The organism is Enterococcus alishanensis (assembly GCF_019218635.1).
Lineage (GTDB): Bacteria > Bacillota > Bacilli > Lactobacillales > Enterococcaceae > Enterococcus_A > Enterococcus_A alishanensis.
Map to the genome: position 1 here is coordinate 461374 of NZ_JAHUZB010000001.1, position 57671 is coordinate 519044.

The 57671-nt window shown below is 34.5% G+C and carries 56 protein-coding genes, 1 tRNA gene, 2 pseudogenes and 1 other annotated feature (2 of these 60 only partly in view); of the genes and pseudogenes, 50 read left to right on the forward strand and 9 right to left on the reverse strand.

Annotated elements, in window-relative coordinates; translation table 11 throughout:
- The 15 genes from KUA55_RS02240 to KUA55_RS02310 all read left to right on the forward strand — a co-directional run.
- Nucleotides 1-825, forward strand: the 3' portion of a protein-coding gene (locus KUA55_RS02240) for an ABC transporter ATP-binding protein (protein ID WP_218324542.1). It extends 264 nt beyond the left edge of the window; 825 of the gene's 1089 nt are visible here — the last part of the coding sequence; its start codon lies beyond the left edge, outside the window; it ends in the stop codon at nucleotides 823-825.
- Between the two features lie 9 nt (nucleotides 826-834).
- Nucleotides 835-1638, forward strand: a complete 804-nt coding sequence (locus KUA55_RS02245; RefSeq protein ID WP_218324543.1) for an ABC transporter permease — start codon at nucleotides 835-837, stop codon at nucleotides 1636-1638.
- The gene (locus KUA55_RS02250) at nucleotides 1638-2483 is read left to right on the forward strand and encodes an ABC transporter permease (protein ID WP_218324544.1); all 846 of its coding nucleotides are present in this window, start codon (nucleotides 1638-1640) and stop codon (nucleotides 2481-2483) included. Before KUA55_RS02245 ends, KUA55_RS02250 begins: the two co-directional genes overlap by 1 nt.
- A complete protein-coding gene (locus tag KUA55_RS02255) occupies nucleotides 2480-3550 on the forward strand; it encodes an ABC transporter substrate-binding protein (protein ID WP_218324545.1) in 1071 nt (356 codons plus the stop codon). The genes KUA55_RS02250 and KUA55_RS02255 overlap by 4 nt, the downstream gene beginning before the upstream one ends.
- Nucleotides 3551-3910: 360 nt before the next feature.
- On the forward strand, nucleotides 3911-5839 hold the full coding sequence (locus KUA55_RS02260; protein WP_246601348.1) for a BglG family transcription antiterminator: 1929 nt from the start codon (nucleotides 3911-3913) through the stop codon (nucleotides 5837-5839).
- A gap of 4 nt (nucleotides 5840-5843) precedes the next feature.
- Nucleotides 5844-6149, forward strand: coding sequence for a PTS lactose/cellobiose transporter subunit IIA (locus KUA55_RS02265; protein ID WP_218324546.1), 306 nt, complete (start codon nucleotides 5844-5846; stop codon nucleotides 6147-6149).
- A 22-nt stretch (nucleotides 6150-6171) separates the two neighbouring features.
- Nucleotides 6172-6504 (forward strand): PTS sugar transporter subunit IIB, encoded by a 333-nt coding sequence (locus tag KUA55_RS02270; RefSeq protein ID WP_218324547.1) that lies wholly within the window; start codon nucleotides 6172-6174, stop codon nucleotides 6502-6504.
- Between the two features lie 11 nt (nucleotides 6505-6515).
- Nucleotides 6516-7862: a PTS sugar transporter subunit IIC gene (locus KUA55_RS02275; RefSeq protein ID WP_218324548.1), complete on the forward strand. Its 1347-nt coding sequence runs from the start codon at nucleotides 6516-6518 to the stop codon at nucleotides 7860-7862.
- A 51-nt stretch (nucleotides 7863-7913) separates the two neighbouring features.
- The gene (locus KUA55_RS02280) at nucleotides 7914-8993 is read left to right on the forward strand and encodes a M24 family metallopeptidase (protein WP_218324549.1); all 1080 of its coding nucleotides are present in this window, start codon (nucleotides 7914-7916) and stop codon (nucleotides 8991-8993) included.
- Nucleotides 8980-10023, forward strand: a complete 1044-nt coding sequence (locus tag KUA55_RS02285; protein ID WP_218324550.1) for a M42 family metallopeptidase — start codon at nucleotides 8980-8982, stop codon at nucleotides 10021-10023. Before KUA55_RS02280 ends, KUA55_RS02285 begins: the two co-directional genes overlap by 14 nt.
- Nucleotides 10010-11200, forward strand: coding sequence for a MalY/PatB family protein (locus KUA55_RS02290; RefSeq protein ID WP_218324551.1), 1191 nt, complete (start codon nucleotides 10010-10012; stop codon nucleotides 11198-11200). The genes KUA55_RS02285 and KUA55_RS02290 overlap by 14 nt, the downstream gene beginning before the upstream one ends.
- Nucleotides 11201-11325: 125 nt before the next feature.
- A complete protein-coding gene (locus KUA55_RS02295) occupies nucleotides 11326-12000 on the forward strand; it encodes a response regulator transcription factor (RefSeq protein ID WP_218324552.1) in 675 nt (224 codons plus the stop codon).
- A complete protein-coding gene (locus KUA55_RS02300) occupies nucleotides 11973-13109 on the forward strand; it encodes a sensor histidine kinase (RefSeq protein WP_218324553.1) in 1137 nt (378 codons plus the stop codon). The genes KUA55_RS02295 and KUA55_RS02300 overlap by 28 nt, the downstream gene beginning before the upstream one ends.
- A 90-nt stretch (nucleotides 13110-13199) precedes the next feature.
- Nucleotides 13200-13859 (forward strand): ABC transporter ATP-binding protein, encoded by a 660-nt coding sequence (locus KUA55_RS02305; protein ID WP_218324554.1) that lies wholly within the window; start codon nucleotides 13200-13202, stop codon nucleotides 13857-13859.
- Nucleotides 13860-16334, forward strand: coding sequence for an ABC transporter permease (locus tag KUA55_RS02310; RefSeq protein ID WP_218324555.1), 2475 nt, complete (start codon nucleotides 13860-13862; stop codon nucleotides 16332-16334).
- Nucleotides 16335-16384: 50 nt separating this feature from the next.
- Here KUA55_RS02310 and KUA55_RS02315 read toward each other — a convergent pair whose 3' ends face one another.
- Both KUA55_RS02315 and KUA55_RS02320 read right to left on the reverse strand, forming a co-directional pair.
- On the reverse strand, nucleotides 16385-17659 hold the full coding sequence (locus tag KUA55_RS02315; RefSeq protein WP_218324556.1) for a sensor histidine kinase: 1275 nt from the start codon (nucleotides 17657-17659) through the stop codon (nucleotides 16385-16387).
- On the reverse strand, nucleotides 17649-18401 hold the full coding sequence (locus tag KUA55_RS02320; protein WP_218324557.1) for a response regulator transcription factor: 753 nt from the start codon (nucleotides 18399-18401) through the stop codon (nucleotides 17649-17651). Before KUA55_RS02320 ends, KUA55_RS02315 begins: the two co-directional genes overlap by 11 nt.
- A gap of 228 nt (nucleotides 18402-18629) precedes the next feature.
- Between KUA55_RS02320 and KUA55_RS02325 the strand changes: the two genes are divergently transcribed.
- On the forward strand, nucleotides 18630-19361 hold the full coding sequence (locus KUA55_RS02325; protein WP_218324558.1) for a winged helix-turn-helix domain-containing protein: 732 nt from the start codon (nucleotides 18630-18632) through the stop codon (nucleotides 19359-19361).
- A 60-nt stretch (nucleotides 19362-19421) separates the two neighbouring features.
- Here the strand turns inward: KUA55_RS02325 and KUA55_RS02330 are convergent, their stop codons facing one another.
- On the reverse strand, nucleotides 19422-20072 hold the full coding sequence (locus tag KUA55_RS02330; protein WP_218324559.1) for a C39 family peptidase: 651 nt from the start codon (nucleotides 20070-20072) through the stop codon (nucleotides 19422-19424).
- A 62-nt stretch (nucleotides 20073-20134) separates the two neighbouring features.
- A complete protein-coding gene (locus tag KUA55_RS02335) occupies nucleotides 20135-22054 on the reverse strand; it encodes an ABC-F family ATP-binding cassette domain-containing protein (RefSeq protein WP_218324560.1) in 1920 nt (639 codons plus the stop codon).
- A gap of 212 nt (nucleotides 22055-22266) precedes the next feature.
- Here KUA55_RS02335 and KUA55_RS02340 point away from each other — a divergent pair, with 212 nt between their 5' ends.
- A complete protein-coding gene (locus tag KUA55_RS02340) occupies nucleotides 22267-22905 on the forward strand; it encodes a redox-sensing transcriptional repressor Rex (RefSeq protein ID WP_218324561.1) in 639 nt (212 codons plus the stop codon).
- A 45-nt stretch (nucleotides 22906-22950) separates the two neighbouring features.
- Here the strand turns inward: KUA55_RS02340 and KUA55_RS18250 are convergent, their stop codons facing one another.
- Entirely contained in the window at nucleotides 22951-23157 is a 207-nt protein-coding gene (locus tag KUA55_RS18250) for a thioredoxin family protein (RefSeq protein WP_246601349.1), read from the reverse strand.
- Nucleotides 23158-23402: 245 nt separating this feature from the next.
- Between KUA55_RS18250 and KUA55_RS02350 the strand changes: the two genes are divergently transcribed.
- Nucleotides 23403-23473 (forward strand) — tRNA-Gly (locus tag KUA55_RS02350).
- 513 nt (nucleotides 23474-23986) lie between these two features.
- On the opposite strand, the pseudogene KUA55_RS18690 reads toward KUA55_RS02350, so the two are convergent.
- Nucleotides 23987-24373 (reverse strand): annotated as a pseudogene (locus KUA55_RS18690) (C39 family peptidase); the annotation flags it as partial.
- A gap of 294 nt (nucleotides 24374-24667) precedes the next feature.
- Here KUA55_RS18690 and KUA55_RS02360 point away from each other — a divergent pair.
- Together KUA55_RS02360 and KUA55_RS02365 are read left to right on the forward strand one after the other, a co-directional pair.
- The gene (locus KUA55_RS02360) at nucleotides 24668-25345 is read left to right on the forward strand and encodes a CPBP family intramembrane glutamic endopeptidase (RefSeq protein ID WP_218324563.1); all 678 of its coding nucleotides are present in this window, start codon (nucleotides 24668-24670) and stop codon (nucleotides 25343-25345) included.
- 74 nt (nucleotides 25346-25419) lie between these two features.
- Nucleotides 25420-26833, forward strand: a pseudogene (locus tag KUA55_RS02365) (IS3 family transposase).
- A 99-nt stretch (nucleotides 26834-26932) separates the two neighbouring features.
- On the opposite strand, the gene KUA55_RS02370 reads toward KUA55_RS02365, so the two are convergent.
- The gene (locus KUA55_RS02370) at nucleotides 26933-28102 is read right to left on the reverse strand and encodes a DNA/RNA non-specific endonuclease (protein ID WP_218324564.1); all 1170 of its coding nucleotides are present in this window, start codon (nucleotides 28100-28102) and stop codon (nucleotides 26933-26935) included.
- 186 nt (nucleotides 28103-28288) lie between these two features.
- Between KUA55_RS02370 and KUA55_RS02375 the strand changes: the two genes are divergently transcribed.
- Together KUA55_RS02375 and KUA55_RS02380 are read left to right on the forward strand one after the other, a co-directional pair.
- The gene (locus tag KUA55_RS02375; RefSeq protein ID WP_218324565.1) at nucleotides 28289-29011 is read left to right on the forward strand and encodes a DNA/RNA non-specific endonuclease; all 723 of its coding nucleotides are present in this window, start codon (nucleotides 28289-28291) and stop codon (nucleotides 29009-29011) included.
- Nucleotides 29012-29102: 91 nt separating this feature from the next.
- Nucleotides 29103-29873, forward strand: coding sequence for a TraX family protein (locus KUA55_RS02380; RefSeq protein WP_218324566.1), 771 nt, complete (start codon nucleotides 29103-29105; stop codon nucleotides 29871-29873).
- Between the two features lie 37 nt (nucleotides 29874-29910).
- On the opposite strand, the gene clpP is transcribed toward KUA55_RS02380, so the two are convergent.
- Nucleotides 29911-30504, reverse strand: coding sequence for an ATP-dependent Clp endopeptidase proteolytic subunit ClpP (gene clpP, locus KUA55_RS02385; protein ID WP_218324567.1), 594 nt, complete (start codon nucleotides 30502-30504; stop codon nucleotides 29911-29913).
- A 193-nt stretch (nucleotides 30505-30697) separates the two neighbouring features.
- Between clpP and KUA55_RS02390 the strand changes: the two genes are divergently transcribed.
- From KUA55_RS02390 to KUA55_RS02515, 26 genes are all read left to right on the forward strand, one after another.
- On the forward strand, nucleotides 30698-31213 hold the full coding sequence (locus KUA55_RS02390; RefSeq protein WP_218324568.1) for a hypothetical protein: 516 nt from the start codon (nucleotides 30698-30700) through the stop codon (nucleotides 31211-31213).
- 7 nt (nucleotides 31214-31220) lie between these two features.
- Nucleotides 31221-32141 carry a tRNA (adenosine(37)-N6)-dimethylallyltransferase MiaA gene (miaA, locus tag KUA55_RS02395; RefSeq protein WP_218324569.1) on the forward strand — a complete coding sequence of 307 codons (921 nt, stop codon included), beginning with the start codon at nucleotides 31221-31223 and terminating at the stop codon, nucleotides 32139-32141.
- Nucleotides 32142-32143: 2 nt separating this feature from the next.
- Nucleotides 32144-33388 (forward strand): GTPase HflX, encoded by a 1245-nt coding sequence (hflX, locus tag KUA55_RS02400; protein WP_218324570.1) that lies wholly within the window; start codon nucleotides 32144-32146, stop codon nucleotides 33386-33388.
- Nucleotides 33375-34625, forward strand: coding sequence for a methionine gamma-lyase family protein (locus KUA55_RS02405; RefSeq protein WP_218324571.1), 1251 nt, complete (start codon nucleotides 33375-33377; stop codon nucleotides 34623-34625). Before hflX ends, KUA55_RS02405 begins: the two co-directional genes overlap by 14 nt.
- 131 nt (nucleotides 34626-34756) lie before the next feature.
- Nucleotides 34757-35140, forward strand: a complete 384-nt coding sequence (locus KUA55_RS02410) for a MerR family transcriptional regulator (RefSeq protein WP_218324572.1) — start codon at nucleotides 34757-34759, stop codon at nucleotides 35138-35140.
- A gap of 42 nt (nucleotides 35141-35182) precedes the next feature.
- A complete protein-coding gene (glnA, locus tag KUA55_RS02415; protein WP_218324573.1) occupies nucleotides 35183-36523 on the forward strand; it encodes a type I glutamate--ammonia ligase in 1341 nt (446 codons plus the stop codon).
- 191 nt (nucleotides 36524-36714) lie between these two features.
- Nucleotides 36715-36984 (forward strand): IreB family regulatory phosphoprotein, encoded by a 270-nt coding sequence (locus KUA55_RS02420; protein ID WP_218324574.1) that lies wholly within the window; start codon nucleotides 36715-36717, stop codon nucleotides 36982-36984.
- Nucleotides 36981-37409 (forward strand): Holliday junction resolvase RuvX, encoded by a 429-nt coding sequence (gene ruvX / locus KUA55_RS02425; RefSeq protein WP_218324575.1) that lies wholly within the window; start codon nucleotides 36981-36983, stop codon nucleotides 37407-37409. Before KUA55_RS02420 ends, ruvX begins: the two co-directional genes overlap by 4 nt.
- Nucleotides 37410-37425: 16 nt before the next feature.
- Nucleotides 37426-37740 (forward strand): DUF1292 domain-containing protein, encoded by a 315-nt coding sequence (locus KUA55_RS02430; protein WP_218324576.1) that lies wholly within the window; start codon nucleotides 37426-37428, stop codon nucleotides 37738-37740.
- Between the two features lie 148 nt (nucleotides 37741-37888).
- Nucleotides 37889-38779, forward strand: coding sequence for an acetamidase/formamidase family protein (locus KUA55_RS02435; protein WP_218324577.1), 891 nt, complete (start codon nucleotides 37889-37891; stop codon nucleotides 38777-38779).
- Nucleotides 38780-38967: 188 nt separating this feature from the next.
- Nucleotides 38968-39915: an ABC transporter permease gene (locus KUA55_RS02440; protein WP_218324578.1), complete on the forward strand. Its 948-nt coding sequence runs from the start codon at nucleotides 38968-38970 to the stop codon at nucleotides 39913-39915.
- Nucleotides 39912-40871, forward strand: coding sequence for an iron chelate uptake ABC transporter family permease subunit (locus KUA55_RS02445; RefSeq protein WP_218324579.1), 960 nt, complete (start codon nucleotides 39912-39914; stop codon nucleotides 40869-40871). Before KUA55_RS02440 ends, KUA55_RS02445 begins: the two co-directional genes overlap by 4 nt.
- Nucleotides 40868-41623 carry an iron chelate ABC transporter ATP-binding protein FitD gene (gene fitC / locus KUA55_RS02450; RefSeq protein WP_218324580.1) on the forward strand — a complete coding sequence of 252 codons (756 nt, stop codon included), beginning with the start codon at nucleotides 40868-40870 and terminating at the stop codon, nucleotides 41621-41623. The genes KUA55_RS02445 and fitC overlap by 4 nt, the downstream gene beginning before the upstream one ends.
- A gap of 23 nt (nucleotides 41624-41646) precedes the next feature.
- Nucleotides 41647-42603 carry a siderophore ABC transporter substrate-binding protein gene (locus tag KUA55_RS02455; protein ID WP_218324581.1) on the forward strand — a complete coding sequence of 319 codons (957 nt, stop codon included), beginning with the start codon at nucleotides 41647-41649 and terminating at the stop codon, nucleotides 42601-42603.
- A gap of 142 nt (nucleotides 42604-42745) precedes the next feature.
- Nucleotides 42746-43387 (forward strand): DUF4767 domain-containing protein, encoded by a 642-nt coding sequence (locus KUA55_RS02460; protein WP_218324582.1) that lies wholly within the window; start codon nucleotides 42746-42748, stop codon nucleotides 43385-43387.
- Nucleotides 43388-43665: 278 nt separating this feature from the next.
- Nucleotides 43666-45018 (forward strand): alanine/glycine:cation symporter family protein, encoded by a 1353-nt coding sequence (locus KUA55_RS02465; protein ID WP_218324583.1) that lies wholly within the window; start codon nucleotides 43666-43668, stop codon nucleotides 45016-45018.
- 225 nt (nucleotides 45019-45243) lie between these two features.
- Nucleotides 45244-45669 carry a cell division protein ZapA gene (gene zapA / locus KUA55_RS02470; protein ID WP_218324584.1) on the forward strand — a complete coding sequence of 142 codons (426 nt, stop codon included), beginning with the start codon at nucleotides 45244-45246 and terminating at the stop codon, nucleotides 45667-45669.
- A gap of 12 nt (nucleotides 45670-45681) precedes the next feature.
- Nucleotides 45682-46230 carry a CvpA family protein gene (locus KUA55_RS02475; RefSeq protein WP_218324585.1) on the forward strand — a complete coding sequence of 183 codons (549 nt, stop codon included), beginning with the start codon at nucleotides 45682-45684 and terminating at the stop codon, nucleotides 46228-46230.
- Nucleotides 46231-46283: 53 nt separating this feature from the next.
- Nucleotides 46284-48647: an endonuclease MutS2 gene (locus KUA55_RS02480; RefSeq protein ID WP_218324586.1), complete on the forward strand. Its 2364-nt coding sequence runs from the start codon at nucleotides 46284-46286 to the stop codon at nucleotides 48645-48647.
- An 80-nt stretch (nucleotides 48648-48727) separates the two neighbouring features.
- Nucleotides 48728-49042 (forward strand): thioredoxin, encoded by a 315-nt coding sequence (gene trxA, locus KUA55_RS02485; protein WP_218324587.1) that lies wholly within the window; start codon nucleotides 48728-48730, stop codon nucleotides 49040-49042.
- 91 nt (nucleotides 49043-49133) lie between these two features.
- Nucleotides 49134-50909: an excinuclease ABC subunit UvrC gene (gene uvrC, locus KUA55_RS02490; protein ID WP_218324588.1), complete on the forward strand. Its 1776-nt coding sequence runs from the start codon at nucleotides 49134-49136 to the stop codon at nucleotides 50907-50909.
- 259 nt (nucleotides 50910-51168) lie between these two features.
- Entirely contained in the window at nucleotides 51169-51483 is a 315-nt protein-coding gene (locus KUA55_RS02495; protein WP_218324589.1) for a PadR family transcriptional regulator, read from the forward strand.
- On the forward strand, nucleotides 51483-52172 hold the full coding sequence (locus tag KUA55_RS02500) for a DUF2812 domain-containing protein (RefSeq protein ID WP_218324590.1): 690 nt from the start codon (nucleotides 51483-51485) through the stop codon (nucleotides 52170-52172). Before KUA55_RS02495 ends, KUA55_RS02500 begins: the two co-directional genes overlap by 1 nt.
- A 17-nt stretch (nucleotides 52173-52189) precedes the next feature.
- On the forward strand, nucleotides 52190-53089 hold the full coding sequence (locus KUA55_RS02505) for an ABC transporter ATP-binding protein (protein WP_218324591.1): 900 nt from the start codon (nucleotides 52190-52192) through the stop codon (nucleotides 53087-53089).
- Entirely contained in the window at nucleotides 53082-54341 is a 1260-nt protein-coding gene (locus tag KUA55_RS02510; protein ID WP_218324592.1) for an ABC transporter permease, read from the forward strand. The genes KUA55_RS02505 and KUA55_RS02510 overlap by 8 nt, the downstream gene beginning before the upstream one ends.
- A gap of 74 nt (nucleotides 54342-54415) precedes the next feature.
- Entirely contained in the window at nucleotides 54416-55231 is an 816-nt protein-coding gene (locus KUA55_RS02515) for an aldo/keto reductase (RefSeq protein ID WP_218324593.1), read from the forward strand.
- Between the two features lie 40 nt (nucleotides 55232-55271).
- Here KUA55_RS02515 and KUA55_RS02520 read toward each other — a convergent pair whose 3' ends face one another.
- On the reverse strand, nucleotides 55272-55994 hold the full coding sequence (locus KUA55_RS02520; protein WP_218324594.1) for a gamma-glutamyl-gamma-aminobutyrate hydrolase family protein: 723 nt from the start codon (nucleotides 55992-55994) through the stop codon (nucleotides 55272-55274).
- Nucleotides 55995-56135: 141 nt separating this feature from the next.
- Nucleotides 56136-56184, forward strand: a sequence feature (sodium ion sensor (DUF1646 type); this cis-regulatory element may regulate processes involved in with the transportation of sodium ions).
- A 97-nt stretch (nucleotides 56185-56281) separates the two neighbouring features.
- On the opposite strand from KUA55_RS02520, the gene KUA55_RS02525 reads away from it, so the two are divergent.
- Both KUA55_RS02525 and KUA55_RS02530 read left to right on the forward strand, forming a co-directional pair.
- The gene (locus KUA55_RS02525) at nucleotides 56282-56605 is read left to right on the forward strand and encodes a hypothetical protein (RefSeq protein ID WP_218324595.1); all 324 of its coding nucleotides are present in this window, start codon (nucleotides 56282-56284) and stop codon (nucleotides 56603-56605) included.
- On the forward strand, nucleotides 56592-57671 hold the 5' portion of the coding sequence (locus tag KUA55_RS02530) for a V-type ATP synthase subunit I (RefSeq protein WP_218324596.1). It continues 894 nt past the right edge of the window; 1080 of the gene's 1974 nt are visible here — the first part of the coding sequence; its start codon is at nucleotides 56592-56594; its stop codon lies off the right edge, out of view. Before KUA55_RS02525 ends, KUA55_RS02530 begins: the two co-directional genes overlap by 14 nt.

A 57671-nucleotide genomic window follows, 5' to 3' on the forward strand; every position in this document is an offset into this window, starting at 1 on the left:
TTGTTTCCTCATATGAATGTTTTTGACAATGTTGCCTTTGGTCTAAAAATCAAACGTTTAAATAAAAAAGAGATTGAGAAAAAAGTTTTAGAAGCTTTGAAATTGGTACAGTTGGAAGGCTATGAACATCGTGAAATCAGCGAAATGTCTGGTGGACAACGCCAACGAGTGGCTATCGCACGAGCGATTATTAATGAACCCAAAATTTTATTATTAGACGAACCTTTATCAGCATTGGATTTAAAATTACGGACAGACATGCAATATGAATTACGAGAATTGCAAAAACGCTTAGGAATTACTTTTATTTTTGTGACCCATGATCAAGAAGAAGCTTTAGCCATGAGCGATGAAATTTTTGTGATGAATAAGGGTAGAATTGTTCAAAGTGGTACACCAGTTGATATTTATGATGAACCGATTAATCATTTTGTCGCTGATTTTGTAGGAGAAAGTAATATTGTCAAAGGTACGATGATTGAAGATAATTTAGTAGAATTTGTTGGGAAAAAATTTGAATGTGTTGATGGTGGGATGCGGCCAAATGAGTCTGTAGAAGTAGTACTACGACCAGAAGATTTAACTTTGACGACACCAGAAAAAGGGAAGTTAGTTGTAACTGTCGATAGTCAATTATTCCGTGGTGTTCATTATGAAATGAATGGCATTGACTCTGATGGAAATGAGTGGATGGTTCATTCGACCAAAAAAGCTAAAAAGGGCAGTCAAGTTGGTTTGTATTTTGAACCAGAAGATATCCATGTAATGCGTTTCAATGAATCAGAAGAAGAATTTGATGCTCGTTTAGAAAGCTATGAAGATTAGGAGGAACTTATGAAAAATATGCGTCGTTTTTATTCCGTTCCTTACTTTTTTTGGCTGTTATTCTTTGTAATTGCCCCCGTGATTTTAATTGTTTATCAATCTTTCTTTGATATGTCGGGACATTTTACTTTAGATAATTATCGGACCTATCTGACTTCTAGTACTTATTTAAGAATGACTCTGAATTCGGTGGTTTTTGCCTTTTTGATTACCTTATTTACTTTATTCTTGAGTTATCCAACTGCTTATTTTTTGTCTCGTCTAAAACATCGGCAACTTTTTTTACTGCTGGTAATTTTACCGACATGGGTAAATTTATTATTGAAAGCTTATGCTTTTATCGGGATTTTTAGTGCCAATGGTTCAGTCAATGATTTCCTTAGTTTCATTGGGATTGGACCGAAGCAGCTATTATTTACTGATTTTAGCTTTATGTTTGTAGCTGCCTATATTGAACTTCCTTTTATGATTATGCCAATTTTTAATGCATTGGAAGAAATCAACCCTTCATTAATTAGTGCCAGTCGTGATTTAGGAGCAAATAATTTTGAAACCTTTCGGCGAGTGATTTTCCCGCTATCATTAAATGGAGTAAAAAGTGGTGTGCAAGCTGTATTTATTCCATCCTTGTCACTATTTATGCTGACTCGTTTAATCGGTGGCAATCGGGTAATCACTTTAGGAACTGCGATTGAAGAACATTTCTTGGTGACTCAAAATTGGGGCATGGGTTCAACAATTGGAGTGATTTTAATTTTAGCAATGTTTATTGTCATGATGTTAACGGGTGAGAGAAAGCGAGGGCGTAATTAATGAAGAAGAATAAATTTTCATGGGCAAACATTTATTTAATAGTTATTTTTGTTTTGCTGTATTTGCCGATTTTTTATTTAATTTTCTATTCATTTAACGCAGGCGGCAATATGAGCAACTTTACTCATTTTACTTGGGAACATTATCAGAATTTATTTGCTGATAGTCGTTTGATTAGTATTGTGTTGCAAACTTTTGTTTTAGCTTTTTTGTCAGCCTTAATTGCTACAGCGATAGGCACTTTTGGCGCAATGTCAATTTACTATACAAGAAAACGCGGCTCTCGCAATGCGTTATTAGGTTTGAATAATATTTTAATGGTTTCACCGGATGTAATTATCGGTGCCAGTTTCTTAATCTCATTTACGATGTTAGGTGGTTGGATTCGCTCGTTTCAACTAGGATTTTTCAGTGTGCTGATTTCCCATGTGGCGTTTAGTATTCCGATAGTGGTCTTGATGGTTTTACCGAAATTACGAGAAATGAATGATTCTATGATTGACGGAGCAAGAGATTTAGGGGCAAATAATTGGCAAGTTTTAAAAAACATTATTTTACCATTTTTGACTCCAGGAGTGATTGCGGGTTATTTCATGGCTTTCACTTATTCCTTAGATGACTTTGCCGTAACTTTCTTTGTAACCGGAAATGGTTTTACTACAATGTCTGTGGAAATTTATTCGCGAGCCCGTCAAGGAATCAGTTTGGAAATTAATGCCTTATCGACACTTGTCTTTATCTTCTCACTCATTTTAGTTGTAGGTTATTATTTTATTAGTCGCGACAATTCGAAAAAAAGCCGCAAACGCAAACGGGATTTTGAGGAGGTGGCAGTACTGAAATGAGAAAACTATACGCTTTATTCATTGGTGTGATTGGGATCATTTGTATTTTATCGTTAGCTGTTTGGCAAATTAATCGTAGCAGCAATGCTAGTTCAAAGGTCTTAAATATATACAATTGGGGCGATTACATTGATCCAAAATTACTAGCTAAATTTGAAAAAGAATATGGCTACAAAGTCAATTATGAAACCTTTGATTCTAACGAAGCAATGGAAGCCAAAATTAAACAAGGCGGTACCGCCTATGATATAGCAATTCCTAGCGAATACATGATTCAAAAAATGAAAAAAGAAAAGTTACTGTTGAAACTAGATCATAGTAAAATTAAAGGACTGGAAAATATCGATGCTCGTTTTCTAGATCAATCTTTTGATGAGAACAATACTTTTTCAGTTCCGTATTTTTGGGGAACTTTAGGCATTGTTTACAATGATAAATTTATTTCTGGTGAAAAAATCCAACATTGGGATGATTTATGGCGGTCAGAATTAAAAAATAATATTATGCTGATTGATGGGGCGCGTGAAGTCATGGGCTTATCATTAGATAGTTTAGGAGACTCCATCAATAGTAAAAATATGAAACAGCTAAATCAGGCAGTAGATAAATTAAATACTTTAACACCAAATGTTAAGGCAATTGTTGCTGATGAAATTAAAATGTATATGGCTAATGAAGAAAGTGCGGTAGCAGTAACATTTTCTGGTGAAGCCGCTGATATGATGGCAGAAAATAGTCATCTTCATTACGTTATTCCGTCAGAAGGCTCCAATCTTTGGTTTGATAATATTGTCATCCCTAAAACATCAAAAAACCAAGCAGGCGCCTACGATTTTATTAATTTCATGCTACAACCAAAAAATGCTGCTCAAAACGCAGAATATATTGGTTACTCAACACCTAATGAAAAAGCACTAGCACTATTACCAAAGGAAATCTCAAATGATCCGCAGTTTTATCCTGATGATGAAACGATTAGCCACTTGGAGGTTTATAAAGATTTAGGCTCAGAGTATTTACAGATTTATAATGATTTGTATTTAGAGTTTAAGATGTATCGGAAATAACATAATCGAAGTATTTAAAACGGCCATAGTTGCCGTTTTTTTTTTGACTAATTATTACGGGAAAATAATCATGTGTTTTTAAAAGAATATGTGATGTTCGCCAAGTACTAATACAGCTTTCAGAAAAATACATTTATAATCTTAAAAAGAAGTGTTTTATAGGTTTAAAAAAAATATTTCAAAGAATAAATAAGGAATTCATCTCATGTATAAACTTTTAGTTTAGTTATTTTAAGATGACGATATGCTATAATCAACCTTCAAAATAATATGAGACTTTTTTTGCAAATTTTGGCTGCAAGATTTGCCATTTTAAATAAAGGGCTTACATTATATAGTTTGATTTGTAAGGAGGAGCATATGATGAGGCAAGAGCGAATAGTTGAATATTTATATCTCCAAGATCAGATTGTTACGCCTCAAAAAATTGCTGATGCATTCGGCATTTCTGAAAGAACCTTAGCGAATGATATTAAACTAATCAACGCTATCGGAAAATCTGCAGGTTTCGCTTTAAAAAGAATTCGAGGGAGTGGCTATCAATTAGTGATTGTCTCTGAAGTAAAATTTCAGAGCTTTTTAACAGATAGTTTTCATGACGAACTAATTGACAGTACTAGTCCAGAGCAAAGGATCAAAAGTAGCTTGATTGTTTTATTGTTCAGCGAAGATTTTATTACTTTACAAGAATTAGCTGATTATCTAGTAGTCAGTTTATCAACTATTAAGACCGATATGAAAAAAGTAGAAGCATTTTGTAAAAAATATCAGTTGAAATTATATAGTAAAGCTCATTATGGATTAAAAATTACCGGCTCAGAAATGCAAAAGCGAAAAGCAATTTTAGACCTACTTAGAAAAAATATAAAACTACCTATGCTGACCGAGAAGTATCAAGAGTTCAATAGAATATTTGATGAAGCTGATTTACGAAATTTTCTGCAGCAGCAAATACAGCTGAATCATTTAAAAGTTAGTGATATCGTTTTTGAGAACGTGATGCAGCATATTAAATTATTGAGTTTTCGGATGCTTCAACACAATACACTTTCTGACGAAGAAAATTTTAATTCTCAGATTCAGGATACTTATGATCAATTGACCAAAAATTTGCTTCAGTACTTAACAGATCACTATCAATTAAGTTTTAGTCAATCGGAAAAAATTTATTTGAAAGAACAATTACGAGGAAAGTTTACAGTTTTAAAAAATCAAACTGATAATCATCACCTTGTTGATAAAATACATCAGGCACTGAAAATAATTGATCGTCGTTATCAAACAAGCTTTAGCAACGACGAAGAATTAGCTAATGCTTTATTGATGCATGTGGCGCCGCTACTGCAACGATTGTATACGGGCCATCAGTTGGAAAATCCTTTAATTGAAGATATCTACACTCAATATGCCAATGTCTTTAGTTTGGCACTAACATTTATCGATTTATTAAACGAAGGTTCAGACGTCAAAATCAGTAAAGATGAGATTGGCTACGTGGCAATTTATTTTGCTGCAAGTTTGGAAAAGTATGCCAATCAAGTAGTTGATGATTATCAAAAAATTGCAGTTATTTGTGCAACCGGAGGCGGGGCTTCTTATTTGCTAAAAGTGAATTTGGAACGCTTATTTGCCAAAGCAGAGGTCACTACTTTTGCTTTAAATGAAATTAGTCGAATAGGAAATCAATATGATTTATTGATTTCAACTGTGCCGTTAGAAACAGATCAAATTGATTTGCCAGTTATTTTTACTAAGCCGATTTTAAATGCCAAGGATCTTTCTAAAATAGAAAAGGATTTAACGATTTTACGGGAATCACAAAAACATGGCCGAGATGCGAATCAAATTGTGCTGGATCTTTTTAAAGAGGAATGGTTTAGACTTTCTTACGAGAATTCTGATTATTTAACTCTTTTACAAAATGAAGCAGTTAAGTTAGAAAAATTTGAAGTAGCTAAACCGGGTTTTGCTAAGAGTGTATTGGAACGGGAAAATTTAATTGACACAATTTACCAAAAAGGTATCGCCGGTCCCCATCCAATGGAGCAAGGAGCCACAAAAGAAGTAATCAATCTCATTTTATTAAAAAATCCACTGAATTATCACGGTAAAGAAGTCAAAATTATTTTTTTAATCAATATAAAAAAAGATCATTTAACACTTCATAAAGAAATTAGTCATTTGATGATTCAAATGATGGATGATCCAGAATTAAATAATCAATTAGCAAAAATAAATTCGTATAACGAGTTTATCACTTATATAAAAAGCTTGATGAAAGAAGGATAACAACATGACCAACCAAGAAATGGACATTTTTAAAATTATTTCGGCGGCAGGAGATTCAAGAGGTGCTGCTTTTGAAGCTTTGCGTTTTGCACGACAAGGTGACTTTACTGCAGCTGATAACAAAATGAAGGAAGCAAAAGAAAAAAGTATCGCAGCTCATGATGTCCAGACAAAATTGATTACTGCAGAAATAAATGGGGATAAAACTGAAACTTCTTTATTGATGGTTCATGCGCAAGACCATTTAATGAATAGCATTTTAGCACGAGATCTGATTGAAGAAATGATTGAGATGTTACGAGAAAAGTAATAAATAAAAGGAGGAAATATAAATGAAAACGTTATTAGTTTGTGCCGGAGGTTTTTCAACAACCATGATGATGGAGTCCATGAAAAAAGTTGTTAAAGAATCTCAAAAGTTAGAGGAAGCGGATTATCCGATGGAAGCAATCGGAATCGACAAATTGGATCGTTATATCAATGATTACGATGTCATTTTAGTCGGACCACAATTGAGCCATAAATATGAATTTATAAAAACAGAAGCGGATAAAGTGAATAAACCAACTGTGCTTTTGACTTCAGATATCTATGGTTCAATGGATGGAGCGACTGTCATGAAACAAGCATTGGTTGCTTATCGAAAAAATCAAGCGCAAGCATAGGAGGCTAAAAAATGGGAAATCCACAAAAACAAAGTGCATTTGACAAGGTTGAAGGATTTATTCGAAAAACGTTGGTGCCAGTTGCTAATAAAGTAGATAACAATCCCTACTTAACAGCAATTAAAAAAGGGATGGTGGTAATGACACCAGTCTTATTATTGGGATCTATTGCAGCAATTTTCCCATCGATTCCTGAATTCATAAAAACGCAAGCGGTTGCAAATTGGTTTGAAACTTATGGCTATATTTTTAGTATTATTTCAAAAGTTTCGCTAGGTCTGGTTGGTTTGTATGCAGTGTTGGCAATATCTTATTTTTTAAGTGAAAACTATAAGCTTTATACAGTCGGCTCCATGATGCTTTCTGCGATTGCCTTTTTAATAGTAGCAATGGATGTTGATGAAAACGGGAATATTATTGCTAGCTATTTAGACTCAAAAGGATTATTTACCGCTATTTTTGTAGCTATTATTTCAGTTAAAATTTATCAATTCTTCACGAAACATAAACTGGTAATTAAGATGCCAGAAGGGGTACCGGATTTTGTCTCCAGCTCTTTTGAATTAATTACGCCAACTGCAACAATCGGGATTTTATTTATTGTCATTCGTGCAGTAACTGATAGCTTGTCTGGTGGTGTTTTATTACCTCAAGTAATTATGGATGTTTTAGCACCAGCTATTGGTAGTTTAGATTCTCTTTGGATTATTTATATCGTCTTGGTTTTACGTTTAGTTTTTTGGTTTTTCGGAATTCATTCTGCCGTATTGTCACCAATTTTATCACCAATTGCTGTTCAATATTTATCTGAAAATATTGCTGCTCACGAAGCTGGACAACCGTTGACTCATGTTATTACAAATGGAACGTTATCTGCTTTTGCTAATTTTACCGGTTCAGGCGTAACAATGGGACTGGTTATTGCGATGTTAATTAGCCGATCGGCTCGATATAAAAAAGTTGGTGCGGTTGCTTTACTACCGTCTCTATTCGGAATTAATGAGCCCGTTTTATTCGGGGTACCGATTATTCTAAATCCAGTATTAATGATTCCATTTATTTTTGGAGGCGCCTTTGTGGGAATGTTACCAATGATTGCGATGAAATTAGGATTTTTAAACTTTCCAATTTTTGATCCACCATATGTGCCGATTTTTATGGAAGGATTTTTAACTGGTTTTGACTGGCGAGCAATTATTATTCAAGTGGTTCAAATTGCGTTGTCGTTTGGTTTGTATCTACCATTTTTCAAAGTTTTAGAAAAACAAGAATTGGACCGTGAAGCAGAGAATATTGCTAAATCAAATCAAATAATTAGTGATGAAGATGAACAATATTTAACGGATATTGATTTTTAAACAACCGGGACAGTTTAAAAGCTGTCCTTTTTCTTTTAAAGGAGTGAGTGCATGAATAGCAAGAAAATACAGTCCCTTTTAGCAGTTAATAACTTGGATGGTCTATTGGTAACAGATAAAGTTAACCGACGTTATTTATCAGGCTTTACTGGATCTAATGGTTTGTTGTTAATTACAGAAAAAGAAAGTCATTTGTTTGTAGATGGTCGGTATACTGAACAAGCGCAGCAGCAAACAAAAGATACAAAAATTTGTGAGATTCCCGTTGGTAGTTCATTAGAGGAATTATTAGCAAAGAAATTTAAACAGCAAACATTTGGTTTTGAGGCACAAACAATTAATTATCAAACTTTCAAACTTTTCCAAACAATTGCTGAGAAAAATATCGGTAAATTAGTACCTACTAATTTTTTAATTGAAAAGTTGAGGATGATCAAAACAGATGAAGAAATCTCTAAAATAAAAAAAGCAGCACAATTGGCAGATGAGACTTTAGCAGAAATCATTCCATTCATTCAAGCTGGTATGACTGAAATAGAATTAGCTAATGAAATTGATTACCGCAGTAAGAAAAAAGGGAGTGATGGTCCAGCTTTTGAAACAATTGTAGCCTCCGGTCAACGAACAGCACTGCCTCACGCACATGCCAGTCACAAAAAAATTTCTGTAAATGAGTTAATCATGATTGATTTTGGCACGATTAATCAAGGTTATTATTCAGATATCACTAGAACATTTGCTTTTGGTCAAGTGTCAGCTGAAATTGAAACGATCTATCAAAAAGTATTAGCTGTTCAAAAAACAGCTATCAAAGAAGTAGTGACAGGAAAGGCGTTTGGTGAACTGGATCAAGAAGCTCGAAACGGATTTGCGGAAGACAGAATAGCTGATTTTTTTAGTCATAATTTAGGTCATGGTTTAGGATTGTCGTGTCATGAATATCCGTCCTTGGCACCTCATGAAACGACTAAAATTGAGAAAAATATGACATTTACGATTGAACCGGGAATTTATTTACCACAGCAATTTGGAATCAGAATCGAAGATGATATTTTGGTGAATAAAGAAGGTACTGCAGAAATACTGACAAAATTTCCAAAAGAATGGATGATGATTGATGAAACTTGCTAATTTATTGATGAAATTGTCAAATTTAGATGCGTTACCAGGACAAGAAGAACAAGTTAGGCTTGCATTGAAAGAAGAAATTCAACTTTCAAGTCAGCAAGATGCCTTTGGGAATTTATATTTTGGCAACCTAACGGCTACTAGAAAAAAGATAGCCATATACGCTCATATGGATGAAGTTGGTTTTTTTGTGCATCGAATTACCGAAGAGGGATTTGTTTATTTTTATCCGATTGGTGGTTGGTGGGGTCATGTGATTTTAGGTCAAACTGTGCGAGCAACTTGTCGAAAAAATGGCTACACGCTGAAAGGTGTGGTGGGAACATTACCAAAAGAAAATCATGATATGAAATCTGTGGTACCAATAAATGAAATGTATATTGATTTTGGTGCTAGTTCGGCAGAAGAATTGATAGCAGCAGGTCTACAAATTGGAGATATGATACTACCAGATACAATAGCTAATTATACTTTTAATCAGCAAAAAATAATCGGTAAGGCATTGGATAATCGTGTAGCCTGTACGGTTATGTCAGAAGTTTTAAATCAATATCAAGGGCAAAATTGTGAGGTGATTGGGGTCGCAACTGTACAGGAAGAAGCCGGCACTCGTGGCTCAAAAGTTGCTGTAAAAAATGTCGATGCTGATCTTAATTTAGTGATTGATGTAGCTAATGGAAAAGACACACCAAAAGCCGCTCAATTTGCCAATCGAATCTTAGGGAACGGTCCGGGCTTAGTTTTAGCTGATCGTACAGCTTTAGGTAATTTAAAATTATTAGATTTTATAAAAGAGATTGCTGAAGAAAAAAATCTTAATTGGCAATATGATTTGTTGGCAGGTGGTGGAACTGATGCTGGTTCAGTCCAACTATTTAATGGCAAACCTACTTTAGTTCTTTGTATTCCTGTGAGATATTGTCATTCATGGCATTCGATAGTTGACTTAAAAGATATCCAAAGGACAATTGATTTGATTTTGGCGGTTTTAGAAGTTTTAGATAAAAGGAGTGATATATTTGAGCAATTTTAAACAGCAGCAGTCTCGCTATGGTACCTATTCGACTCAATGGGATTATGTGCAAGATCGTTTTGGTGAAAAAAATTTGCTGCCATTTTCTATTTCTGATACTGATTTTATGATTCCAGAAGGGACGACGGCAGTTTTAAATCAAGCAGTCAATCGAGGTTTTTTTGGCTATACACGCTGGAATCATTTTGATTTTAAAGAAAGTATAAGTGGTTGGTTTCTTCGACAATTCGATTGTAAAATTGATCCAGAATGGTGCGTGTATGCGCCTAGCATTATCTATAGTCTATCAGTTGCACTCCAAATGTTTAGTCAAGAAAATGATAAAGTCATGACATTGACTCCTTGTTATGATGCTTTTTTTAATTGTATCAAAGAAAATAAACGGGAATTGTTGGCATTTTCTTTAACCAATCAAAATGAGTTTTTTACAATTGATTTTAGGATGTTGGCAGAAGCAATCGAAAGAGAACGACCAGCAGTATTTCTTTTGTGTAATCCGCATAATCCAACAGGACGTGTTTTTAATCAAGAGGAATTGGCAAAAATAATTGAACTGTGTAATCGATTTAATGTTGCAATTATTAGTGATGAAATTCATATGGATGTTCGTCGACCTGGAAAAACTCATTTACCTATATTAGCTTTAAAAAATAATATAAAAACACCAGTTGTACTGTTATCTTCACCTTCTAAAACATTTAATACACCAGGTTTAGGAGGATCATATGCTATTTTTCCCGATGAACAATTAAGAGAACAATTTCTAGCAATTCTAAAAGGACGCGATGGTCTGTCTTCAATACCTTATTTGGCCCTATTAGCCTTGATGGATTGCTATAATAATCAAAAGGAATGGTTAACAAGGTTAAATCAAACAATTGATGCAAATTTTAACGCACTAAAAAAAGTTTTAGACTTAGACAAACGAATAAAGTTTTTAATCCCTGAAGCGACTTATTTAGGCTGGATTAATCTTGAAACTTTACCTTATTCAATGGATGATCTTCAAGAAGTATTGGTAAAAAAAGAAAAGGTCGCCATCATGCGTGGGGAAACCTATGGTCCAGAAGGAATGAATTATCTTCGTTTTAATCTAGGAGCACCACAGGACAAAATTATTGAGGGAGCTCAGCGTTTGATGAGAAGCATTGCTTATTTAGATATGATCAAAAAATAAACGAGTGAAGTGTAAGTATAAAGCTTACACTTTATTTTTTTGGTTAGAGATTTATAAGTAAGGAAGAAATTCCCTTTAAACTTTTGCTACAATAGTTTTAAAGAATGAAAAATTTGGAGGTTGTCATGAGTAAAATACTATTGTTAGAAGATGATCAAAGCTTAAGTAAAGGAATTCAGCTAAGCTTGAAAAAAGAAGGCTATGAAGTAATAATTTGCTCTACCATTGCAGCCGCTAAAAAGGTATTCTTTGAACAAAGTTTTAATCTATTGATTAGTGATATTACTTTACCTGACGGCAATGGCTTGGACTTTTGTCAAGAAGTTCGTCGACATTCAAATATTCTGATATTAATATTGACCTCACATAAAGAAGAATATGAAATTGTTTCTGGTTATGAACAAGGTGCAGATGATTACGTTACTAAACCTTTTAGTTTAATGGTTTTGATTTCAAAGATTAACGCTTTATTCAAGCGAGTTCAAAATAATCGTGGCAATATTTTACATTCAAACGATTTAACACTCAACCCAGCTGAAATGAAAGTGACTCTTGGTGATGAAGTGGTGGTTTTAAGTAAAACAGAATTGCAATTATTATTAATATTTTTGGAAAATCCTCAACAGATTTTGTCACAAGAACAATTGTTGGAAACTATTTGGGATACAAAAGAAGGTTACATAGATAGAAATACGATTCCTGTTAATATTAGCCGTTTGCGACAAAAAGTTGGAAAAGAAAATATAAAAACAATTCGAGGGGTGGGCTATTTATGGGTAAACGCAGTTCAAAGATCTTAATAATCAGTCTGCTAATATTGCTTTTTAGTGGTGGATTATTGTTTTGGAACTATCAGTCTTTTCAAACGGGATTTCGTGAAAACCAGGCTTATTTATTAGGAAAACTGATTGAAGAAAGTAGTTTGTCAGAAGAACAAGTAATTCGTATTGTTAATCAAGAAACTGATGAAGCACAAATAGAGACAGGTCAGTTATTATCAGAAAAATATGGTTTGCTAAACAAAGAAACAACTCAACAAAATTTGATTCAGAAATATACAATCAAAAATCTGCTAATTACTATTACAACAGTGTTTTTATTGATTGTTTTTTTTATTTTTCATCTTAAAAGGCTAAGAAAAGAACAGATTTTAGTGGATAATCAATTGACTGAACAAACAGAGGCTATTACGTTAACTCAATTGCAGCTTCAAAAAAAGTCTAAAGAAGATGACGATATTAAATCCAGCATAACTGAAATTGCTCATCAGTTAAAAACGCCAATTTCTTCTTTGAAATTAAGTATGGAGATTGCCCTTTCTGAAAATTATTCTGTAGATGAGCGGCAAGATTTTAAGAAGCAAGCTGAAATACAAATAAATAAGCTAGATTTGATGTTAGATGGTTTGGTTAAAATCTCTCAATTAGAGGCAGACTTAATTTCGTTAAGCCCTCAACAATATAGTTTGGAAAAGTTATTAGAAAAAGTTGTCAACGGTTTGATTATGTCGGCAATTGAAAAGAAGATTGAGATTGAAGTCATTCAAACTGAAGCTATCGATATTTTTGTTGATATCAAATGGACACGGGAGGCTCTAGGAAACATTTTAGAGAACGCTATAAAATACTCACCAACTGACTCAAAAATACGTATTCGCTGTTCTAGTTTAGTCAATTACGCCTTAATAGAAATAATTGATCAAGGTCCAGGGATTGCCAAAGAAGAGTTAAGTCTAATTTATCAACGTTTTTATCGCGGTCAGCAAACAGTTGAAACAGAAATTGAAGGTTCAGGGGTTGGCTTATTTTTAGCGCGGAAAATTATTGAAGAACAGCATGGTGCTCTCCTGGTGAAAAATCAAAATCCTCAAGGTTCAAATTTTCAAATAACCTTACCTTTAATTAAATAGTTTCTTACAGTTCTGTTATCTAGATTGAAAGCTGATTGAAAGCTTTCTTTTTTATACTTGTAGTAAGAGATAGGAAAGAGGGCGATTGAAATGATTTTGGAGATTAATGATTTGGTAAAACATTATGATGATGGTAGTACAATTGTTAAGGCTGTAGACCATATAGATTTGTTAGTGGAGAAAGGGGAATTTGTTACGATTGTCGGCAAATCAGGCTCTGGTAAAAGCACCTTGTTAAATTTAATTGGTGGTTTAGATCGACCAGATTCTGGAGCAGTTATAATAGACGATAAAAATATCTTCACTTTGAAAGACGAAAAGCTTGCTGAATTTCGCCGGAAAAAAATCGGCTTTATTTTTCAAAGCTATAATTTAATTCCATCTTTGAATGTTTGGGAAAATATTGTTTTACCGATTGGTTTAGATAGTCGAAAAGTGAAAGAACCTTTCATTGAAGACTTATTAAAGACGATTGGTTTAGCAGATCGAAAACGTGCATTACCCAGCGAATTATCTGGTGGTCAACAGCAACGGGTAGCAATTGCACGAGCTATCGCAGCTGAACCTTCAATAATTTTAGCAGATGAGCCAACCGGGAATCTTGATACCAAAACAGAACTAGAAGTCATGACATTATTGAAAAATTCAGTAGAAAATTTTGGTCAGACGTTAATTATGATTACCCATGATGAAATGATTGCACAAATGGCGGATCGGATTGTCCATATTGAAGATGGGCAGGTGATTTAAATGAAAACCGTACTAAATTTAGCCTGGGCGAATACGAAATATCATCGGGTTAAAAATATTTTATCAGGTTTAGCGATTGTATTTACGACAATTTTGGTTTATTTAATTATTAGTATTGGCATGGGAATGGTCAATACACAAAATTATGCAGTAAATAGTATTTATCCAACTTTTCATACGATGTATCGAAATGTTTCGGAGCCAGTGAAGGATCAATTAATTTTGAATCAATCTTTTGAAGCATATGGCTTAAGACAAGACATCGGCGAGATACCTATTGAGGATGGACGCATAGTAATAACGCATTTTGACAAGCAAGCCTTAAAACTGTCAAAAGGTACTATCAAAGAAGGAAAAGCGCCGCAAAAAGATAATGAGATCGCATTATCTAAAGGAGGGCTTTTGTCTCTAGGATTTGCCGATGCTAAATTGGGAGACACAATTCCTATAGCTTACCAACGTTATGAAAAAGAAGGTTTAAGTATCGCACAAACTAATGATTTTAAATTAGTAGGTATTTTACCAGAAGGAACGCAAACGAAGAAAAATAAAGTATTATCGATGCTGGTTTCAGAGAATTTTACTAAATCAGTTATTCCTGAAACAGAAAGGACATATAGAGTTTTAGTAAGATTTCGTACGAACGAAGCAAGTACAACTGATGAGATAGAAAATATTTCAAAAAAAATCGCAGAAGATTTTGATATTTCAGAAGCAGATACTGTCATGAATAGTGATTATCTTTTTGCCAATTATGTTGATCCTAGTTTTTTTAAAGGAATGATTTTTATTGTTGCAATCATTCTGATAGTGGGAGCTTTAACGATTTATAGTATCTATTACGTTTCAATGATTAATAAAGTCCAAGAATACGGGAAACTCAGAGCATTAGGCGCAAACAAAAAGCAAATTAGAATAGTTGTATTGGTTGAAAATTTATTGGTGGCCCTTATTGCGATTCCAATTGGTTTAATCATTAGTATCTTTTCTGCGAAATTTTTCTTCCAACAAATTATGTCTACTTATACTGAAAATGAAATGATGATCGTTATACAGAAAATTATTGCGGAAGGTAAGGTTAGTTTATTTATTCCGTGGATTGCAATATTGGCAATAGTGGTTACATTGTTAACAGTGGTTATCTCATCTTTGAAACCTATGCGATTCGCTAGTAAAATCATGCCTGTTGAAGCGATGAATTATGCAGGAAAGAAATCGAAAAAACGTAAACATCAAAAAAGTTTTACAAATTTAAACTTGCGAAAGCTGGCTGAAACCAATCTTTTCCGTAATAAAAAAAGAACATTCACAACGATTATTTCATTGAGTTTGATTGGGATTTTATTTATTATCGTGGCAACTATTTTTACCTGTATGAACCCAGCTCAGATTGCCAGAGATGCTATTGCTGAAGACTTTAGGATAGAAACAGATGCTGTTTCAGGAGATAAAATGAATCCTCAGCAAGAATGGACGGTAATTCAACAAAATAATCCATTGTCTGAAGATACTCTACAAGAAATTGAACAACTTTCTGGTGTTCAAAAAATCTATCCTCAGCGAATGATGAGTTTTGAGGCACCCGCAATAATGAGTATATACGGTGATGGTGCATTAACAGGATTTCTTAAAGGCTTTGACGAAGAACAATTTAAGACAATAAAGAGTTACGTGAAGAAAGAGGATGTTAGTTTTGCGGACTTATTAACTGGCAATAAAGTGATTGCGACAGAAGTTTTAGTGAAACATTATCCGGAGATCAAAGTAGGAAGTAAAATAAAAGTAGAATTATTTGCTGGAGATCAGTCCCACATTCAAGAACTAACGGTTGCAGCTATCGCTGATGTTCCCGAAGGAATTGTAGGTAGAGGAACTCTATTGACAAGTAATCAATTCATAAAAGAACAGTCACCCCACAATACGACATATTCGATTGATGTCCAAGTCCAACCTCAAAAAATGACTGCTATCAAAGAAAAACTAACTAATATTATCAATAGATATGATTATTTGACAATGGATTCATTTACAGAAATTGAAAAAGAATGGGAATCAATCACTGTTTTAATGAGTGGTGCAGTTTATGGAATCATGATAATTCTTGGCATTGTCGGTGTGATGAATTTAATCAATACAACTATAGATAGTATTTTGTCACGCAAAAAACAGTTAGGTGTCATGCAAGCGATTGGTATGTCGAATCGTCAAATGCGTCGTATGTTACAGGGAGAAGGACTATTTTATGCAGTAGGTATTATTGCATTGTCGGTATTTTTTGGTAGCATACTTGGCTATGGCGCTTATATTTATGCTGTAACAAATCGGGTATTACAAATAAAAACCTATGCCTATCCAACGATACAAGTCGTTTTATTAATTTTAATTGTAATTATCGTTCAATTGATTTTAACGTTTGCAACTACTAAAATGGTAACAAAAGAAACAATAATATCTCGAATTCATTATTCTGAATAATGAAAAAAACCTTTAAGTCGACAACCATTGAGTGGTTTCGCTTAAAGGTTTTAATATTTTAGGATCAATTTTGCATTAAAAAAGCCATTTTCATTCTTTAGTAAAAATTGGCAATCATGGTAAGAATGGATAATTTTCTTTAAATTCCATAAGCCTAGGCCAGAATGATTGTTCTTTGTGCTATTTCCCTTTTTTAGAATAGCTGCTATATCGACAGGATTACTAGAAGGGTTAGCCACATTAATGATTAATTTGTCACGATCATTAGTAAAACTGACTGAGATTTTTTTATTCTTTTCATTTTGAACTGCTTCGATTGCATTGTTCATTAAGATAGAGAATACCCTTAAAAAATCAACTAATGATACTGTTGGAATTGTTGAAATTGGATCAATTTTCAAAGTCAATTCAATATCTTCTTGTTCACAAACACGAATGAATTCAGTGACTAATCCTCTCAAAGCAGTATTTTGAATAACTGAAATTTGATCATAATGATAATTTTTCAGATATCCTTTTGTACTACCCACGATCTGTTCCAGAAATTCCTGAGCACCAATGATATCCTCATTAGACAAGTATTCTTCCATGGCTAACATGATATTTCGAAAATCATGGCGGTATTCTCTAATTAGCTGAAAATTCTCTCTTTCATCTTCCAAAGATAGTGTCAGATTTTCTACATATTTTCTCTGTTGATAGTTTTTATTGATTAAAGTCAGTAAAGAAATCAGTAAAGTTGAGATTACGAACATTAAACATAGTACTAAAAGGAGTGTGACCACGACTCCACGCATAGAAATGTAGACATGTAAAAACATTAGAATTAGGAATAGTAGGAAAATACCTAAGCCTAGACGTGTATATTTTTGGGATGTATCATTTAAAGATTGCCAAATGGCATATTTTTTATCTAATTTACTAAACCCGAATGAGCAGAGCAATAACAATAAAAATTGAAGAACACTAACAATTAAGTGGTTGTAATGGAACGGTTGACCTAACAAATTCATAATTTCTCTAGGGAAATGATAGGTAACTACCCAAACTAACATAATTAAGCTGTCAGCAAAAATTAGAAATACAGCAGGCAAAAGCCAATTTTTAGTATGGTTATACATCATAAAGTATTGGATAAAGAAGTAAGCTAGAATATTAATGTATAGGAAACTATCACTAGTATAGACTGAAAGGAGAGCGGTTGACGCAGTAATAACAGATAAAATTAAAGCCTGTCTTTTTGAAAGTAACTTCTTGTAAAAAAAACTCCAGATCAATGCCAAGTAATTAATTGCATAGGCAGTGACCATAAAGCTAAAGCTCATTTAACTCAAGGCCCTTCAAAAATAATTTCATTTTACGTGCCCCAACTTTACCAATCTCCAAACTCGTACCATCAGTAAACTGAACGGTTCCTTCTAAAGTACTAATATTTTTCACCAATGCTAAATTAATGATAAAAGATTTTAATTCCTTACATATATAAGGACTCTTCATCGACTTCTTCAGATCAGATAGTTTCCCACGTACCATACACTCACCATCTTTATGCTTAATCAGTACCGTTTTTTTAAACCCAGGGACGGTGGCCGCATAAAAAATATTACTTTCTAAAATCAAAATATCAGTTTCAAAATTATCTAATACTAAGATCTGTTCTTCTTTTTGTTTCTCTATAACTTTCAAATTGGCTTTTTTTAAAAGCGTCTCTATCGCAACAGTCAGTTCATCAGCAGACTGATCTTTTAGTAGATAACCAAGGGGGAAGATTTGTCGATTTAAAATTTCAATTCCCTTTGAGTCAAAGGCACTCAAAAAAACAATAAACGCTGATTTATTTTGCTGTCTAATTTTTTCAGCAAGATCAATTCCTGAAAAATAAGTTTTTAGGTCAATATCTAAGATAAAGAAATCATCGTCAAAAATTTCGAGCTCAGATATTTTTTGATAAAATTCCTGTTCATTCGTAATTTCATTTAAAGAAAGATTTGTGAACGCTAATGCAGAAATTACGTCCTTTATTTTTTTTCTAATAATAAATTGATCGTCGATCATAAAAATACGCATCAGCTAATCCCTCCTCTTTTCTAAAACGATAGTATCACATTACTCAAAAAATAATAGATAAAAGACTCAAGATGTTGAGAAAACGGTTTCAAAGGGATTTACAAGAAAAGCTAATGTAGTAATATTTGTACAATGAAATAAATAAAAATCTTTTATTCTGTCAAAAATTTCTTAAATTTTAAAATAACTAAAGTACTAAAATAATTTTTTGTGAAAGAAGTGTGGATTATGAATACAGTTTTAATATTAACGCAAAATCTTTTGGCCGAAAATGATTTGCGACAAAAATTAGAATTATTAGGTTACGAAGTTTTATGCTCGAACTCTTTAGTAAATTTAATACTTAATGATCGAACACGGGCATTCAACAATTTGTCTGTTTTTGAAATTATTATTTTTAGTGAGACCTTATCTGATGATACGACGGAGCAATTATTAAGAAAAATAGCTAAAAATGGTATCAGAACTTATCGAGTAGATGAGGGGTCTTTAATAGAAGATTTTGAAGAAATGGGTCTTTCTGGTTGGTTAACACCAAATATGTCGTTAAAAGAAATTAGAGAAGTATTGATAAAAACTGGACCAACAACTGAAAATGACCGATTAAAAATGTCCGCTGGGTTACAAGGTGAAGAGACTGAACAGCAATCATTACAAAATTTCCTGAATGACTTATCGAAAAATGAGCGGCGTGCCTTTAATGAATTGTATCAAGCGAATGGGGAAATTGTTGGCCGAAATGAATTGGCTAGTTGTCTTTGGTCAGGAGAAACTACCCAATCAAACTTAGCCCAGTTGTCACAAATCATTCGAAAATTACGACAAAAAATGGAAAATGAGAATATTGATGGTAATTATATTATTACTAATTGGAGAAAAGGTTACTATCTTTCAAAGCATTTTTGTGAACAAATTGCAGCTTATGAAAACCAACAATTATTAAATCATATATCAGTCTAAGTAATTACTAAATACAAAAAAGGACATTGAAGAAAAATAATTCTCCAATGTCCTTTTTTGTCAACTAAATGCCCAAGCATTTGAAGTTTGGTTTAAGATGTCAATTAGGTTATAAGTTTGATTGTAATGCTTTTTTCGTGGTGAGTCATTTGGATCGAATACCCGGATTTGATCAGTATTTAGATCTTTCATGATAACCATAATATGACCAACATCGGTAAATTCTCCTGGATTAACTGAAAGAACAACTGGTATATTTCGATTTAAAGCATTTTGAATAGCGCTGCCATCCACTCCTAAATTTTGATAATTCAAACCATTATTCGCCGCAAAAGCGGAAAAGATTGACCATGCTGTCCCAGAACCTTCAGTATAATATGTATTGCCGCTCCAGTTTAAAATTTCTTGAGGACTCACGTTACGACTTTGGTAAAAGGAAGCAACCATCGCAAGACTAGCTATGGCACATCCATTGGTAGCTAAATCGTTAGTCGTCGAACCACTGCCGTAAGGAGTGTTGGCCCAAGTAGGATCAGTCTGTAAAATTAATGGCATTTTTTGTCCGTCTGTTTGTAATTTTTGATTGGCTTCACTGACAAAAGCAGCATCGACGGGTTGGCTACTTTCAATAAAATAGCGGTAACCGAAATAGCCGCCACCTAATAGTAGTAATAAAAATAAAAATTTCGGAAATCGACTTTTTCGTCGCATAAAAACACCTCCGTTGTCTTCATTAAACAATAAAGATCCGGAGGTGTCATCTGTCTAAAGACCTATTCCAACTCTTCTAAAGATAAACTTAATTCTTCCCATTCAGCTTCTTGATTTTCTTGTTCAGCTTTAACAGCTTCCAATTGATTTGTCAGCTCTAAAAGTCGCACATGATCATTTAGCGCATCAGGTTTGGTCATGGCTGTTTCTAATTGTCCAATCGTTTCATCAAGTTTTGCTAAATTTTCTTCAATTGCGGTAATCTTTCTAGATAGCGAGCGCTGCAGCTTTTGTTGTTCTTTATCTTGATAGAATTTATTCTTAGGTGCTTCGGTAACGGTAGTTTTTTCCGCTAACATTTCTGCGATTTCTTCTTCTTCTTTTTTCTTTTCTAAGTAATAATCGTAATCACCTAAGTATAATTTACTACCTTCAGGACGCAATTCAATGACTTTATTAGCAATTCGATTAATAAAGTAACGGTCATGGGAAACAAATAGCAATGTTCCTTCGTAATCAATTAAAGCATTTTCTAGAACTTCTTTATTGTCAATGTCTAGATGGTTAGTAGGTTCATCTAAAATTAAGAAATTTTCTTTGTTCATAGATAATTTTGCTAAAGCGACACGAGCTTTTTCACCACCACTTAATAAAGGAATGGTTTTTTCGACATCTTCACCACTAAACAAAAAGCCACCTAAAACTGTGCGGATATCTTTTTCTGGAGTGGTAGGATGTTCATCCCATAATTCAGCTAAAATGGTTTTGTTGCCGTGTAGTTCGGCCTGTGCTTGATCATAATAACCAATTGAAACATTTGTCCCAATATGAGCTTCTCCTTTTATAAAAGGAATTTGACCAATAATTGATTTAAGTAATGTAGATTTTCCAATTCCGTTAGGTCCAACTAATGCAACAGCGTCTTGACGGCGAATATCTAAATTAATAGGATCAGCTAAAATTTCATCATATCCAACAGCCGCATCTTCAACTTGACATACCACATTACCAGAAGTCTTGTTAATATCAAACATAAATGTTGCTGATTTTTCTTTGCCATCTGGTCGATCTAAACGATCCATTTTCTCTAGTGTTTTCCGGCGACTTTGGGCACGTTTCGTAGTGGAAGCACGGACTAAGTTTCGAGCAACAAAATCTTCCAGCTTACCAATTTCTGTTTGTTGCTTTTCATAGGCTTTCCAGTCACTTTGCAATTGAGCGGCCTTCAGATCTAAATAGCGGGAGTAATTTCCCGTGTAATGAGTCATTTTGTGGCGGGCAATTTCATATATTTGATTCACCACATGATCTAAAAAGTAGCGGTCATGGGAAACAATCAGTAATGCGCCAGGATAGCCTTGTAAATAATCTTCTAACCAAGCCAAAGTTTCAATATCGAGGTGGTTAGTAGGTTCATCTAAGATTAAAATATCTGGTTTGACCAATAACATACGAGCCAAAGCCAGTCTGGTTTTCTGACCACCAGACAAGGTATCAATCGGCTGCTGATAAAAAGATTCATCAAAATTAAAACCATGTAGGACACTTCTGATTTCATTTTCATAGCCATAACCATTTTGGTCATTGAAATCGTGTTGTAGTTGGTCGTATTCTTTCATCAGACTAGGATAATTTGAATCATTTTCAGCAGTAGTGCTGATTAGTACTTCTAATTCTCGCATGCGCCTTTCCATTTGACGTACTTTTTCAAAAGCTTTTAGCATTTCATTCCAAACATTTTCATTGGAGGTTAAGCCAGTGTCTTGTGCTAAATAGCCTAAAGTTGCTTGTTTATTTTTAATAATTTGTCCAGCGTCGGGTGCTTCGATACCAGCAATAATTTTTAGTAAAGTTGATTTTCCTGCGCCATTCCGCCCAACAAGACCGATGCGCGCTTTGCTGGCAACTTCGAGATGGAGATTTTCAAATAATGTTTCGGCGCCAAAATAGCGGGCGACCTGATTTGCCTGTAATAAAATCATATTTTTTCCTCTTTTATCTGTTTTAGCTAGATTTAGTCTATCATATTTCTTTTTTATTTTTTAGAAAAAGGTGGAATAATTGTACTAGCTTTCTTAAAGCAACGTGAATATTTCACAATTAGTGAGCATAGCCATTGCTTTTTTAGTATAAAAATTGCTATTATAGGTTTGTAGTAAAGCAAATTGCAATTTTTATTATAAGGAGAGTTATTGTGAAAGAAAATTCAATTCCAAAAGCAACAGTTAAACGTTTGCCGTTATATTATCGGTATTTACGGATTTTAAATAGCGCTGGCAAGACAAAAGTATCCTCAACAGAATTAAGTGAAGCGATTCAAGTAGACAGCGCGACAATTCGCCGTGATTTTTCTTACTTTGGTGAACTGGGTAAAAGAGGTTACGGTTATGATGTAGAAGATTTGATGAATTTCTTCGGTAAAATTTTAAACGATGACCAATTAACCAACGTTGCATTGGTTGGGGTGGGGAATCTAGGTAGTGCCCTATTAAAATTTAAATTTCATCAAAGCAATAGTATTCGTGTAAGTTGCGCCTTTGATGTAAAAGAAGATATTGTTGGTCGGATTGTAGATGGTATTCCCGTTTATCCATTAGATAGCATGAAAGAGCAAATTAAATTACAACAAATTGAAATTGCAATTCTAACAATTCCAGCTGAACAAGGACAAGCAGTAGTCGATCAATTAGTTGAAGCAGGGATCAAAGGAATCTTGAACTTTACTTCAGCTCGCTTATCCGCGCCAGATAATATTATTATTCAAAGCGTTGATTTAACAAATGAATTACAAACCTTGATTTATTTCTTACACCATGGAAATGATGAAAAGTAAATTTTAAAAGCCCGAGGCAATTTTCAACAATTGCTTCGAGCTTTTTTAATTAAATAAATCATTGTAGTCAACATCTGCGGATTCTTTTGGTAGTTGCTGTAAAATATGTTCAATGTCTTTCATTTGTAAAAAACGCGCTTGACGTAAAACTTCACGACCATTATGAAAAATTAAAATTGCCGGAACTGTCAACACTTCAAAGTAACCGGCTAAGTCTGGTTCTGTCATGATATCTAAATGAAAATAAGGCATCTGGTATTTCTCTGTTAGCGCTCGTACCCGAGGCTCGTCAACATGACAGATACTTCAATTTGGTGAAGAGATAAAAACAACGGTATTATTCTTATCAGCAATATTTTGTTGAGTATTTTTTAAAGTGTCCATAAAAAATTAGCTCCCATCTTATACTGTTGAAGGTAGAAGATTATGATCTTTTTGTCAAACATCTTTTCTTGCTTGTAGAAAAAAATAAAAAGCGTTATACTTTTTATGGTAATGCGGGTGTAGTTTAGTGGTAAAACAGAAGCTTCCCAAGCTTCCGTCGCGAGTTCGATTCTCGTCACCCGCTTAAAAAAAGCACGAAACCTATCAAGTAAGGTTTCGTGCTTTTTAGTAATTTTTTTAACAAAAGTAATTATTATTGAATCAGATACTCAAGCATCACATCAGTGTCTTCTGGCATAACATTTCCTGCATAATTTGGTGTGATTAATGAAATACTGCCGGAGTCATTGTATTGAAGATAGAGATCACCGACAAGGTCTTGTTGTTCTTCTCCAGAAACGATAGTCCCAAGTTTAATAGTGGTATTTACTGAATTTGTTTTTATGCTATGATCTTTGGCAGAAAAAATTCGGACATCTTTGGTTGCTACTTGTTGTAAAGTAGCATTGTAGACAATCGAATTTTGTTGACCATTGTAATCAGTGTATTTGAATGTCACTTGACCATTTGCTGAACTGGAAGGATTTGTAAAGGTTGTTGAGATATTATTCGGGACGTTTACGCCACTAATATAAAAATTCTTTGTACCACTGATTTCATTGTTAGCCACTGCAAATGGATAAGTTGGACGACTTTCAGCATACCATGCAACATTTTCATCTTTCCAGCCGGCACGTTTTAAATTATCTCTTTCGCCAGTATCCAAAGTATAATGATGAGCTCCCGCCACGGCGTTAGGATTATAGAGACGGTAAAGTGGCAAATCATTTTGTTCAGCTGAGAGCCACGAGATATTTTCGTATTGCCAACCAACACTTATTAAATGATCTCTTTCACCTGTGTCCATCGTGTAGTGGTGATCGCCAGCATTAGCATTGTATAAACGATAAACTGGTGAACCACTATTTGGAGCTATCCACCCTATACCTTCATAATGCCAGCCAACCTTCCGTAAATTGTCACTTTCTCCTTTGTTTTCAGTGTAAAAATGTTCTGAACTATTGGCGTTGTAAAGACGATACATCTCCGCCGCTGACGCATCTTCACTATTGACTACGAACCCCCAAAATCCTACAGCAGTTCCCAAAGATAAAGCTATTAAACCTTTTCTCATGATAGTTCCTCCTTTTTTATAAAACGCTTTCAATTATATTTTATCGAATCTTGAAACAAAGTACAAATATTTTGAAAATAATTATAATAAAACTCCTTTTTTAATTCTATTGAAACTCAGTACGCCCAAACCAATCTTACAGAAATGAAACATTGATTACACAAATACTGGTGTAGAATAAACTCATGAAATGAGGTGAATCTAATGGCTGATAAAGATCAATCTGTTTTTTTAAAGTTAATCTTAAAAATATTTTTCTTTTTTTTATTTATTCAAATTTTAGGAGTGCCACAATTTGAAGCTTTTGCTCCTTATTTTCCCAATTTTATGCAGCAATATGAACTGCCTTTATTAGTTGGGGAGGTGACGTTAAGTGTCTTTTTGTTACATTTCCTGTATAGTCGTTATCGGAATCAGCTGAGAATTGCTAACCCAAATCATTTTGGAAAAGAAAAACTAGCTGGAAATAAGATTTTGTTTACGGTAGGTATGTTTGTTGTCATGAACATAGTTGCTATTGTTTTTAGTAGTTTCTTGTCTTTAGATACACCAGATAATCAAGAAGCAATTAATCAAGCAACCGCTTTAGTGCCTATGCTGGCAGTTTTCAATACGGTCGTTTTTGGCCCTTTAGCAGAAGAAATAATTTTTCGAGGTATTTTTTTCAATTATTTTTTTAATCAAAATCGACGTAATTCACACATATTAGCAATTATTGTTTCTGGAACTGTTTTTGGTTTGATGCATGAAGCTTCTTTTTCACTGGCTTTTTTATATTATGCAAGTTTAGGTTGGATTCTAGCAGGAACTTATTTATATACGAAAGATTTACGCTACAGTATGGCAATTCATCTCTTATTTAATTTATTAGGTTCGTTATAAGAAAAGAGACTAGCAAATCTGTACCGACCCCAAAAAGTTAGACCAAAAATCTAACTTCTGGAGGTCGGTATTTTATGGTTAAATATAGTTTTGAATTCAAACTGAAAATCCTTCAAGAGTATCTTGACGGAAAAGGAGGTTTCTCCTATTTATCTAAGAAACACGGGTTGAAGTCAGAAAATCAAATGAAAAATTGGCTCAATGCTTATCAAGAATTTGGTGAAGAAGGGCTTCTTCGTAAAAGACAAAATCAAAGTTATTCTGTTCAATTCAAGATGGATGCGATAGAGTTATATCAAACAACTGAGTTGTCCTATCGTGAAGTGGCGAATCATTTAGGGATAAACAATCCTGCATTAATCGCCAATTGGATGAGAACCTTTCGTGCAGAAGGAGTAGATGGACTCTCAAAAAAGAAAGGACGTCCGCCGATTTTGTCTAAGAAAAAAGAAAATCCAAAGGCAAACAAAGCAACCCTTGAAGAACGTGATCGCATCAAGGAATTAGAAAAACAAGTCCGTTCTCTTCAGATTGAAAATGCTTTTTTAAAAGAATTGAGGAAGCTGCGAAACAGGAAGCCCAACAAAGACGAAAGAATCAATCGCACGAATCATCGACAGCCTCCGAGGATCCTTCAAATTAGTTGAGCTTCTTGAAACTTTGAAATTCCCTAAATCGACCTTTATGTATTGGCAAAAACGGTTTGATCGACAAAATCCAGATCAAGAAATTGAAGAGGAAATACTTAAGATAAGAAGCCAACATAAGGATTATGGCTGTTTGCGCCTAACAAAGGAATTATGTAATCGTGGGTTCCATGTAAACAAGAAGAAAGTGCAACGCTTGATTAGGAAACTGGGTATTGAGGTCCGCTCATTCACGAGGAAATCTCGTCGTTATCATTCTTATCGTGGGAAGATCGGTGCGGTTACGAAAAATCGAATTCATCGACGCTTTTGCACAAGCATTTGTCATCAAAAGATTACGACACATACGACAGAGCTAAAATATTTTGAACTAGACAAATCCGGGACCATTCGTGAAAAGAAACTGTATCTTGATCCCTTTTTAGATATGTACAGCAGTGAGATTATTTCTTATCGTATTTCTGAAAAGCCAAATGCACTAGCGATCATGGAGGCATTGGAAGAAGCGATTCAAGTAACAAAAGACTGTCTCTACCGTCGAACCTTTCATTCTGATCAAGGCTGGGCTTATCAAATGAAGGCATACAATCATAAATTAAAAGAACATAAAATATTTCAAAGTATGTCCCGTAAGGGCACCTGCTTGGATAATTCAATCATGGAGAATTTCTTTAGTTTATTAAAACAAGAAATTTATTATGGACGAGAATTTCATAGCTTTGAGGAATTGAAACAAGCAATTGATAATTACATTTATTACTACAATCATGAACGTATGAAGAAAAAATTAAATTGGCAGAGTCCGGTGCAATTTAGAAAATCGGCATTGAAAGCAGCTTAAAATATAATAGCAGTAAAAACAAAGAAAAAAGGAGTGGATTTCTCCACTCCAAAAAAGTCTAACTATTTGGGGTCACTACAATCTGCTAGTCTCTTTTATTTATTCAAAACCACAACGGCCATATCCTTGAGCAGCAGCTTCAGATTCAGTCATTGAAACAACTGAATTTGCATTAGAAAGTCCGCGACAATTGGCGTTAAAGTGATATTTTTTTCCAGATTGTGGTGCTACGTAAACAGTTCTTCCTTGGGCGGCTTGCTGTTGCGCAGCTTGTTCGGCTATAATTCTGGCTTGCTCAGCCGCCGCCGCTTGTTGTTCTTGAGCAATTCTGGCTTGTTCAGCTTCAGCTGCTGCGTGTTCTTCCGCAGCTTTCCGGTCATTTTCTGCTTGAATTTCAGCAGTGGTTCGACTACTTCCGTCGGCGTAATTAATTTCAACACCATCTTGGATATTAAAGATATAAACATTGAAACTAATTTCATCGTTATTAATTGATTGAGCTTGAAGTTGGACGCCTCGTGCAACTAATTCATTTTCACGAAAGATTGGTGTGACTGAATAACGAACAAATTTCTTCGGATTTTGTTTTAGGAAATAAGCAATATCAGACTCAAAACGTAACATTTCAGGACTGTTTAGTTGCCGTGTACCGGTAATTAAGTTTTTTAAATTATTATTTTGACCAGTTAATTGAAAACCAATCAAATGACTACGATTGTAGAGATAATTGTTATCAATTTTTTTATTTCGCCAACCTGTCGGATCAACCGTTAGGGCTTCTCTTTTTTCACTTGGCATCAAAGATTTGTTTAGTAAGGCTTCACCGTATGTCGCCCGATTTAATGAATCTAAGTCACCATAACTTTCCCAATACCCGATGTCTGTACCCGAGTCTTCTTCAGTAAAAGTCGGTTTACCGCCATTTACATCGATTGTCTGCTGATCTGTATATTCCATGGCTGCCAGCTCTTGATGGATCTGCTGTTGCTCTTTTTGGAAATCCAACGCAATTGTTTTACCGGCATTTCCTGTATCTGGTAAATCTTTTTTCTTACTTGTTTCTGTTGAAGCAATCGTCGTTGATACAGTTGTTGGTGATGTTTGTTGAGGTTCAGGTGCCAAGATGCTGCCGGCAGCCATGATAAATAATGAACCAACAATAATATAGCCACTTTTTTTCTTGTCAGTTTTTTTACGAAATGCCGAAATAAAATTGACAATACCAAAAACAAAAGCGATGAAGCCTAACACAATTAATAATGTTTCCATTCTAACGCCCCCTTTATATTTATTTTATCAAACTTCTTCCAAAAATCTCGAAAAAATTTTTATATTAAAAGAAATCCTGAAGATAATTTTTAATTAGTATCAAACATTCTAAAAAAAATTATCTTCATCGTTATTTAAAAAATCTGCTATAATAATTAAGCAAAAAAATTAAAAAAAGAGGTATGTATGGTTAAAAAAAAGAGACCGACTGTCGTTAGCGGCATTATTATATTATTAGCAATTGCTTATGGTGTTTACAGTCAAAGCAATCCAGAAAATCAGACGATATCAACAGAACCTAGTATTTCATCTACGATGCCAAGTGTTACGATTGATCATTTATCAGAAATTCCAGATTATAATGGTGAAAAAGTCATTACGTTGAACCAAAATAATCCCAATTTTAACGAAACTGACTTGTCATTAGCCAATGGTTCATGGACAATTTTTTCTGATTTAGATGATCTCAATCGCGTAGGACCAGCAAATGGAATGTTAAGTCAAGAGTTGATGCCAACAGAAGAAAGAGAAAGTTTAAACGTTAAGCCAACTGGCTGGCATCAAAAATTTTATGATGATCAACCTTTATATAATCGTTGTCATCTGGTTGCTTTTCAATTAAGTGGCGAAAATAATAACTGGAAAAACTTGATGACTGGAACGGCTCGTTTCAATCACCCGGGTATGACTAAGTATGAGGAAGAGGTTGGCGATTATATTCGTGAAACAAAACATCATGTACGTTATCGTGTATCACCTTATTTTAAAGACGATGAATTGGTTGCTCGTGGGGTCCAGATGGAAGCTCAAAGTATTGAGGATTCAAATGTTTCGTATAATGTTTTTATTTACAATGTGCAAGATGGTGTAACGATTGATTATACCACTGGTTATTCTAAAGCGAGCTAAGTGACAATTTTGTTCGCAGCATTTCAGACTAACGTCCCATTTTTATAAAGTTTTTCTTTGCTAAGATAAGAATTGAAAGCGGGGAGATGAAATGTTAAAAAAAGGTTTATCTAGTTATCAATTAAAAATTATAGCAATTGTTTTTATGGTAATCGATCATATCAATACTTATTTTGGTGCAAGTTTAGGGTGGCCTTTGTGGGTATCTTGGTTGGGTCGATTTGTAGCACCATTATTTGTTTTTTTATTGATTGAAGGATTTTTTTATACTCATAGTCGAAAAAAATATTTGAGGCGATTAAGCTTAGGCGCGGGGATAATGCTTTTAGGGAATAGTTTAATTAATTTTTTGGCTGACAATTATACCGATCATTTCACTGGTGGTTTTAGTGTGTTGCAATTAATTGGACCAAATAATATTTTTCTAACATTGGCATTATTGTTCGCTTTGATATGGGCAGTTGATTTAAGTCGAGAGAATGGTAAATATTTAGTAGTAGCGGGATTTTTATTACTACCAATTTTGTTCAGTGAAGGTGGTCTTTATTTATTGCCAATTAGCTTAATTTTTTACTTTAGCCACTTGAAGCAAAATTCGAAAATTCTTTATTTAGGAGTTTTTGCTATTTGTTTTGTTTTGTTTGCGTGGAGTATTGTTATTTTTTGGCAGATGAATACTGGGGAGAGTTTGTATCAATATTTGACGTTTGATAATGAGTTTATGATGGTGACGGTATTACCATTGATTTATTTATACAATGGAAAAAGAGGCGGTTATCAAACCAAAACATCTAAATATTTCTTTTACGTTTTTTATCCATTGCATCTATGGGTGATTTATTTAGTAAATATGTTTATATAAAAAAACTCCTGCAAAAAATTTGCAGGAGTCATTTTGTTTAGCTTAAAGCTGAACTATTTTCCATTACTTCGTCAATTAGACCATATGCTTTTGCTTCTTCAGCTGTCATATAGTTGTCACGGTCAGTATCTTTTTCAATCACTTCAAGTGGTTGACCAGTCCGTTCAGCTAAAATTTTATTCAAGCGTTCGCGAGTTTTTAAGATATGTTTTGCTGCAATTTCGATTTCAGTTGCTTGACCTTGGGCGCCACCTAATGGTTGGTGAATCATGATTTCAGCATTCGGTAAGGCAAAACGTTTCCCTTTTTGGCCAGCTGTTAATAAGAAACTACCCATTGATGCAGCCATCCCTAAAACGATTGTTTGGACATCGGCTTTTACAAAGTTCATTGTGTCAAAAATTGCTAAACCGGCAGATACACTACCACCAGGAGAGTTAATGTAGATATAAATATCTTTTTCAGAGTCCTGTGCATCTAAAAATAGTAATTGGGCAATCACTGAGTTTGCCACGTTATCATCAATCGCGCCACTCAACATAATAATCCGGTCTTTTAATAGACGAGAGTAAATATCGTAAGCTCTTTCGCCACGAGATGATTGTTCAATAACTGTAGGGACTAAATTCATAGGAAATTCCTCCTCAAATCTTTTTTCAAAATTATTTTAGCACACTTCAAGTGTAATTGCTAAATTCTAAAACATAGTATAATCTATTGGTCAACATTGGTCAAATGTTTTGGACGATTATTTTGACTTTCTTCAACCATCCTTTTTAATTCGGAAATATGGTAATATAAAAGACAGGAAAAGAGGGTGAAAAATGAGTACTGGACTTATTGGATTAATCGGTGTTTTGATTGGTGCTGCGATTGTTGGCGTGACAGTTTTTTTCTTTTTTAAATATCAAGAAAGACAAACTTATCGGAAACGAGAACTTGAACACCGAGTAAAAGAAATTGAAGTAATGAATTTATTAAATAAAAAAATCAATGAAATTTTGAGTAAACGTAGCTTAATGATGGAAAATTACGTTAGTTTCAATGCATTTGATGATACTTATATAGCAATTGATGATTATATTTATTTGCAATCTTTTGCCGCACAAAATAATTTTTATTTACCGACATATCTAGTGGAAGAGTTTTTTAAAAATATTTCCCATCGTAAAATGGTTATTTCACCTGAAGAAACCGTTCGTTTGGGAGGTTACGCATACAAGGGTGGACGAGTATTGATGGAATCTTTTGCTGATGAATTACTTTCAATTACGCAGGAAAAGAAAAATCAATTAGCACGTTTAACAAAAGAACCGTTACGCTATTTTGATGTAAAGTAGGAATATAATGGAGAAAGTATTAGTTATAGTTGGACCAACAGCGGTTGGTAAGACCAGTTTGAGTATTGATTTAGCAAAAAAATTTAACGGTGAAATTATTAGTGGTGACTCTTTGCAAGTTTATCGAACACTAGATATTGGTACTGCCAAAGTGACTGAAAAAGAAAAAGAGAGAATTCCCCATTATTTAATTGATGTTAAGGATCCAAATGAAAATTACTCAGTTGCAGAGTTTCAAAAAGAAGCGCGAAAAAAAATTGTGGATATTACTGCTACGGGAAAATTACCAATCGTAGTAGGTGGTACAGGCTTATATATTCAATCCTTGTTATGGGATTATCAGTTAGGTAAAGCTGAAACTGACCATGATCTTCAGTTAAGAAAAAAATATGAAATCTTTGCTGAAAAAAACGGCAAATCAGCACTTTGGGGGCAGTTAAAAGCGCTCGATCCATTAGCAGCAGAGAAAATCCACTTTAATAATCAAAAAAAAGTTATTCGAGCATTGGAAGTTTTTGAATTAACTGGACGTTCAATTTTTTCACCAGAAAAAACACCTAAATTGCTTTATAATCCAATGATTATTGGCCTAAATACAGAAAGAAAATTGTTATATCAGCGGATCAATCAACGGGTGGATCAAATGATTAATGATGGGTTATTGGATGAAGCCGAAAAACTTTTTGTTACGCCTACTGTTCAAGCAGCTCAAGGAATAGGCTATAAAGAATTATTCCCATATTTTCGAGGAGAACAATCTTTAACTGAAGCAACCGAAGAAATTAAGTTGCAATCCAGAAGATATGCCAAGCGGCAGTTGACTTGGTTTAGAAATCGAATGCCTGTTGTTTGGTATGATTTGGTGCAACAACCAGAAACTATTACAAATATAGAAAATGCTGTGGCAACATGGCTTAAGGAGGGATAGAATTGTCAGAACGCGTAATTCTAGTTGGTGTAGAAACAGATGATACAACATCCAATTTTTTAGAATCCATGCACGAATTGGCCGGATTAACTAAAACGGCCCATGGTGAAATTGTGTATTCATTGACCCAAAAACGTCAAAAAGTAGACCGCCAAACAATTATCGGTAAAGGGAAAATGGCTGAACTGCAACAATTAGTAGAAGCTCATGAAGCTGATTTAGTTATTTTTAACCATGCTTTATCTCCTCGCCAAGCAGAGACAATTGAAGGTATTGTAGGTGTGCCGGTAATTGATCGTATTCAATTAATATTAGATATTTTTGCCCAAAGAGCTCGTTCAAAAGAAGGCAAATTGCAAGTCGAGTTGGCGCAATTAAATTATTTATTTCATCGATTAACTGGTCAAGGGCAAAGTTTATCTCGTTTAGGTGGTGGGATTGGTACCCGTGGACCTGGAGAAACCAAATTGGAAACAGATCGACGACATATTCGCCGACGAATTTCTGCTATTAAAAAAGATTTAAAAGAAGTGGAAGCCCATCGTGAACGTTCTCGTCAAAAAAGAAACGATTCAACTGTCTTTCAAATTGGTTTAATAGGCTATACCAATGCCGGTAAATCAACGATCTTTAATTTACTTACGAGCGCCGATACTTATTCACAAGATCAATTATTTGCCACTTTAGATCCTTTGACTAAACGTTGGTCATTACCGCAAGGAATGCAAACAACGGTAACTGATACTGTTGGATTCATTCAAGATTTACCAACACAATTAGTGGATGCCTTTCATTCAACTTTAGAAGAAAGTCGTGGAATGGATTTATTATTACATGTGGTCGATGCTAGTGCTGAGGACCGTCAGCAGCAAGAACAGACGGTTTTAGATTTGTTGAAAGAGTTGGAGATGGAAGATATTCCCATGCTGACTGTTTATAATAAAGCCGATAAAATCAATCCGATTCAATTTGCACCAACCCTATTTCCTAATACACTTATTTCAGCTAAATCCTCTAAAGGAAAAGAACAGCTGTCAGAAAGTATTAGAAAAGAAATAATGGAAATTTTGAGCCCATATTTGCTAAGTATTTCAGCTAGTGAGGGACAATTATTAAGCACAATTAAACGAGAAACATTGGTTTTAGCGGAAGACTTTGACGAGTCTAGTGAAACCTATCAAATTCGTGGTTTTGCGAAAGAAAGTTCTCAATGGATAAGGAGAATGGGTGACAATGTGGCAGAATAATTTTCCAGATGAATTAAAAAATAAGATTGAACAAGTGGACCAACAAATTGAACTTCGCCTAAAAGAAGTAAAAGATATTGCTTTAACAAATCAGCAAAAAGTTTTAACAGCTTTTCGTGAACAACGGGTTTCAGAGACCCATTTTTTACCTTCAACTGGTTATGGTAACGATGATTTAGGTCGCGATGTATTAGAAGCAGTCTATGCCCAAGTTTTTGGTGCAGAGGCTGCTTTAGTTCGTCCACAAATTGTTTCTGGTACCCATGCAATTGCAACAGCATTGTATGGAAATCTACGCCCTGGAGATGAACTTTTATATATTACAGGGACTCCTTACGATACTTTGTTGGAAGTGTTAGGTGAAACTGGTAATGGCGTAGGCTCTTTTAAAGAATATAATATTGGCTATGATGCAGTTGATTTATTACCAGATGGATCAGTTGATTTTACAGGAATAAAAAATAAATTAACTGAAAGTACTAAGATTGTTGCTATTCAAAGATCTCGCGGGTATGCTATGCGCGCTTCTTTCACGATTGAAAAAATCAAAGAAATGTGTGATTTCATTAGACAGATCGCACCACAAGTGATTATTTTTGTCGATAATTGTTACGGTGAGTTTGCTGAGCTAACTGAACCGACTGAAGTAGGTGCGGATATAATAGCTGGCTCCTTGATTAAAAATCCAGGTGGCGGCATTGCAAAAACGGGTGGATATATTGTTGGGCGAGAAGATTTGGTAGAAAAAGCTGCTATCCGCCTAACAACTCCAGGAGTAGGTGCTGAAGGTGGAGCCATGCTGGGAAATGTCTATGATATGTTATACGGATTCTTTTTGGCCCCTCATGTAGTCAGCCAAGCTATTAGCGGTGCAATTTATTCGGCTGCAATTTTAGCTGAACATGATTTCAATTCTACACCTAAATGGTATGAACCTCGCACCGATCTAATTCAGCTCATTGACTTTAGAGACAAGGAAAAGATGGTTGCTTTTGCGCAAGCGATACAAAAATTCTCACCAATTGATGCGTATGTTGCACCTGTTCCATCGTACATGGCTGGCTACGAAGATGACATAATAATGGCGGCTGGAACTTTTATTCAGGGTGCCAGCATTGAGTTAAGTGCCGATGGTCCATTGCGAGAACCTTATTCCTTATATTTACAAGGTGGCTTGACCTTTGAACATGTTAAAATCGCTGTTTCCAATGCAATTAATGAAGTTTTTTACCGGTAATAGTTAAATTAAAAATCCCTCATTTCCGAACAATTTATTTTTAATGTAAGGAAATCTAACATTTTGGGTTGACAACCGGTCTAACGCTTTGGTATTCTATTTTCAACATCAAGAGGCAAGGAGGATAAGTCATGCGGGAAAAGGAATTACGTAGATCTTTAGCTGTTTTTCCAATTGGTACAGTTATGAAATTAACTGATTTAACGGCGCGACAAATTAGATATTACGAAGAACAAGAACTGATTCATCCTGAACGTAGCGATGGGAACCGTAGGATGTATTCTTTAAACGACATTGATGTGTTACTAGAGATTAAAGATTATCTATCAGACGGATTAAATATGGCAGGGATTAAACGAGTTTATCAAATGCGTCAAGATGAAGCCAAAGCTGCCAAAGATAAACCACCGTTAACTGATAAAGATGTTCGCCGAATTTTTTATGATGAAATGATGACCCAAAGTGGTTTAAACCAACAACAACATCCATACCAATCACAAGGTCCACGGCTGTAGTGATTGTGGAAATAAAAAAATGAAGTGCAAGGAAGGGATACTATGCCAAAAAGAGATTTAACTGTTGAAGATATCAAACGAATCGTTGAAGAAGAAAATGTTCGATTTTTACGTTTAATGTTTACAGACATTATGGGAACAATTAAAAATGTCGAGGTTCCTGTGAGTCAATTAGAAAAAGTATTAAGTAACAAAATGATGTTTGATGGTTCATCTATCGAAGGTTTTGTTCGAATCGAAGAAAGCGATATGTACTTATACCCAGATTTGACAACTTGGATGATCTTCCCTTGGGAAAGCGATCATGGCAAAGTAGCTCGTTTAATCTGTGATATCTATAGTCCAGATGGCAATCCATTTCCAGGGGATCCTCGTGGAAACTTAAAACGTGCCTTATCTAAGATGAAAGATTATGGTTTCACTGCATTTAACTTAGGACCAGAGCCAGAATTTTTCTTATTTAAAGTTGATGAAAATGGCGATCCGACATTAGACTTAAATGACAAAGGTGGCTATTTTGATTTTGCTCCTACTGACCTTGGTGAAAACTGCCGTCGGGATATTGTTTTAGAATTAGAACATTTAGGATTTGAAGTGGAAGCTTCTCACCATGAAGTGGCACCAGGTCAACACGAAATTGATTTTAAATACGCTGATGCGATTGAAGCATGTGACGACATTCAGACTTTCAAATTAGTAGTTAAAACAATTGCTCGTAAACACGGTTTGCATGCAACCTTTATGCCAAAACCTTTATACGGAATCAACGGTTCAGGAATGCATTGTAATATGTCTTTATTTAATGATGAAGGTAATGTCTTCTATGATGAAGATGGTCCAATGCAATTAAGTGAAACAGCTTATCAATTTTTAGCAGGTTTATTGAAACATGCACGCGCCTATACAGCTGTATGTAACCCAACAGTTAACTCTTACAAACGTTTAGTACCAGGATTTGAAGCGCCAGTTTATGTGGCTTGGAGTGGACGCAATCGTTCTCCATTAATCCGCGTACCAGAATCTCGTGGTTTATCTACTCGTCTAGAATTACGTTCAGTTGATCCTTCTGCTAATCCGTATTTAGTAATGGCAACATTATTAGAAGCAGGGTTAGATGGTATTGATAATAAATTAACACCGCCAGCAGCCGTTGATCGTAATATTTATGTGATGAGCGAAGAAGAACGTAAAGAAGCACAAATCTATGACTTGCCTTCTACTATTCACAATGCGATTAAAGCTATGCGTGAAGATCAAGTAATTGTGGATGCATTAGGCTCACATATTTACTCTAACTTTGTCGAAGCGAAGAAATTAGAATGGGCGGCCTTCCGTCAAACAGTTTCTGAATGGGAACGTGAGCAATATTTAGAGTTGTATTAATCAACACAACAACAACCTCTGGTGATCTTTTACCAGAGGTTTTTTAATGGAGTTTTGTAACAAATTTCTCAATTAGTTTAAAATTTAATTTTTTCTTTCTTTAAAAAGTATCATGGCTTTCAACCTTGTGGTAAGTTTGTTATACTTTTTAAGTAGAATAAAATAAGTGAATGATAAAGAGGTGTGTACTGATGGGATATACAGATGAAACAGTTCGTTTTGATTTTGACGACAATCGTAAAAAAGAAATCAGTGAAACGTTAGCTATTGTGTATAATGCATTGGCTGAAAAAGGTTACAATCCAATTAATCAAATTGTAGGATATTTATTATCAGGTGATCCTGCTTATATTCCCCGTTACCATGATGCTAGAAATTTAATTCGTCGTCATGAACGTGATGAAGTAATGGAAGTTTTAGTTAAATATTATTTAGAAGATCATGGTATTGAACTTCGATGAGAATTATGGGATTAGATGTCGGATCGAAAACCGTTGGAATTGCAGTCAGTGATCCATTTGGTTGGACAGCCCAAGGGGTAGAAATTATCCGCATTAACGAAGACGATGAGGAATTTGGTTTTGATCGTTTATCGGAGCTTGTTAAGGAGTATCAGGTGACTAAATTTGTCGTGGGATTACCCAAAAACATGAACAATACTATTGGGCCGAGAGCTGAAGCCTCGATGGCCTATGGCGACAAGATTAAAGAACTTTTCAATTTGCCTGTTGATTATCAAGATGAGCGACTGACAACTGTTCAAGCTGAACGCATGTTAGTTGAACAAGCTGATACGACCCGGGCTAAAAGAAAAAAGGTCATTGATAAAGTTGCAGCAGTGATGATCTTACAAAATTATCTTGACCGAACAGGAAACAAATTTTAAGAAAAGAGGAATTTAGATGGCACACGAACACAATCACGACCACGATCACGACCATAGTCATGAACACGAAATGATTACTTTGGTGGATGATGAAGGAAATGAAACATTATACGAAATTCTTTTAACTATTGATGGTCAAGAAGAATTCAAAAAAAATTATGTTTTACTTTATCCGGCAGGTGTCCCTGAAGATGAAGATGTAGAATTACAAGCTTATGCTTATCTTGAAAATGAAGATGGTAGCGAAGGTGAATTGTTACAAATTGAAACTGATGAAGAATGGAATATGATTGAAGAAGTTTTCAATACTTTCATGTCTGAAGAAGAATAAATCATGAGTTAAAAAGGAGAAACCTGTTTGTAGGTTTCTCCTTTTTTGTCGTTCTTGTCAAAGGCTAAAGGAACTTTGCTTCCAACAAAACTTTTCCTATTTTTTAATTGATGATAAAATAATTAAAAAATAGGAAGGTGGCAATGAAATGAACTTTGTAAAAAAAGAAAACTGTATTTATGCAATGGATAAAAATAATCAACCGGTTTTAACTGTTAAAGATGGGGAAGAAATTACTTTTGAAATCTATGATTGTTTTACTAATCAAATTTCTGATGAAACTAGTTCCTATCAAGGAGTGGACTGGAACAAGATTAATCCAGCTACGGGTCCAGTTTTTGTGGAAGGTGCTGAACCTGGTGATACATTAAAAATTTCAATAAAAAAAATTGCGATTAAAGGAAATGCGACACTTTTTACCGGCCCAGATCTAGGTGTTATGGGAGATGAGTTGGAAGAAAACGTCATTCGAGTCTTAAATATTAAAGAAAATAAAGTTCAGCTGACTGATGAGATTGAGATTCCAATAAATAAGATGATTGGGGTGATTGGGACAGCTCCAAAAGGTGCACCAATTTCTTGTGGGACTCCTGACGCTCATGGGGGAAATATGGATTGTACAGAAATTAGTGAAGGTGCTGAATTATATTTACCAGTTAATATAGCGGGTGCCTTACTAGCACTGGGAGATTGTCATGCAGCGATGGGTGATGGTGAAGTATCTGGTTGTGGTGCAGAAATTCCTAGCGAAGTAACTGTTTCTGTTTCTGTTATTAAAAATAAAAAATGGCCCTTACCTTTTTTGATTAGAAACGGAAAAATCAGCACGATTTCTTCAAAGCTAACAGTTGACGAAGCTACTATTGCTGCAACAAAAAATATGGTCCAGCTTGTAGAAAATTATACAGAATTATCGACTGGAGAGGCGATACACTTATTAACGTTAGCAGGAAACTTAAAAATTTGCCAAATTGTCGATCCCAATAAAACTGTCAGAATGGAATTACCCTTGTCTTATTTGAAAAAATGGATAGATTAAAAATATGTCAATATTTATAATAATTTTGATGTAAAAAGGAAGAGTTGGGTGCTCTTTCTTTTTTTTATGTCTTTCACTAAATTATTTTTTGATAAAACTAAAAAAAACTTGCTTTAATGCTAAATTTTTTTTAAACTAATCATTAGGAATGAAAATCATTCTCAATTAAAAAACAGAAAGGTCTAGTAATGAAAAAATTTACATTATTTTTTATTTTAATTTTACTTGTTGCTCTTTCTTTTTTTGTTGGGGTGAATGATCTGACTGTGAATGGTTTATTGGAAAATGTTGGCCAACAGCGGTTATTATTTATGACCACTCGGTTACCTCGAACAGTTAGTTTAGTTTTAGCAGGTGCGACAATGAGTATTTGCGGACTAGTGATGCAACATTTAACGCAAAACAAATTTGTCTCGCCTACAACAGCAGGAACCATGGACAGTGCACGTCTTGGGATTGTTTTTGTGATGTTGGTTTTGCCAAGTGCCTCAACTTTGACACGAGGTTTTGTGGCATTCGTTTTTGCTTTATTAGGAACGCTGGCGTTCTTATTTCTATCACGTTATCTACCTGGAAAAAGCCAGATGATGTTGCCCTTAGTTGGCGTGATGTTTGGTAATATTGTTGGTTCGGTGGCGACTTTTTTCGCTTATCAGTATCAATTAGTACAAAATATGTCTTCTTGGTTACAAGGAAATTTCGCGACAGTCACACGAGGAAGTTACGAATTACTTTATTTAACCGTTCCAATTTTTATTGTGATTTATGCTTTTGCCTATCGGTTTACAATTATCGGTCTGGGGGAAGATTTAGCCAAAAACTTAGGTTTGAATTATCAAGTAACTCAATTTTTCGGTATTTTTTTGGTAGCGATTGCGAGTGCTGTAACTTTGATAATGGTTGGAACGGTTCCTTTTTTAGGAGTCGTCGTGCCAAATATCGTTGCCATGATTTATGGTGACCATATGAAAGATACATTAGGTTTAACAGCAATTGCTGGGAGTATTTTTTTAATTTCTTGTGATATTTTATCACGGATAATTATTGCACCATATGAAATACCAGTTAGTGTGATTGTCGGAGTTATCGGCAGTGTCCTCTTTATCTTTTTACTATTAAGGAGGCAGCGGCTATGAAAAAACAGTTTTTATTTAGGCTTTCGTTTTTAGCAGTGTTTGCCGTTTTATTGTGTTTTTTATATTTAACGTATCAGACCCATGGCAATTTAAATTTTGCTTTACAAATTCGAGGTCGAAAATTAATCGCTTTTATTTTAGTCTCGATTGCAGTTAGCTTTGCGACGGTTACCTTTCAGACAATGACGCAAAATCACTTTTTAACTCCTAATATTTTAGGTTACGATTCTTTATACGTCGTCATTCAAACTTTACTATTTTTCTTTATTGGTGGTGTGACCATGCTGTCGCAGGAGACATTGAGTATGTTTTTTGCCAATATATTATTGATGACGTTGGTCAGTCTTTTGCTGAGTAAATTTTTGTTAAAGCGGAGTCAAAATAATTTATTTCTATTGTTAATGATCGGCATGATTTTAGGAACACTTTTTAGTAGTTTGAGCACTTTTCTACAAGTATTAATGGATCCTAATGAATATGATTTACTGCAAGGTCGCCTGTTTGCTAGTTTTGGGAACATTAATGGAAATCATTTAATTTGGGCAACGGTTATTATTGTTTTAGGAGCGGCTCTCTTGATGAAATTATCGCCTTATTTAGATGTTTTACATTTAGGAAATGATCAAGCGACTAATTTAGGAATTCAGGTTTCTCGTTTTCAAACGCTATTATTTGCTATAATCAGTTTGCTAACGGGAACAGCTACGGCTTTAGTTGGACCAATTACCTTTTTAGGATTTATTGCGGCAAATATTAGCTATCAATTGACCAGAACCTATTTACATCGTTGGTTATTTTTAACGAGTACCTTAATTGGTATTATTCTGCTCGTAGGAGGACAATTTTTAGTTGAACAAGTTTTTGCTTTAAATGCAACTTTAAGTGTTGTGATCGAATTTGTTGGTGGCATTTATTTTGTTGGGAAAATTGTCCATGAAAGGAAGAAGACAGCATGATTGAAATTCATAATGTATCAAAACACTACGGAGAAAAACGTGTTGTTACTGAAGTACAGTTACCAGTCAGTCAAAAAAAATTAACTGCGTTTATTGGTCCTAATGGTGCTGGAAAAAGCACCTTGCTTTCAATGGTCAGTCGATTAATTCCTCACGATACAGGAGAAATATATTTAGATCATAATGAAGTGAAAACTTGGAAATCTAAAGAGTTAGCAAAAAAATTAGCTATATTAAAACAAAGTAACGGGATCGGTTTAAAAATAACGGTTCGCGAATTAGTGAATTTCGGTCGTTTTCCTTATAGCAAAGGTCGATTATCAAAAAAAGATCATGCGTTAGTGGAGGATGCTTTAGAAAATTTAGGTTTGTCTGATTTAGCTGAAGAAATGATTGATACATTATCTGGTGGACAACTTCAACGAGCTTATATTGCAATGGTTTTGGCGCAAGATACAGACTATATTTTGTTAGATGAACCGTTGAATAATTTGGATATCAATTATGCGGTTCAAATGATGCAAACATTACGCCATTTAGTTGATAAATTAGGTAAAACGATTTTGATTGTATTACACGATATTAATTTCGCGGCTAGTTACGCTGATGAAATTGTAGCGATGAAAAAAGGTCAGATTTTTGCTCGAGGAGAAACAGAAAATATGATCAAAAAAGAAGTATTAAATCCCTTATATGATATGAATATAAAAATTTGCGAAATTGAGGGAAAAAGATTTTGCATGTACTTTTAAACAAGTAGAGGAGAGAAATATTAATGAAGAAATTTTTAATGAGTTTAGGTTTGGTAGCTACATTATTTACGATCGCGGCCTGTGGATCAGGCGCGAGCGATACAGTTGACTCTTCAAAAAAAGCAACAGAACAATCTTCGAGTCAGACAATGAAAGTAACTGATGCGAATGGTACGGTGGAGGTGCCATTAAACCCAGAGAAAGTTGTCGTTTTCGACATGGGTTCGTTAGATACAATCGATGCATTAGGTAAAGAAGATACTGTTATTGGGGCTGCAGTTGATAGCTTGCCAGAATATCTTAATAAGTATGCAGATGTAGCCTCGGCAGGTGGCATCAAAGAACCTGATGTGGAAGCAATTAATGGGATGTCTCCAGATTTAATTATTATCTCCGGTCGGCAGGCTGATTATTACGATCAATTGAGCCAAATTGCACCAACAATTTATTTAGAAGTTGATTATACTGACACATGGGCGTCTATTCAAAAAAATGTAAAGACTCTAGCCAAAATTTTTGATGAAACCCAAGAAGCAGAAAAACAATTAGATGAGTTACAAACAGAAATCACTTCAGTTAGTGATCAGGCTAAGTCTAGTGGTGAGAAAGCATTAGTTGTTTTAATCAATGAAGGAGAACTTTCGGCTTATGGTGATGGTTCTCGGTTTGGGATTGTCCATGATACTTTTGGCTTCCAACAAGCAGATGATAAGATTGAAGCTTCTACTCATGGTCAAAATGTTTCTTATGAATATGTACTAGAAACCAATCCAGATGTTTTGTTTGTCATTGATCGAACAAAAGCGATTGGCGGAGATACTACTAATGATGACCTTGCTAGTAATGAACTGATTCAACAAACCAATGCGGGTAAAAATAATAAAGTAATTGAACTAGATCCTGAAGTTTGGTACTTAAGTGGTGGCGGATTAGAATCATTGCAAAGAATGCTAGATGATGTAAAAAAAGCATTTGAGTAATCCGATAAGAACATAAATGATGTGAGGATACGTTAAGATAATGATCTTGACGTATCCTTATTTGTTTTTGAAGTCGATTGGACTACCTTTTGTAAATTAATTTTGGTAAGCTTAAGTTGAATGTAATCGGGGAGGGGAAATAATGAAAAAAATAGTTGTTGGTTTGATGTTATCAGTAAGTTTGTTAGGTTTAAGTGCTTGTAGAAAAACTGCTACGACGCAAAATGATGAGATTCAGAAGCAAGAAACTTTTACAACAAGTAGTAATAGTAGTGAGGCGAAGAAAGTCATTGAGAAATCTTCCAGTTCGACATCAGCTACAAATTCAGAAGAACCTGAGAATAATGTAACAAAAAACATCTGGGATAGTGAAAAAGCAGATGCACTACGTTCATTTATAGTTAACTGGAGTGCGACTATGGGACAGTCTTATCAAGAGTATCAACCGCAAAACAATGTTAATTTTTATGGTTTACAACTACCAGATGACGTACTGGAAAATACCCAAAAACAACCGATGGCAGTAGATAATCAAATCGTATCAGCAGAATGGTCAGGAAACGGTGAATCAGCTGCTGAATATAGTATAGTTGCAGTATACTCAGACGCTGATACCGCTGCTTTTGCTGCAAAACATGTATATTTCTTTGCTATTCATAATAATGATCCAGTCGTTTTAACTTCCATGCAAAATCAAGGAATGCCTGATGGTGCCTTCCATTTTAGTCAAACTGAGAATCAAGAGTTAAAAAATGGCTTTCAAAACATTGTTAATCCGTCTTGATAAAGAGAAGTAATTAAAAAATCAAAATTCGAGAATCGTTATGGTAAAAAATCTGGATGCTTTAACAGGATTCTCTATGTAGAATAGTTAGATCAATTATTATTAATAGTACTATTTCTGCAATTTAGTTTAGACATCCTGCACATAAAGCGTGCAGGATTTTTTTGCGTTAAAATAAAAAATATTTATGTAAAATGGAATATTTTTTTGCTTTTTCATGCTTAATACACTGAAATTATGATACAATTTTACTAATTAAAATTGAAAGGTTGGGAAAAATGGAGATTATTAATGGGATTCGAGATTTTTTGTGGGACTACATTATTATCGCACTGTTATGTTTTGCTGGTATATTCTTTTCAATTCAGACACGTTTCATTCAATTTAGAAAGTTAAAAGAAAGCTTTAAATTAACTTTCGGAAATATTTCTTTTAAAGGAACTAAGGCTGGCGATGAGGGAATGACTTCATTTCAATCGTTAATGACGTCGATTGCGGCTCAAATTGGGACTGGTAATTTGGCTGGTGTTGCTACAGCAATGGTTATGGGTGGGCCTGGTTCGGTTTTTTGGATGTGGATTAGTGCAATTTTAGGAATGGCAATTATTTATTCAGAAGCAACTCTTTCACAAATGTACCGAACTAAAAAAGGAAATGAAGTTGTTGGTGGACCAGTTTATTACATCAGAGCAGCTTTTAAAGGGACCTTAGGAAAAGTTGTTGCTGTTATTTTCTCAATATTCTTAATTTTAGCACTGGGATTTATGGGGAATATGGTACAAGCAAATTCAGTTGGTCAAGCAATGGAGGCCGCTTTTGGCATTCATCCACTAATTACCGGAGTCATTTTAGGACTAGCTAGTCTTTATGTATTTATTGGTGGAACAGAACGTGTTGCGGCTGTTACAGAAAAAATTGTACCAATCATGGCGGTATTTTTCGCAATTGTCTCAATGTTTGTAGTGATTGTAAACTTTAGAGGCATTCCAGAAGCTTTACGAGATGTTTTCGTTGGTGCTTTTAAACCAGAAGCTGTTTTAGGTGGTATCCTCGGGGTGGGTGTTAAAGAAAGTGTACGCTTTGGGATCGCACGGGGGCTCTTCACTCACGAAGCAGGAATGGGGTCCACTCCTCATGCTCATGCCTTGGCTAAAGTTTCACATCCTTCCAAACAAGGATTAGTTGCAATGATGGGAGTTTTTATTGATACAATCATTTTATTACCGATGACTGTATTTGTTATCCTAACTACTAATTCGCTTGGAATAATGCAGCATGGTGAATTTTTGGATGGTATTGAATTAACCCAATATGCTTATTCTCAAACTTTAGGTAATCTAGGGTATCCATTTATTGCAATTTGTGTCACTTTGTTTGCTTATGCAACATTGATTGGCTGGTATTTCTTTGGAGAAGTAAATATCAAGTACTTATTCGGAAAAAAAGCAGTACCGATTTATGCTGTATTAGTCGCGATTTTTATTGCCATCGGTAGTTCATTAAAAGTTGAATTTGTGTGGAGTATGGCAGACTTATTTAATGGATTAATGATTATTCCTAATATTTTAGCAATCTTAGCATTGTATAAATCAATTAAGAAAACAACGCAAGAATATGATTTAATGGATTAAAAAAATACCAGTAGAAAGTGAACATGTACTGACCCCAAAAAATTAGATCTTTGGTTTAATTTTTTTGGGTCACTTCAACAATTCCTTTTGTTGGTGTATTTTTTTATGTAAAAACAGTCGTTCATTTTCAAATTGCTATCTAATTTTTTCAAAATTGTACAAGTAGCCTTTTTTATCATATAATAAGTAGGTATTTTTAGCATATTTCCTATGGAGGGAAGTCAGATGACTCAAAACAGATATAAAGCCACTGTAGACGGTCAAGATTATACGATCATTGGTCAAGAAAGCAAACAACATATGGATATGGTGACCGCTTTAGTGAATGAACAATTGAACGAAATTAAGCAGCTTTCACCTGGAATTTCTACAGAAAAAGCCGCTATTTTATTGGCGATTAACGCAATGAGCGATCAACTTGTCAAACAAGAAGAAAATTTAAAGCTACAAAAAAGGTATACCGCTAAGGAACAAGAAGCTGCTCATAATTTAGAGCGAATAAAAAAAATCGAAGCAGTTGAAGCGGAGGCCAAAGAGATTTTACGGCAACAAGGAAAAGACGAAACCGGTATTCGGAACCATGTGGATGCACAAGATGTTGTCAATAAAAATCGTCAACGGGAGATTCAAAAACGTGCAGCAGATAAGTAAGCGAGGTCGTATATGTTAACTTTTATCATTTTATTCGCCTTTTTATTGGCTATTTATACCGGTTATCGCCGAGGAACTGCTTATCAATTAGTATTTTCGATTGGCTATTTGATTTCTTTTATTGTTGCGCGTCAGCTATATCAAAATTTAGGATCAAAGTTTGAATTGTATGTGCCGTATCCTTCAGTGACAGAAAATTCTCAAATGGTTTATTATACAGTTGAAGAGGCTTTTCGATTAGATCAAGCTTTTTATGCTGGTTTTGCTTTTCTGCTAATCTTGGGGATTGGTTGGTTATTGACACATTTTGTTGGGATTTTTTTCCGCAATTTATTATTTAAGAAATTATTACCTCGTTATGATTCATTAGTTTCAATGATTTTACAAATCATTAATTGCTATGTTGCGATTTTTTTAATTTTGAAACTGATGACCTTCGTACCAATGGGATTTGTGCAAAATCTCATCGAACAAAGTTGGTATGGTAAAATGATTATTGAACATTCTTTGATTTTGAGCCGTTTATTTGACACTTTGTGGGTTACGAATATTATAGGGTAAGGAAAAACCGAGACCAACTGGTTTCGGTTTATTTTATGTAAGAAGGTGAAATAATGAATGAACGTATATTAAAAACATTAGAATTTGAACAAGTGAAAAATCAAATTCAACAATATTTAACAACAGAACAAGGGACAGAGAATTTACGTCAACTTACGCCTTCTAGCGATAAGGAACGAGTAGCAAGTTGGCTGGCCGAAACAGCAGATGGATTAAAAGTTCAACGTCTTCGCGGTGGTATCCCAGTTCCAAAACTAAATAATATCGCACCACATATGAAACGAATTGAAATTGGCGCTAATTTAAATGGGTTAGAATTAGCCGAAGTATCACGAGTTTTATCGACCACTAGTGAAGTGGTTCGTTTTGTCGAAGATTTGCATGATAGTGAATTAGAATTTGAACGATTGTATTTTTGGCATGACCAATTAGTTACTTTACCTGAATTAAGTGGGCAGTTAAGACGTTCTGTTGAAGCGGATGGTTCGATCCGTGATGAAGCTTCAGCTGAGTTACGGACAATTCGCAGTCAGATCCGCCGCAGTGAACAAAATATTCGTGAACAATTAGATGGTTTAATTCGTGGTAAAAATGCGAAATATTTAAGTGATGCTATTGTAACGATGCGTAACGATCGCTATGTGATTCCGGTTAAACAAGAGTATCGTGGTGTTTTTGGTGGTGTTGTACATGATCAAAGTGCTTCTGGTCAAACATTATTTATGGAGCCAAAGCAAATTGTCGAATTAAATAATCGTCTACGCCAACAACAAATTGCTGAACGAAATGAAATTGAAAGGATTCTCGCTGAACTTTCTGCTAGTTTAGTACCATACCGTAAAGATATTTTACATAATGCGTATGTTCTAGGACAATTCGACTTAATGAATGCGAAAGCCCGTTTTGGAAAAGAATTAAAAGCTATTGTTCCAGCAATCAATGATGAAAATCAGGTCTTCTTCAAGCAAGCGCGTCATCCTTTAATTGATCAAGAAATGGTCGTTGCTAATGATATTATGATTGGGGAAGATTACCAGGCGATAGTTATTACTGGACCAAATACAGGTGGTAAAACAATTACTTTAAAAACTTTAGGTTTGCTGCAACTAATGGGACAAACCGGATTTCCATTACCTGTAGATGAAGATAGCCAAATGGGTATTTTCTCAGAAGTTTTTGCAGACATCGGTGATGAACAAAGTATTGAACAAAGCTTATCTACTTTTTCATCTCATATGACCAATATCGTGAATATTTTAGACAAATTTGATGAACATTCCTTGGTTTTATTCGATGAATTAGGTGCCGGAACCGACCCGCAAGAAGGAGCAGCGCTAGCAATTGCTATTTTAGATGCTGTTGGTGCGAAATCGGCTTATGTAATGGCGACAACGCATTATCCTGAATTAAAAATTTATGGTTATAATCGTCCAAACACAATTAATGCCAGCATGGAATTTGATGTAGATACATTGAGTCCAACTTATCGTTTACTGATTGGTGTACCAGGACGGAGTAATGCCTTTGAAATTTCTCGCCGTTTAGGTTTGGCTAATCAGATTATTGACAGTGCCAAACAAATTATTGATGAAGAAAGTCAAGATTTGAATGAGATGATTTCTGATTTAGAAAATCAACGTAAAGCGACGGAAACAGAATATTTGGAAGTTCGGTATTATGTGGAGGAGTCCGAAAAGCTTTATCGTGATTTAAAAAATGCTTATAGCTATTTCTTTGATGAACGAGAAAAAGAAATGGAAAATGCCCGTCAAAAGGCCAATAAAATTGTAAATGAAGCAGAAGAACAATCTGAAAAAATTATTAAAGAAATTCGCCAAATGCAGTTAAGCGGTGGGCAAGGAAATATCAAAGAGCACGAATTAATCGATGCGAAAAGTCAGTTGACCAACTTGAAACAAGCTGAACAGCTGAAAAAAAATAAAGTATTGCAAAAAGCCAAAGCCAAGAAACAATTCAAGGCTGGTGACGAAGTAATCGTCGAAACTTATGGCCAACGAGGGACACTGATTGATAAAGTCTCTAATAAAGATTGGCAAGTTCAAATCGGTATTTTGAAAATGACTATTTCAGAAGATGATATGACGCAAGTAGCCCCTTTGGAAGAGCCAAAAGCCCGCCAAGTTTCTGGTGTAAAACGGGGAAATACTGCTGGCGTAAAAATGGAATTAGATTTACGTGGTAAACGATATGAAGAAGCTTTAGCAGAAGTCGACCAATATATTGATGCAGCTTTATTAGCCGGTTATGCTCAGGTCAGAATTATTCATGGCAAAGGAACTGGCGCGTTACGTCAAGGAATTACAGACTATTTGAAAAATAATCGTCAAGTCAAAAGTTTTGAGTTTGCACCAGCAAATCAAGGTGGAAATGGTGCAACTGTGGTCACTTTTAAATAGTTTACAGTTGTAAGCAGAAAAATTTGCAGGAGAAAAACATCGTGCTATAATACATTTAGCAAATCAAAGGAGGAAGATTTATGTCACAAGTAGTTACTGATAAAACTTTCAGTCAAGAAACTGACGAAGGATTAGTTTTAATCGACTTTTGGGCAACTTGGTGTGGTCCTTGTCGCATGCAAGCACCAATTTTAGAACAATTATCTGAAGAATATGATGATAGCGAATTAAAAATCGTAAAAATGGACGTGGATGAAAATCCCGAAACTCCTTCATCGTTTGGAATCATGAGTATTCCTACTTTAGTTCTTAAAAAAGACGGCGAAATCGTCGATAAAGTGATTGGTGTACATACCAAAGACCAATTAAAAGAATTAGTTACATCACATATGTAAGCTCGTTAACAGAGTCGGGACAAAGGAAAATTTTTGTCTCGGCTTTCTTTTTGTGAGAAAATATTCCTAGCGAAAACTTAGGAGAATCCAAATGAATGAAAGAATAAAAAATAAATTAGCGCTTTTACCAGATCAACCTGGTTGTTACTTAATGAAAGATAAAAATGGCACAATTATTTATGTAGGTAAAGCTAAAATTTTAAAAAATCGTGTACGTTCTTATTTTACTGGCAGTCATAATACGAAAACTGAAAGATTGGTTAGTGAAATTGAGGACTTTGAATATATTGTTACTGAGTCTAATATTGAAGCTTTATTGTTAGAAATTAATTTAATTAAGAAAAATGATCCCAAGTATAATATCATGCTAAAAGATGATAAAACCTATCCTTTTATTAAGATCACTAATGAAGATTATCCTCGATTATTAATTACACGGAAGGTTTTAAAAGATAAAGCGTTGTATTTTGGTCCTTATCCTGATGTTGGTGCCGCAAATGAAACCAAAAAATTATTGGATCGCTTGTTTCCATTGCGAAAATGTAAAACTTTACCGAAAGAAGTTTGTTTGTATTATCATATGGGACAGTGTTTGGCTCCGTGTATTTTTGATATTCCAACAGTCCGTTATCGGGTAATGGTAAATGAAATTAAACAATTTCTAAATGGTGGTCATACAAAAATTCAGGAACAATTAGAAGTAAAAATGGCTCAAGCGGCTGAAAATATGGAATTTGAAAAGGCAGCGGAATACCGGGATCAAATTAAATCGATTGAAACAGTTATGACGAAACAAAAAATGACCAACGCTGATTTAGTTGACCGGGATGTGTTTGGATATAGTACTGACAAAGGTTGGATGTGTGTCCAAGTCTTTTTCATTCGCCAAGGCAAAGTAATTGAACGAGATGTTTCAATGTTTCCTTTTTACAATGACGCTGAAGAAGATTTTTTAACTTACTTAGGTCAGTTTTACCAAGAAAATGAACATTTTATTCCAAAAGAAGTGTTAATCCCTGACGATATTGATCAAGCCAGTGTTGAAGCCTTGTTAGATACTAAAGTTTTACAACCTCAAAGAGGCGAAAAGAAAAAATTGGTAACCTTAGCTAGTAAAAATGCTCGAGTAGCCCTAAATGAAAAATTCAATCTGATTGAACGGAGTGAAGCGCGGACAATTGGCGCTGTCGATAAATTAGGTGATGCTATGAATATTCCAGCACCAATTAGAATTGAGGCTTTTGATAATTCAAATATTATGGGAACTGATCCGGTGGCAGCTATGGTAGTCTTTATTGATGGTAAGCCTGCTAAAAAAGAATATCGGAAATATAAAATTAAGACCGTTAAAGGTCCAGATGATTATGCATCGATGCGAGAAGTTATCTATCGACGCTATTCTCGCGTATTAAAAGAAGACCTACCTTTTCCTGATTTAATTGTAATTGATGGAGGCAAAGGGCAAGTTGATGCTGCAAAGGAAGTTTTAGATAATCAACTGGGTCTAGATATTCCGATTGCTGGATTAGCCAAAGACGATAAACATAAAACCAGTGAATTGTTATTTGGAGCAGACTTGTCAGTGGTCCCACTAGAAAGAAACTCGCAGGAATTTTTCTTACTACAAAGAATTCAAGATGAAGTCCACCGTTTTGCAATTACCTTCCATCGTCAATTAAGAAGTAAAAATAGTTTTGCTTCTAAACTAGATGCGATTGATGGTTTAGGCCCTAAACGCAAAAAATTATTGTTAAAAGAATTTAAATCTTTGAAAAAAATCCAAGCAGCTTCAATTGAAGAATTAAAAATGATCGGCTTACCTCAAAAGGTTGCCGAAAATGTTTATCAAAAATTACATGAAGACTAGTGAATATTATTTCACTGGTCTTTTTTTGGTAAAGCTATTTTTTTATGATAAAACGGACGATGTAAAAGGGATTGGATAGTAATCGACGAGCAGAGATGCTATTTTTACGGCAGAAAGAGTTTCAGAATTATTAACGAACATCATTTCGATTTTTTCTTCTTATATCAAAAAAAATTAAAAATAAATTGACAAAATATATATCATTCGATAATATATCGTTAAGAGATATATCAGTGAGTGATATAGAGAAGGTGAAAAGATGGATGAAGCATTAACAGATTCGAACTATTTAATTTTGTTGGCTTTATTAAGACCACAACACGGTTATGCCATTATGAAAGAAGTCAGTGCTTTAACTGAGGGAAATTTTGAGATCGGGCCCGCTAGTATGTATACGATTTTAAAAAAATTAACCAAAAGTGGTTACATTACTTTGGAAGAAAGTACTGATCGAAAGAAAATCTATCAAATTACAGATAGTGGAAAAGAAGTTTTACGAAAAGACGTCCGACGACGAAAATTATTTTACCAATTCGGTGAGAGATTACTATCTGATGCAGGAGGCGAAGGTTAATGGGGTTGTTTGAGAAGAAATATTTACTCAGCTTAGGTGTGGCCTTTTATCCAGAAAAAGAAATGCTTCGCCTTGAAAAACAAGCTGCTAAAGGTTGGGAGTTTGAGAAGTTAAATATTTTTGGCTTTTTAGTTTTCAAGAAAGGCGTTCCACAAAACCGGCAGTATGCAGTTGATTATTTTTCTGGTAAATCAGAAGATCTCTCAGAGTATTTAGAGATGTATCAAATAAGTGGTTGGCAAAAAGTCAGTGATTTCCGAAAAAAATATTATTTTTTTTCTGCTGATAAAGATACACCTAGTATTTTTTCCGACGAAGAAAGCTATCGTGAAAAATTTAAGTTGGAATGGCGCTATAATTTTTTGCGCTCGCTGATTTATGCACTGTTCGGCTTTATTGTACTGGTAGCAATTAGTTTTATTCAAGCAGCTGAGTGGCCGGTACCTAACGGATTATTATTATTCATTGCTTTTTTTGGGCTTTTTGGTGTTTTTTTTCCGATTGGTATTTTTGCAACGATGTTGTTTTATAAATTGTTTTACCGAGATCGTACAAGATATTACAACCAACCAGATAAGTTTGCTAAAAAGCAATCGTTTATTCGCGACCAATCTATTTTACTGATTATTGGCGCAGTCATCGGAGCCGTGATTGGTGTTGGTTTCGCATTATTGTTTTCGAGTTTATAAATGAAGGAGTGGGAAGAATGTTACAAGTGGAGCAACTTAGTAAAACTTTTGGAGACTTCAAAGCGTTAGATAATTTATCTTTAACGATTGAGGATGGGAAAATTTTAGGTTTAATTGGACAAAATGGTGCCGGTAAGACGACAACATTTCGTTTGATCCTAGATTTTTTAGCAAAAGATAGCGGGAAAATATTATGGAACGGACAACCATTAACTGAGAAGGATTATAGCATCATTGGCTATTTACCAGAAGAACGAGGATTGTATCCAAAAGTATCGATTGAAGAACAATTATTGTTTTTTGCCGCTTTAAGAGGCAAGAAAAAAGCTGAAATTGTACCAAAAATTGATGAATGGATGGAAAAATTCCAAGTAAAAGGTAAGAAAACAGATAAGGTTAAATCCTTATCAAAAGGGAATCAGCAAAAGGTTCAATTGATCGCTACTTTGATTCATGAGCCTAAATTAGTTATTTTGGATGAACCTTTTTCTGGCTTGGATCCAGTGAATGCGGAACTATTAAAAGATGGCATCATTGAGTTAAAAGGTAAAGGTTCATGTGTTATTTTTTCTAGTCATAATATGGATAATGTCGAAAAAATTTGTGACAATTTAATTATGTTACGGAATGGCCAAACTGTTTTAGATGGTAAGGTTCATGAAATTCGTGAATCTTTTGGACGAACGAAACTGTATCTAGATTCTTCATTAACAGCTGCGGAATTGGATGAATTTGCTGGTGTTGAAAAAATTGTTCAAAAAGAAGATGGAACTTTTGATTTAACTTTGTCTGATCCGGAAATTGGCAAAGATATTTTCGCTAAAGCAACTGAAAATGGCTATATTCCAATGTTCAATCAGCAACCACCAACTTTAGAAGAGATATTCAAATGGAAAGCAGGTGACCAACATGAGTAAAATGGGAATTATTATTAAAGACGTTTACAAAAAAAATGTTAAATCAACAGCTTTTGTCATCATGATTTTGGCACCATTTTTGCTAATGGGTATCTTTTATTTGGCACAACATTTCTTTGGTAATACAAATGATATTAACGAAATTGGTATCATTAGTAATCAGCCGGCAGTTGCAGAACAATTAAAAAGCCAATCGTCAGAGGATTTTAATTTCAAAGTAATGGATTCAAAGAAACAAGCACAAAATCAATTGGAGAATGAAAAAATTGATGCTTATTTCGTTATCGATACAAAAGATGATGATACTGTTCAAAGTACCCTATATAGTACTTCATCATTAGGTACGACCACAGAAGGTGCGCTGACACAAATAACTAATCAATTGCAGTTGGGATTACGTGCTGGTCAGTTAAATATCAACAATCAACAAGTCGCTCATATTATTGAACCCGGGCAATTTCAAGCAAAACGTGTGAATTTTGAAGATGGTAAAATGAAAGTTGATGAGGCTGATACCGGCGCGCAATATTGGATTAGTTTTGCAACAACTATTATTATGTTTATTTTTATTATGAGTTATTCTTCAATTATTGCACAAGAAATTGCTTCAGAAAAAGGGACTCGAATTATGGAAGTTTTATTATCCAGTATGAAGGCTAAAACTCATTACTATGGGAAGCTTATTGGCGTTTTACTAGTTGCGTTGACCCAATTAATTATTTACGGTGTCGCCATTGTTGTGGGTTATCAGCAATTTAAAAATACCGATTTTATTGCTGGGATAGCTAATAATGTCACCTTTAAACATTTGTTTGGCGTAAACACAATCATTATGCTGGCCTTTATGATTTTCGGAATTTTACTTTATGCAGTATTATCTGCTTTATGTGGTTCTTTAGTTAACAAACCTGAGGACACTGCAAAGGCGATACAGCCAGTGATGTATCTTTCATTAATTGGTTATATGCTAAATATCATTATGGGGGCAGCCAATCCAACCAATATTATTGTAAAGGTCACTGCATATATTCCATTTCTTTCCTCATATAGTATGCCACTGAGACTGTCGACAGATACAGTGAGTCTTTCTGGGGCTGTAATCTCTTTAGTTGTCTTGATTGTTTTCACCATTTTATTGAACTTATTTTCAGCTCAGTTATATAAATCAAATGTATTGGTTTATAGTGAAGGTGGCATGGTGAGTGCCTTGCGCCAATCATTTTCAATTATGCGCAATGATCGGGAAAAATAATCAAAATATTTGACCAAATAAAAGATTTTCTTCAAAATAAAGTATAGTTGAAAGATTTGGAGGAGGAATTTTGTATGGAAAAAACAAAAAAATTAGCTAATGGTTTAGAAATGCCACGTTTTGGTCTAGGTGTTTGGCGTGTAGATCCGGAAGATGCAATTAATTCGGTAAAATGGGCGATTCAAGCAGGATATCGTTTAATCGATACAGCGGCAATTTATAAGAATGAAGCTGAAGTTGGTGAAGGTATTCGCCAATCTGGCGTATCACGGGAAGAGCTGTTTATTACTACAAAATTATGGAATGCTGATCAAGGCTATGAAACAGCACATCAAGCATTTGATGAAAGCTTGAAAAAATTAGGTTTAGATTATGTTGATTTATACTTGATTCATTGGCCAGTTCCAGGTAAATTTAACGATTCTTGGAAAGCGATGGAAGAAGTTTATGAAAGTGGTCGAGCAAAAGCAATTGGTGTTTCTAATTTCCATCAACACCATATTGAAGAATTAATGACAACTGCAAAAATTAAACCAATGGTTGATCAAGTTGAAATTCATCCTACGTTAACACAAGAGCCTTTGCGCAAATATTTAGCTAGTGAAAATATTGCAGTTGAAGCTTGGTCCCCACTAGGACAAGGGAAAATTTTAAGCAATCCAACTTTAATGAAAATTGCTGAAACCCATCAAAAAAGTGTAGCCCAAGTGATTATTCGCTGGCATTTACAAAGTGATATTATTGTGATTCCAAAATCAGTGCATGAAAATCGGATCAAAGAAAATTTTGATGTGTTTGATTTTGAACTAAGTCCAGATGATATGAAAGAGATCGATAGCTTAAACATTAATGAGCGTTTAGGTGGAGATCCAGATAATTTTAATTTTTAAAAAAATGAGCGTCGTCATTCAGTTGACGGCGCTCGTTTTTTTAGAATTTTTGGACAAAAAAATTGAACAATTCCTGCTCTTTAGGGTCTGCTTTATGAACTAATTCAGGATGCCATTGAACACCCAAAATCGGCACACCAGGATCTTTGCTTTCAACAGCTTCGATAATACCATCCTTGGACCAAGCAATCGCTTTTAGCGGTTCAGCTAATTCTTTTAAGGCTTGATGATGAAATGAATTGACCTGTGTTTCTTCAGCTAATAAATTTCCTAAGATAGAATTATTTGCTACTTTAATCGAATGTAAAGCAAAAGCAGGTGGTGTTGGGAACATATCGTGTTTCACTGACCAATCATTATACAAGGATAAATCTTGATAGAGATTTCCTCCTAAAGTGACATTTAAAATCTGCGTGCCACGACATACAGTAAAAATTGGTTTCTTTTGTTCAATAGCTTCTTGGATAAGAGCCATTTCAAACAAATCTCGCTCCAAACTAGTCGCACCTAACTTAGGATGAGGTTCTTCCCCATAGAGGCTAGGGGTAATATCTTGTCCACCAGCTAGCAAAAGTTTATCAATTTTTTCAATATAATCTGCTGCTAAATCGGCAAGACCAAGAGGAAGTACTAAAGGAACTCCACCTGCTTGATGGATACCATCAATAAAACCTTGGGGAGTATAACTAAAAGGTTGATCAAAAAAAGCTGTGTTATCTAAATAATGTTGGTTGGCAACAATACCAATGATTGGTTTTTTCATATAAAACTCCTTTAAATGGTTTATCCTTTTGATAACATAAAATAATCTTTTTGGCAAGATAACCTACTCTGTCATAAGAATCCTTTTTTTTCTTAATAACTTCTGATATACTATAATGGAATTGAATTTATTATTCAAAATGGTTGGGCGTAAGCTTCAAGGATCATGTTTCTCAAGGGGTGAGAGAAACACTTGAAGATTTGCGGCCTTTTTTTGTTTTCAATTAAAAAAACGAAAATCATCAAAAAAATGAAAATAAAAGATAACCAAATTAAAGGAGGAGCGGGATGCTAGAGGCACTGGAAAAAATCAAAGCAGCCGAAGAAAGAAACGAAGCACAAATGAACCAAGTCAAAAAAGAATTGTTAAAACTTGAAAAAAAGAATCAACAATTGTTACAGGAAAAACAAGCAGATTTACAAAAAAAGAATAACGAAAAAATAACTGAGAGAAATCGTGAGTTGAATGATGACCTAAAAAAAGAAGCGCTTCAGCTAGAAGAGCAAAAAAAACAGTTAGCGGATCATTATCAAGCAAATTTTGAATTAATTAAGGCGCAAGCAATTACAAAAATTTTAGAAGGGGTGAGAGAAAAATATGGCAGTCAGTAAAATGAAAAAACTGACACTCATTGCTGAAGATAAAAAAACCCATGAAATTTTAGTTACCCTTCAAGGATTTCAAGGCGTTGAAGTGCGTGATGTTTTCGATTTAAAGGAAAATAATCAGTGGGTAAAAGCTTTTTTTACTGATTTTGAACCAAATGATCAGCAAGACCAAATTCAACAGATCGATCAACAAATTGAAGCTATTCATCAAAGTATTAAATTTATTAAAGATCATGGTAGCAGTAAAGAAAAAGCGATTCATTTAAAACGCAGATTTTTGACCTTGCAGCAATTAGAAGAACAATTTGATCCAGAAAAATTATTGACTGAATTAACAGAAATTGAAAACTTAATCAGTCGTTTCGCAGAACTGAATCAAAGAGAAAAAACATTGACGGTAGAGGAAGAAGTTTTTTCTAAATGGCAGTATTTAGATGTTATTCCACAGCAAAATAATTTGAAAACGAGTCAAACTTTTTTAGGAACAGTTGAGACTGAGAATTGGGAAAAACTAAAAGCTGATCTACAGCAAGAAACAATTTATTTCGAAGAAGTTTATAGTGATGGGAAAATCACTAATTTCAGTTTAATTTATTTAAACCAGCAACAAGCAGTCGTCAAGCAATTAATCGCTCATTTTAGTATCACGAAGTTTGATTATCTAGAAAGCCAGTTACCAAAAAATAAGTTAGCTGAAATTCATTCTGAGCAAAATGATGTTTATCAAGCAAAACAGCAATTATCTACTATGATTGGTCAAAAGCGAGTAAATATTCATGAATTGGAGTGGGCAGAAGAGACTTTACTTGCCCAGAAAAATCGATTGTTAGTCCATAAGAGCTATATCCAAACAGACCATTTATTTGTTTTGCAAGGTTGGATTGCTGAGGATGAAGTGTTGTCTTTGGAAAAAAGGTTAGCAACAGAAGAAGTTTATTTAAGCGTGGAAGAGCCTAATCTGGTTGAAATTGAAACAGAAATTCCTACCAAGCTTAAAAATAGTCGTTTAGTTAAGCCTTTTGAAATGCTGACTGAGATGTATGCACTACCGAAATATGAAGAAATTGAT

Excerpts from the sequence above, each read along its gene's own strand:
- KUA55_RS02245 (WP_218324543.1), top strand. The coding sequence starts at position 835 with ATGAAAAATATGCGTCGTTTTTATTCCGTTCCTTACTTTTTTTGGCTG.
- KUA55_RS02250 (WP_218324544.1), top strand. The coding sequence starts at position 1,638 with ATGAAGAAGAATAAATTTTCATGGGCAAACATTTATTTAATAGTTATT.
- KUA55_RS02255 (WP_218324545.1), top strand. The coding sequence starts at position 2,480 with ATGAGAAAACTATACGCTTTATTCATTGGTGTGATTGGGATCATTTGT.
- KUA55_RS02260 (WP_246601348.1), top strand. The coding sequence starts at position 3,911 with ATGATGAGGCAAGAGCGAATAGTTGAATATTTATATCTCCAAGATCAG.
- KUA55_RS02265 (WP_218324546.1), top strand. The coding sequence starts at position 5,844 with ATGACCAACCAAGAAATGGACATTTTTAAAATTATTTCGGCGGCAGGA.
- KUA55_RS02270 (WP_218324547.1), top strand. The coding sequence starts at position 6,172 with ATGAAAACGTTATTAGTTTGTGCCGGAGGTTTTTCAACAACCATGATG.
- KUA55_RS02275 (WP_218324548.1), top strand. The coding sequence starts at position 6,516 with ATGGGAAATCCACAAAAACAAAGTGCATTTGACAAGGTTGAAGGATTT.
- KUA55_RS02280 (WP_218324549.1), top strand. The coding sequence starts at position 7,914 with ATGAATAGCAAGAAAATACAGTCCCTTTTAGCAGTTAATAACTTGGAT.
- KUA55_RS02285 (WP_218324550.1), top strand. The coding sequence starts at position 8,980 with ATGAAACTTGCTAATTTATTGATGAAATTGTCAAATTTAGATGCGTTA.
- KUA55_RS02295 (WP_218324552.1), top strand. The coding sequence starts at position 11,326 with ATGAGTAAAATACTATTGTTAGAAGATGATCAAAGCTTAAGTAAAGGA.
- KUA55_RS02300 (WP_218324553.1), top strand. The coding sequence starts at position 11,973 with ATGGGTAAACGCAGTTCAAAGATCTTAATAATCAGTCTGCTAATATTG.
- KUA55_RS02305 (WP_218324554.1), top strand. The coding sequence starts at position 13,200 with ATGATTTTGGAGATTAATGATTTGGTAAAACATTATGATGATGGTAGT.
- KUA55_RS02310 (WP_218324555.1), top strand. The coding sequence starts at position 13,860 with ATGAAAACCGTACTAAATTTAGCCTGGGCGAATACGAAATATCATCGG.
- KUA55_RS02315 (WP_218324556.1), bottom strand. The coding sequence starts at position 17,659 with ATGAGCTTTAGCTTTATGGTCACTGCCTATGCAATTAATTACTTGGCA.
- KUA55_RS02320 (WP_218324557.1), bottom strand. The coding sequence starts at position 18,401 with ATGCGTATTTTTATGATCGACGATCAATTTATTATTAGAAAAAAAATA.
- KUA55_RS02325 (WP_218324558.1), top strand. The coding sequence starts at position 18,630 with ATGAATACAGTTTTAATATTAACGCAAAATCTTTTGGCCGAAAATGAT.
- KUA55_RS02330 (WP_218324559.1), bottom strand. The coding sequence starts at position 20,072 with ATGCGACGAAAAAGTCGATTTCCGAAATTTTTATTTTTATTACTACTA.
- KUA55_RS02335 (WP_218324560.1), bottom strand. The coding sequence starts at position 22,054 with ATGATTTTATTACAGGCAAATCAGGTCGCCCGCTATTTTGGCGCCGAA.
- KUA55_RS18250 (WP_246601349.1), bottom strand. The coding sequence starts at position 23,157 with ATGCCTTATTTTCATTTAGATATCATGACAGAACCAGACTTAGCCGGT.
- KUA55_RS02360 (WP_218324563.1), top strand. The coding sequence starts at position 24,668 with ATGGCTGATAAAGATCAATCTGTTTTTTTAAAGTTAATCTTAAAAATA.
- KUA55_RS02370 (WP_218324564.1), bottom strand. The coding sequence starts at position 28,102 with ATGGAAACATTATTAATTGTGTTAGGCTTCATCGCTTTTGTTTTTGGT.
- KUA55_RS02375 (WP_218324565.1), top strand. The coding sequence starts at position 28,289 with ATGGTTAAAAAAAAGAGACCGACTGTCGTTAGCGGCATTATTATATTA.
- KUA55_RS02380 (WP_218324566.1), top strand. The coding sequence starts at position 29,103 with ATGTTAAAAAAAGGTTTATCTAGTTATCAATTAAAAATTATAGCAATT.
- clpP (WP_218324567.1), bottom strand. The coding sequence starts at position 30,504 with ATGAATTTAGTCCCTACAGTTATTGAACAATCATCTCGTGGCGAAAGA.
- KUA55_RS02390 (WP_218324568.1), top strand. The coding sequence starts at position 30,698 with ATGAGTACTGGACTTATTGGATTAATCGGTGTTTTGATTGGTGCTGCG.
- miaA (WP_218324569.1), top strand. The coding sequence starts at position 31,221 with ATGGAGAAAGTATTAGTTATAGTTGGACCAACAGCGGTTGGTAAGACC.
- KUA55_RS02405 (WP_218324571.1), top strand. The coding sequence starts at position 33,375 with ATGTGGCAGAATAATTTTCCAGATGAATTAAAAAATAAGATTGAACAA.
- KUA55_RS02410 (WP_218324572.1), top strand. The coding sequence starts at position 34,757 with ATGCGGGAAAAGGAATTACGTAGATCTTTAGCTGTTTTTCCAATTGGT.
- glnA (WP_218324573.1), top strand. The coding sequence starts at position 35,183 with ATGCCAAAAAGAGATTTAACTGTTGAAGATATCAAACGAATCGTTGAA.
- KUA55_RS02420 (WP_218324574.1), top strand. The coding sequence starts at position 36,715 with ATGGGATATACAGATGAAACAGTTCGTTTTGATTTTGACGACAATCGT.
- ruvX (WP_218324575.1), top strand. The coding sequence starts at position 36,981 with ATGAGAATTATGGGATTAGATGTCGGATCGAAAACCGTTGGAATTGCA.
- KUA55_RS02430 (WP_218324576.1), top strand. The coding sequence starts at position 37,426 with ATGGCACACGAACACAATCACGACCACGATCACGACCATAGTCATGAA.
- KUA55_RS02435 (WP_218324577.1), top strand. The coding sequence starts at position 37,889 with ATGAACTTTGTAAAAAAAGAAAACTGTATTTATGCAATGGATAAAAAT.
- KUA55_RS02440 (WP_218324578.1), top strand. The coding sequence starts at position 38,968 with ATGAAAAAATTTACATTATTTTTTATTTTAATTTTACTTGTTGCTCTT.
- KUA55_RS02445 (WP_218324579.1), top strand. The coding sequence starts at position 39,912 with ATGAAAAAACAGTTTTTATTTAGGCTTTCGTTTTTAGCAGTGTTTGCC.
- fitC (WP_218324580.1), top strand. The coding sequence starts at position 40,868 with ATGATTGAAATTCATAATGTATCAAAACACTACGGAGAAAAACGTGTT.
- KUA55_RS02455 (WP_218324581.1), top strand. The coding sequence starts at position 41,647 with ATGAAGAAATTTTTAATGAGTTTAGGTTTGGTAGCTACATTATTTACG.
- KUA55_RS02460 (WP_218324582.1), top strand. The coding sequence starts at position 42,746 with ATGAAAAAAATAGTTGTTGGTTTGATGTTATCAGTAAGTTTGTTAGGT.
- KUA55_RS02465 (WP_218324583.1), top strand. The coding sequence starts at position 43,666 with ATGGAGATTATTAATGGGATTCGAGATTTTTTGTGGGACTACATTATT.
- zapA (WP_218324584.1), top strand. The coding sequence starts at position 45,244 with ATGACTCAAAACAGATATAAAGCCACTGTAGACGGTCAAGATTATACG.
- KUA55_RS02475 (WP_218324585.1), top strand. The coding sequence starts at position 45,682 with ATGTTAACTTTTATCATTTTATTCGCCTTTTTATTGGCTATTTATACC.
- KUA55_RS02480 (WP_218324586.1), top strand. The coding sequence starts at position 46,284 with ATGAATGAACGTATATTAAAAACATTAGAATTTGAACAAGTGAAAAAT.
- trxA (WP_218324587.1), top strand. The coding sequence starts at position 48,728 with ATGTCACAAGTAGTTACTGATAAAACTTTCAGTCAAGAAACTGACGAA.
- uvrC (WP_218324588.1), top strand. The coding sequence starts at position 49,134 with ATGAATGAAAGAATAAAAAATAAATTAGCGCTTTTACCAGATCAACCT.
- KUA55_RS02495 (WP_218324589.1), top strand. The coding sequence starts at position 51,169 with ATGGATGAAGCATTAACAGATTCGAACTATTTAATTTTGTTGGCTTTA.
- KUA55_RS02500 (WP_218324590.1), top strand. The coding sequence starts at position 51,483 with ATGGGGTTGTTTGAGAAGAAATATTTACTCAGCTTAGGTGTGGCCTTT.
- KUA55_RS02505 (WP_218324591.1), top strand. The coding sequence starts at position 52,190 with ATGTTACAAGTGGAGCAACTTAGTAAAACTTTTGGAGACTTCAAAGCG.
- KUA55_RS02510 (WP_218324592.1), top strand. The coding sequence starts at position 53,082 with ATGAGTAAAATGGGAATTATTATTAAAGACGTTTACAAAAAAAATGTT.
- KUA55_RS02515 (WP_218324593.1), top strand. The coding sequence starts at position 54,416 with ATGGAAAAAACAAAAAAATTAGCTAATGGTTTAGAAATGCCACGTTTT.
- KUA55_RS02520 (WP_218324594.1), bottom strand. The coding sequence starts at position 55,994 with ATGAAAAAACCAATCATTGGTATTGTTGCCAACCAACATTATTTAGAT.
- KUA55_RS02525 (WP_218324595.1), top strand. The coding sequence starts at position 56,282 with ATGCTAGAGGCACTGGAAAAAATCAAAGCAGCCGAAGAAAGAAACGAA.